The following is a 53,379-nucleotide window of genomic DNA, read 5'->3' as shown; positions in this document are numbered from 1 at the left end:
GGATCTACCAATCGGCGCAGTCAGACGAATCGATATTTAGCGTAGGACGCTTCCGGTAATCCGGATCGAGGGGAACACGTTCCTTAGCCACAGGTAAGGCGCCCGGCTTCTTGAAACGAAGACCCGACCAGAACCATCTGGCTTTCTTGATCGCCATCAAGCAGGTTTCAACCCTTCGCTTCCTATCATGGACACGCCTAGCAAAGAGGAAGCGACCATGTCAGACACCTTCACCAAAGGCATGGCCAGGAATATTTACTTTGGGGGAAGCATCTTCTTCTTCCTGATATTCCTGGCTTTGACCTATCACACGGAACAGACCTTTCCAGAGCGCAGCAATGAAGCGCTGTTAACCGAATCAGTGGAGCGGGGCAAGTTGGTCTGGGAGCAAAACAACTGCATCGGCTGCCACACGTTGTTGGGTGAGGGCGCCTACTTCGCGCCTGAGCTGGGCAACGTGTTCCAGCGGCGCGGCGGGGAGGCGGGCTTCAAACCCTTCCTGCATGCCTGGATGAAAATGCAGCCACTGGGCGTACCGGGCCGGCGCGCGATGCCTCAGTTCAAATTGAGTGACCAGGAGGTGGATGACATCGCCGAGTTCCTCAAATGGAGCTCGAAAATCAACACCAATGGCTGGCCGCCAAACAAGGAGGGCTAAGCGATGAGCATTGCTAATCCGCATCTGAAATTCGCCTCGCAAGCCGTGGCCAAACCGTACTTCGTGTTTGCCCTGATCCTGTTTCTCGGTCAGATACTGTTCGGTTTGATCATGGGCCTGCAATACGTGATCGGAGACTTTCTCTTTCCGATCATCCCCTTCAACGTGGCGCGGATGGTGCACACCAACCTGCTGATCGTCTGGATATTGTTCGGCTTTATGGGGGCTGCCTACTACCTGATTCCGGAAGAGGCCGACCGCGAACTGCACAGTCCGAAGCTGGCGATCATCCTGTTCTGGGTGTTCGCCGCCGCGGGGGTGCTGACGATTCTCGGTTACCTGCTGGTGCCGTATGCCGGCCTGGCGAAGCTGACCCACAACGAGCTGCTGCCGACCATGGGTCGAGAGTTCCTCGAACAGCCGACCATTTCCAAGATGGGCATTGTGGTGGTGTGCCTGGGCTTCCTCTACAACATCGGCATGACCTTGCTCAAAGGGCGCAAGACCACCGTCAGCATGGTGATGATGACCGGGTTGATCGGGCTTGCGGTGTTCTTCCTGTTCTCCTTCTACAACCCCGGCAACCTCGCCCGCGACAAGTTCTACTGGTGGTGGGTGGTGCATCTTTGGGTAGAAGGCGTGTGGGAACTGATCATGGGGTCGATGCTGGCCTTTGTGCTGATCAAGATCACCGGTGTAGACCGGGAGGTCGTGGAAAAATGGCTCTACGTGATCATCGCCATGGCGCTGATAACGGGGATCATCGGTACCGGTCACCACTTCTTCTGGATCGGTGCGCCTGAGGTTTGGTTGTGGGTCGGTTCAATCTTCTCGGCACTCGAGCCGCTACCCTTCTTGGCGATGGTGATTTTCGCCTTCAGCATGGTCAAGAACCGGCGCCGGGACCACCCGAACCGCGCTGCCACGCTGTGGGCCAAGGGCACCACGGTCACCGCGTTCTTCGGTGCCGGCGTCTGGGGTTTCCTGCACACCCTGGCTCCGGTCAACTTCTACACCCATGGTTCGCAACTGACGGCGGCTCACGGTCACCTGGCCTTCTACGGTGCTTACGCGATGATCGTGATGACCTTGATCAGCTACGCCATGCCGAAACTGCGCGGGCTTGGCGAGGCAGCGGACGAGCGTTCGCAGCAACTCGAGATCTGGGGTTTCTGGCTGATGACTCTGTCGATGGTGATGATCACGCTGTTACTCACCGCTGCTGGTGTCGTGCAGATCTACCTGCAACGCTGGCCGGTGGATGGCGTCGCGTTACCGTTCATGGCCACTGTCGATCATTTGCAAGTGCTGTTCTGGGCTCGTCTGGGCGCCGGTCTCGGTTTCTTCGCAGGGCTGCTCTGCTACCTGTTCAGCTTCAAGCGACGGGTGCCAGTGGGGATCACTGCGACTGCCGCCTCCGCTGTTCGTTCGTGAGTCAATAACATCCCGGAGGAGGACGGCCCGGCTGGTACAGCGGGCCGTTTCACATTGGTTTTCAGAGGGGAAAAACCATGGCCTTTACCGTCGAACTGGAAGAGTGGGTCGGCAGTGTCTGGCATCGCTTCATCACCCGCCGCGCCAGCCCGGACTTTCCCGAGGCCCGCGTCGAACTGATCAACCAGCAGCGACCGCTGGCGCTGCTGTTTCGCGCCATGGGCGGCGCCAGTGGCATCGGTGTCGAAGCCGCCAGCGACCGCGATCTGTTGCTGCGGCGCAACGTGCTGCAGCAGATCGCCGGCACCTGCAAACAAGTGCCATTGGCGTGGTGCGACGAGACGAACCTTCGCCTGCCGTCGAGCCTCGCGGTGTACCCGGATGCCGCGTTGAATCAAGAGCTGTATCGCTGGCTGGCGCTGCTGGCGGCCCAGGCCGGGCAGATGCGCCACTGGGGGCGAGATAATCAACGCTGGACACAAATCCTTTTACAACGTTACCCGGCGTTGCGTTCGCGCTACGAACGGCTGGTCGATGCTCATCTGCAATTGCGCCCGGATCCCGCCTCGTTGAAGGGCGGCGAAGCGGCGCTGGAGCGGGCCTTGCGCCAGGCACTGTGCGACCCCGGCAGTGTCGAACATTTTCCCCGCAGCGAACGGGCGGCCTGGCCGCTGCCGCTGTGGTTGTATCCGCCGCTGCACCTCGCAAGCCCCCAAGCGGGGGATCTCGAAGAATCGCAAGACGCGGAAGATCATCTGGCCACCCCTCCCGGCGAACAGAAAAGCGGACGCAAGCGCGCCACGCGGATCGATGAAAGCACCAGCAAAGGAGGGCTGCTGGTAGTGCGTCTGGAAAACCTCTTCAGTTGGAGCGAACACGTCGATCTGGATCGCTGGTCGGACGACAGCGAAGACCCGGACGCCGCCAGGGTCGCCGACGACCTGGACGAATTGACGCTGTCGCGCACCCGTCTGCGCAAGGGCGGCGGTCTCAAGCTGCACCTGGATTTGCCGCCCGCCGATGTCGACGATATTCCCCTGGGCGAGGGCATCAAGTTGCCGGAGTGGGACTATCGCAAACAGCAGATGCAGGACGGCTTCGTCAATCTGCAAATGATGGTGCCCCGCGACAGTGAGGCACAACCATTGCCGCCACGACTGAAGGCTTCGGCGCTCCGTCTGCGCCGCCAGTTCGAGCATTTGCGCAATGACCGTCAATGGTTACGCCAGCAACCTCAAGGGTCTGAACTGGACATGCAGGCCTGGCTGGACTTTCACGTTGAACGCGAGCATGGCCAGTGTGCGGAACGAGGTTTGTTCATGGAACAACGACAGACACGCCGCGACCTGGCGTGCCTGTTGCTGGCCGACGTATCGATGTCCACCGACGCCCACTTGAACGATGAGCACCGGGTGATTGATGTGATTCGCGACAGCTTGCTGCTGTTCGGCGAAACCCTGTCGGTGCTGGGCGATGATTTCGCCCTGTACGGGTTTTCCTCGCTGCGTCGTCAGCAAGTGCGCATGCAGGAACTCAAGTCCTTCACCCAGCGATATGACGACAACACCCGAGGTCGCGTTCAAGGGCTCAAACCGGGTTATTACACGCGCATGGGCGCCGCCATTCGCCAGGCCACCCAACTGTTGGGCAAGAGCAAACGACGCAGCAAACTGTTGCTGCTGCTGACGGATGGCAAACCGAATGATCTGGATCTGTATGAGGGACGCTACGGTGTTGAAGACACCCGCGAGGCGGTGCTGGAGGCGCGGCGTCAGGGGTTGACGCCGTTCTGTATCACGATTGATCGCGAAGCCGGGGATTACCTGCCGTACATGTTCGGCGCCAATGGCTACACCTTGATCCGCCAGCCCGAGCAATTACCCCTGCGCTTGCCACAGTTGTATCGCCAGTTGACGCAACCTTGAGGCAGACTTCCCCTGTAGCAGCTGCCGAAGGCTGCGTTCGGCTGCGAAGCAGTCGTAAAAACCATTCACCGCGGTGTTTCAGGAATACCGTGGGCTCAGGATTTACGACTGCTACGCAGCCGAACGCAGGCTGCGCCAGCTGCTACAGGGGATTTGTGCAGTCTTCAGGAGATGCTGCGTGGCAGCCAGAAAAACATCGTCACGCAGAAGATCGTCAAACCGATGCAGAACCCCATGAATCGGCGCAGTCGACGCTGCGCCGCATGTGCGGCCAATACCGGCAGGGGCATGCCACATTGGCTGCATTCGGATTCCTGTGGTGGGTTGGCGTGTTGGCAATACAAACAGACGGGCATGGCGCTCACTCGAACTGTTCCAGGCGCAGACGATCAAGAATGGCGATCTGGCGACCGTCCTGCGTGATGATGTTTTCATCGATCAGGCGACGGATGATCCGCGAAAAGGTTTCCGGCTGGATCGACAGATGCCCGGCAATCAGTTGCTTGGCCATCGGCAGTTCGAATTGGCTGTCAACGGTTTGCTGGCGCACTAATTGAGTCAACAGATAGCGCACGACCCGGTGGGTAGCGTTTTTCAGTGACAGGGTTTCGATTTCGTTGACCCGCTGATGCAAGCGAACACAGAGCTTGCCGAGCAGTGCAAAGGTCAGTCGGCTATTGCTCTGCAGGAGGCGCATGTAGGTGTTGTTGGATAACCGGTAGAGCTGAGTGGGGCAGATCGCCTCGGCCGAGGCCACATAGTTCGGGGTGTCCATCAGCATCATCGCCTCGGCGAAGGTTTGCCGATCGCTGATGACCTCAAACACTTTTTCCTGCCCATCCGGTGTCAGTCGGTAGATTTTCACCGCCCCGGCAATTATGAAATAAAACGAGTCAGCCGGCTCACCCTGGCGGAACAACGGCTCGCCTTTGTCGATACTCAGCAAGTGGCTGGTACTCATTAATTCATCCAGCTGTTCTTCGTTCAACGGCTCGAACAAATGATGACTGCGCAGAATCTGGTGATGGACGCGATGAAGCACCATAAGAATTCATCCTAAAGGTTGAGAAGGGGGCGGCTATCAAGTCAAACGAGGCCTAGAGAGACGCCGCTGGCCAACGCCAGGACCGAGGTCAGCACCACAAACCAGGCCAGTGGCTGGATGACTTTTTTCATGATGACTCCTAAGGATCGAGAGGGAGCAAGGTTTCTTTGATTCCCGTAGCTTGAGCAAAACGCGGGCCATGCCTGGAAGTCCTTGTTTAGTGGGGTTGTTAAACAGAAGGGTAAAAAAGACCATGAGCGTTAGGGTTCAAATGACCACTAAATGGTCATTTGAACCCTGAGTGGATGACCGCTACGGGGGATGAGAGCCTGCCCCGGCGCAGAGCGTCAGCGGGGCACGCCCCTTGCACACTTGATCTGCGACAAAGGCAATTGATCGCTGATACCCGATGATTGACCCACGTATTGACCTCGGCGCTTGCGGGTGAGCGCCAGGTCAGCAGCAAGGTAAAGGAGTGGCTTTATGCAAGTGCTTGACCGCCGTAAAGCGATGGCAATCGCGCCGCTGTTACGTCTGGCCTTTCGGCCATTTTTTCTCGCGGGCTGCGTTCTGGCGGTGCTGGCCATTCCGCTCTGGCTGGCCGCCTTCAGTGGTGCGCTTTCCGGTTGGCAGCCGGCCGGTGGCTGGCTGGGCTGGCATCGACACGAATTGCTGTTCGGATTCGGTTTGGCGATCATCGCGGGCTTTCTGCTGACGGCCGTGCAGACCTGGACCGGTCGCCCCGGCCTCAGCGGGCAACCGCTGGCCGCGCTGGCGTTGCTGTGGTTGTTGGCGCGTGTAGCCTGGTTGGTCAATGCACCGTGGCCGGTGCTTGCGGTGCTGGAATTGGCGTTTCCGCTGGCGGTGGCCGCGCTCATGGGGTTCACCTTGTGGAAGGTGCGGCAGACACGTAACTACCCGATTGCAGTGGTGTTGCTGTTGTTAGCGGCGGCCGACGGATTGTCCCTGTACGGCCTGGTCGAAGGTCATGAAGGCTGGCAGCGTCAAGGCGTGCTCACCGGTCTCTGGCTGGTGGCGGCGATGATGGGGTTGATCGGTGGGCGGGTCATTCCGTTCTTCATCCAGCGCGGCCTCGGCAAGGTCGAGGGCGTTGCTCCTTGGCCCTGGCTGGATTGGCTGCTGCTGGTTGGTTCACCCCTCGTGGCCTTGTTATATGCCGCCGGACCTGCGCTTGAGCCCACTCTCTGGGTGGGCCTGTTGTTCGCCGTGTTGGCCGCAGCGCATCTGGTGCGTCTGGTGCGCTGGCATGATCGCGCACTCTGGCGCGTGCCGTTGCTGTGGTCGTTGTACCTGGCTTATGGCTGGTTGGCGGTGGCCTGTCTCGGGATGGCGCTGTGGCATTTCGGCGTGCCGATGAACCCGAGTCTGGCGGTGCATTGCCTGACGATCGGTGCCATGGGCGGACTGGTGTTGGCGATGATCGCGCGGGTTAGCCTGGGGCATACCGGCCGAGCGCTGGAGCCGCCGTCGGGCATGACCCTGGCGTTCATTCTGCTCAACCTGGCGTGCCTGAGCCGGGTCGTGTTGATCTTGTTCTTTCCCTTGCCTGCGTTGTGGCTGGCCGGTCTGTGCTGGGCGCTGGCGTTTGCGCTGTACGCCTGGCGCTACGGGCCGATGCTGCTGCAGGCCCGGGTGGACGGTCATCCGGGATAAGCACGCGAACTGATGGAGGCTGCCGGTGATGTATCCCTTTTTACTGGTCACCCACTTGCTGGCGGCGATTGCCTTCATCGGCACGCTGTTTTTCGAGGTGGTGATCTGGCACCACGCCCGCCAGCCGTTGGCGGCTACCGCGCAAACGACGGCGGATCAGGCAATCGCAGTGCGTTCGCGCAAGGTGCTGCATGGCGTGGTGTTGCTGTTGTATGGCGCCGGCATCAGCCTGGCGTGGCAGCACCGTGGCGTATTGAGTCAGCCGCTGGCCAGCAGCTTCGGCACGTTGCTGAGCCTGAAGATCGTCTTGGCCCTGAGCATCATCGGCCATTACTTCCTGCTGGCGTATTGGCTGAAAAGCGCACGATTGACCTCGACCCGCGCCCGCTGGATTCGCCGCAGCATCCTCGGGCACATGGTGTTGATCGTGATCCTGGCCAAGGCCATGTTTTATTGGCACGTTTGATCGCACGCCGTCCCTGACAGACAAAACCCGCGTCAACCGGTTGGCTGGCGCGGGTTGGGTGTGACCGGCAATCGATCAATGGCGAGGGTTCAGGGCGTTAATGAACAACACGTTGTTTTCCAGATGGATGTGTTGCATCAGGTCATCTCGAAACTCCAGCAGCCCACGATAAAGGGCACGCCAGGTGTTACAGGCATCGGCAGGCGGGGTGATGTTGTGGGTCAGCGCGAGCAGCCTCTCCAGCGCTTCGCCATGTTGATCATGTTCAAAACGCAGCACCTGGATCGGCGGTGCGGCCTGAGCGCCGATGCCCTGTTGCAGCATCGGGAAGAGCACTTGTTCTTCCTTGAGCATGTGGCCTTCGAGTTCTTGCTGAATGTCCGTCAGGAGGTCGGCCAGTCCGTTGGGGCAGCTGCTGCGCGCACCATGGACCTGCTCGACACGACGGGCCAGGCGGATCAGTTCCGGTAGCTGCTCGCGGTGGCGGGCGTGGTAGCGCGCCAGAAGGTGGGCGATCAACAGCTCCGACGGTTCGTTGCGCCAGTCGTGTTGCGTTTCGCCAGTGTCTTGCAGCCTGTGCAGCGCATCGGCAATCAGCACCGGATCGAGCGCTTTGCCAAGGGCCGCTTCACGCAGGCTTTTATGCCCGCCACAACAGAAGTCCAGTTTGAAGGTGTGGAAAATCCGGGTGGCGCCGGGAATGTCGCAGGCCAGTTGGCCAAGACTTTGTTCCAGTAGGGTCAGGCTCATCAGGGTTCCTTGTTTGGATTTCAACGGTTCCCCAGGCTTATTGCATCCGGCATGCCATATTTAACGTATTGAAAAATATCGATTAATTTTTAGTTGTGGTGATGGACACCCTGACGCTTTAGGGTGAATCCAACCATAGAGGGTAATTACTACCATGCTGCGTGAAAGCCTGGCGGCCGACCTGATTGTCGAGTTGCCCAATGCTGTGCGGTTGCAACGACTGGTCCAGACCCTGCGCGAGTACTTCAACAGTGGCGCCGTGGGATTGCTGCGTCTGGATGACGACAGCCTGAGGCCGGTCGCGACGGTGGGGCTGGTGCATGAAGCGTTGGGGCGCCGGTTCGTCATCGCCCAGCATCCGCGGCTGGCGGCGATCATGGCGTCGCGCGAACCCACTTGGTTCGAGCCCGACAGTCGCCTGCCGGACCCCTATGACGGCTTGCTCGACAACCACGTCGGCGAACCGCTGCCGGTGCATGACTGCATGGGCGTGAGCCTGTATGTGGAGGGTCGGATCTGGGGCGCTATCACCCTCGATGCGCTGCATGCCGGGACCTTCGACAGCCGTGCGCGGGAAGAGCTCAAGCGCTGTACCTTGCAGATCGAAGCCGCCGTGCGGGTGACCCGGCTTGAGCAGGAAAACCGCAGCCTGCGCTTGTCCCGCAGCGACCAGCAAGACCTGCGGATGCCCGTCGATGAAGGTGAGATCCTGGGGCAGAGTGAAGTGTTGCGGCAGTTACTCAATGAGCTGGACGTATTGGGCGACTCCGATTTGCCGGTGTTGCTGTTGGGCGAGACGGGCGTCGGCAAAGAGCTGTTCGCCCGGCGCTTGCATCGTCTTTCACGTCGCAGCCACAAGCCGCTGATTCAAGTCAATTGCGCTGCCTTGCCGGAGTCTCTGGCAGAGAGTGAATTGTTCGGCCATGTCAAAGGCGCCTTTTCCGGCGCCACCAGTGACCGTGCCGGACGTTTCGATGCCGCCAACGGTGGCACGCTGTTTCTCGATGAAGTCGGTGAATTGCCATTGGCCGTGCAAGCGAAACTGCTGCGCACCCTGCAGAACGGCGAGATCCAGCGCCTCGGCGCCGACAAGCCGTTGCATGTCGATGTGCGAATTATTGCAGCGACCAACCGGCACCTGCCGGACAGCATCCGCGACGGCTTGTTTCGGGCCGATCTGTATCACCGGCTCTCGGTGTATCCGGTGCCGATTCCGCCCCTGCGCGAGCGGGGCAACGATGTGTTGATGCTGGCCGGGCATTTCCTTGAGCTCAATCGGGCGCGGCTCGGCCTGCGCGGCTTGCGTCTGTCGCCGTCGGCTGAGCGCTCGCTGCTGGCTTATAGCTGGCCCGGCAACGTGCGAGAGCTGGAACATGTGATCAGTCGAGCCGCGTTGAAGCAGCTCAGTCGCGGCACGAGTCGTACCCTGATCATGACGCTGGAACCCGAGATTATGGATCTCGACAGTGCCATGGGCGGGCAGGGCGCTGAGGTCGAAAGTCCCCTGGAGGATACGGCTGATACGCCGTTCCAGCCCTTGGGCGAAGCGGTTGACGATTACCAGCGCAAGAAAATTCTTCAGGCCTTGAGCCTGTCTGGGGAAAACTGGGCCAGCGCCGCGCGGTTGCTGGAAATCGATCCCAGCAACCTGCACAAACTGGCTCGGCGTCTGCGTCTCAAATAAAGGTGGGCATGCTCAGTGTTGATGGTGGTCAAGGTGGTGTTGCGCAGTGCCTTGCACACTGTGCAGAACCTTCTGGAGATCACCGTTATGCCCCTTTCCCTGGCACAAATGCGCCGCAACTACACCCTTTTTGGCCTGCAAGACGAGTCTGCGCTGAACGACCCGCTGGCGATGTTCCGGCAGTGGATGCAACTGGCCCGCGACCTCGAGTGCCCGCCTGTCGAAGCCAACAGCATGGTGTTGGCGACGGTCGACAGTGAAGGGCGCCCGCACTGCCGGGTCCTGCTGCTCAAGGGCTTTAGCGATGAAGGCTTTACCTTTTTCGGCAATTACCAAAGTGACAAGGGCCAGCAGCTGGCCGCTAACCCGAATGCCGCCATGACCTTTTTCTGGCCGGGGCTGGAGCGTCAGGTGCGTATTGAAGGCCAGGTGTCCAGGCTCGCCCCGACGCTGTCGGATGCGTACTTCGACTCCCGTTCGCTGGACAGTCGTTTGGGCGCCTGGGCTTCACCGCAGAGCCAGCCGTTGGCCAATCGGGCCGCGCTTGGATCGCTGTTGAGGGAAACCACCCAACGCTTCGCCGGCAAGACCGTCCCGCGGCCCGAACATTGGGGCGGTTATTGTCTGCAGCCCGACCGTTTGGAGTTCTGGCAGGGCCGTGCCGACCGCTTGCATGACCGTCTCGATTACCGTTTGCGCGATGGCGTATGGCAACGCAACCGCTTGGCGCCTTGAGGGATACTGCCCCGACGAGGTACCTCCTTGGAGGAATAGGCTCGCTCGCCATTCCGGTTCAGGCTTTGGGCCATACCCTCATCTACGGGAAGGCTTGGATATGGCCCATTTGGCGCAACGCACGTTTGAACCCCTGAACATTGCCGTGCTGACCATCAGCGATACGCGCACCTTTGACACCGACACCTCGGGGCAGACCCTGACAGATTTGCTGCAAACGGCCGGGCATGTGTTGATCGACCGTGATCTGGTCAAGGACGACATTTATCAGATTCGCGCGAAGGTCTCCCACTGGATTGCCGACCCCAAGGTGCAAGTGGTGTTGATGACCGGCGGCACCGGTTTCACCGCTCGCGACAACACGCCACAAGCGGTCCTGCCGTTGCTGGACAAACACGTGGAAGGCTTCGGCGAACTGTTCCGTCAGGTATCCCTGGCGGAAATCGGCATGTCCAGTCTGCAGTCACGAGCATTGGCCGGGATGAGCAACGGCGTGCTGGTGTGCTGCGTGCCCGGTTCGCCGGGAGCGTGTCGAACCGCCTGGAACCAGATCCTGCTCGAACAACTGGACAGTCGCACCGGCCCGTGCAACTTCGCCCCGCATTTGAAACCGCAGGAGCAGCGGGTCGTTGACGCCTGCGAGACACGCTCATGACCGGGCGGGTGTGCGACCTCGGCCACTTGATGCCCGTGGACGAGGCCATCAGCCGTCTGCTGGAGCAGGCACCGCCGCCGCCCCTGATGCAAAAGATCGGTCTGGATCAAGCCTTGGGGAGGGTTCTGGCGGCGGACATTCATTCCCCGGTGAACTTGCCGGCCTGGGACAACAGTGCCATGGACGGTTATGCCCTCAGGGCCGCTGAGCTGTCACCGGAAGGTGGCTATTTGTCGATTGGCGGACGAATTGCGGCAGGAGATTCGGCGTACTCGCCCTTGCTCGCGCAGCAGGCGGTGCGGATTTTTACCGGCGCACCATTGCCACCGGGTGCCGACACGGTGGTGCCGCAAGAGCGTTGCCGAATCGAGGCCGAGCGTGTTTGGTTCCCGCCCGTAAACGCTGGCGATCACGTGCGCAAGGAAGGCGAGGAAGTTCGTCGAGGCGATCTATTGCTCAAGGCCGGCAAGCGGCTGCGCGCGCAGGAAGTGGGGTTGCTGGCCGGCGCAGGCATTGCGCGGATCGAGGTCTATCGACCGTTGCAGGTGTGCTTGCTCAGCTGCGGCAATGAACTGCGTGAACCGGGCGATCCGTTGGCGCCCGGACAAATTTACAACAGCAATCGTTACTGCCTCGCGGCGTTGTTGAGCGGTTGGGGCGTCGAGGTGCATGACTATGGCGTCATGGCCGATGAGCTGGCGGCCAGCCGGCATGCCTTGAGCCTGGCGTCTTCGGAGTGCGACCTGCTGTTGAGTTCCGGTGGCGTCTCGGTCGGTGAGGAAGATCACCTCAAACAGGCCATTGAGGAACTCGGCAGCCTGAATTTTTGGCGACTGGCCATTCAGCCGGGTAAACCGCTGGCCTTTGGCGAAGTGGCCGGCAAACCCTGGATCGGTATGCCGGGCAATCCTTCGGCGGCGCTGATTACCGCGTTGGTGGTGGTGCGTCCGTTCCTGCTTAGGGCTCAAGGCGTGAAAGACGTGTTGCCGGTGCCAATGGCCGTGTCCGCCGGGTTCGACTGGTTGCAGCGCAACAAGCGCCGGCAGTACCTGCGGGCAAGGCTCACTCCTGACGCTAACGGCCAGTTAAGCGTGGAGCTGCACCCTCAGCAAAGCTCCGCCATGCTGAGCGCTGCGTGTTGGGCTGACGGGCTGGCGGTGATCGAGTGCGAGCAGCAAGTGCTCAAGCACGACAAGGTCATGTTCCTGTCCTTCGCCGACCTGATGCATTGATGGCAATTGATTGCCGTCAAGGCTGGGCCTGCCGGTCTCGCTAGACTGGCAGCGCCTTTTTCGATCGCTGCGCCACAGGCATCGATTGATGGTCGAGACGCGTTTTTCCATGAGGATTACCCATGCAACTGGTCTGCCCGGCAGGGAACCTGCCTGCGCTAAAAGCGGCGGTGCGCGAAGGCGCCGATGCCGTCTATGTCGGTTTTCGCGATGACACCAATGCCCGGCATTTCGCCGGGCTGAACATGGACGACAAACAGTTCGACGCCGCGGTCGCCCACATCCGCCAGCATCAACGCAAACTCTACGTCGCGGTCAACACATACCCGCAACCCAAGGGCTGGGAGCGCTGGCAACGCGCGGTCGATCGGGCCGCCGATTTCGGCGTGGATGCGCTGATTGCCGCTGATCCTGGGGTGCTCAACTACGCCAGCCAGCGGCATCCGCAACTCGCGTTGCACCTGTCGGTGCAGGGCTCGGCAACCCATGCCGCGGCGCTGGAGTTCTATGCGCAGCGCTACGGGATTCGTCGCGCGGTGCTGCCACGGGTGTTGTCGTTGGCGCAGGTGCGCCAGGTCGCCGCGAGTAGCCCGGTGCCCATCGAAGTCTTTGGCTTCGGCAGCTTGTGCATCATGGCTGAAGGGCGTTGCCATCTGTCTTCCTACATCACCGGCGAGTCGCCGAACCTGTGCGGTGTGTGTTCGCCAGCCAAGGCGGTGCGCTGGAGTGATGACGCTGATGGCTTGAGCGCACGGCTCAGTGAAGTGCTGATCGACCGCTACACCCCTGACGAACCCGCGGGTTACCCAACCCTGTGCAAAGGCCGCTTCCTGGTCGGCGGCAAACGCTTTCATGCGCTGGAAGAACCCACCAGCCTCGACACGCTGGACTTGCTGCCGGAACTGACGGCCGTCGGCGTCGAAGCGGTAAAAATCGAGGGCCGCCAACGCAGTCCGGCCTACGTCGAACAAGTCACCCGTGTCTGGCGCGCGGCACTGGATGCCCATCGTGGCTCGCCGGACAGTTTTCGGGTCAAGGAGGAATGGCGGCGGGTGCTGGCCGGTTTGTCCGAAGGCAGCCAGACCACCCTGGGTGCTTATCATCGATCATGGCAATGAGGGAGGCGACATGAAGCTCAGCCTTGGACCGGTCCTGTTTTATTGGGACAAAGAGCAACTCAGTCACTTTTACGCCGAGATGTCGGCCTTGCCCCTGGATGTGATTTATCTGGGGGAAACCGTGTGCTCGAAACGCCGGGCATTTTCACTGGATCAATGGCTAGGGCTGGGGCGCGAGTTACAGGAATGCAGCCAGGCACAGTTGGTGCTCTCCAGCTTGACGTTGATCGAAGCGGCGTCCGAACTCTCCAGCCTACGTCGGCTCTGCGACAACGGCCAGTTGCTGGTGGAAGCCAACGACATGGGCGCGGTGCAGTTTATGGCCGAGCGCAAGTTGCCTTTCGTGGGTGGTCCTGCTCTTAATCTGTACAACGGTCATACGCTGGCGCAGCTGCTGGACTGCGGGATGACGCGATGGGTGCCGCCCGTGGAATGTTCGGCGGCGCTGATTGGCGATGTACTCGAACAGGTGCGCGAACTGGGCCGTGAGGTTCCGGAAGTCGAGATCTTTGCCTATGGGCATTTGCCCTTGGCCTATTCCGCACGCTGCTTTACGGCCCGGGCGGAAAACCTGCCCAAGGACGACTGCCGGTTTTGCTGCCTCAACTACCCCGACGGCCTGGCACTGACCAGTCAGGAAGGGCAGGCGCTGTTCACCATTAACGGTATTCAAACGATGTCGGCCGAGGTGACCAATCTGCTGGCGGATTACGCCGGGTTGGTAGCTTGCGGTGCCGACGTGTTGCGTCTGAGCCCCCGCGCTCAGGGCATGGCCGAGGTCATTGCCGCCTATCAGCGGGTTCGACTGGGCGAGACACCGCCGTTGTTCGTCGACGGTTGCAATGGCTACTGGCATGGCCAGGCCGGCATGTTGCGCGTCGAGGAGGTCGGCCTGTGTTGAACCGAAAAAAGTGGCTGTTGAAGGGCGCCGACCGGTTACTGCCGTTGGTACGCCGGGTGCCCTTTGCGGTGCAGCGCCTGGCGTTGCAGCAGGCGCTCAATCGCTGCCTCGCCGAGCCGTTGCGCGATGGCGAATTTGAAGTGTTGCGCGGGCGCTGGTTATGCCTGCGGATCCCGGATCTCGGCTTGTCCTGGTACTTGACCCTGAGCCGTGAGGGGTTGCGAATTGCCGAGCACGCCACGGCGCACGTGACCATCAGCGGCAACTGGCGAGAGTTTTTATTGCTGGCCAGCCGTCAGGAAGACCCGGACACGCTGTTCTTTCGCAGACGCCTGGTGATCGAGGGCGATACGGAGTTGGGGTTGGCGCTGAAGAACCTGATCGACAGCCTTGATCCTGATGTCTTGCCTGTGTGGCTGTGGCGCAATCTGGAGCGGGCGGGGAAGGGCTTGGCGGCAGGATGACCAACACTGATCAACTAATGAAATGGGCGATCTGCGAGGCGGCGACTCGCCCAACGATGCGCTTATTTCAGCTCCAAAAAACCTTTTCACTCACCCACTCATCGAACCTGCTGAGCAACACCACCAAACGTGATTTAATACCCGCCTTTCACATTTGCGGGACAGGGAAGCGGTACTTTCACGGCCAAAAGTCGCCCGCCATCCACCCCCATAACCCTTAAGTATTCTTCGCATAAGGCTGTCATGGACACGGGCTCACGACTCAAATTAGTACGCGAAAGCTACAAACTGTCCCAGCGCGAGCTGGCCCGGCGTAGCGGCGTCACCAATGCCACCATCTCTCTGATCGAACAGAATCGCGTCAGTCCCTCCGTCAGCTCCCTCAAAAAACTGCTCGAAGGCATCCCCATGTCCTTGGCAGACTTCTTCACCTTCGACCAACCGCCCCGCGAGCATCAATACGTGTTCCGCGCCAATGAACAGCCGGATCTCGGCCGTCATGGGCTGCGGTTGCTGCTGATTGGCGCTTCGGTGCCGAGTCGGCAGATGCGGCTTTTGCGCGAGCAATACGCGCCTGGGGCGAGTTCGGGGGAAGAGCCGATTGTGCACTCGGAAGGGGAGGAGTGTGGGCTCGTCACCCGTGGCACGGTTGAGCTGACGGTTGATGGGCAGATTAGTGTGCTGAATGCTGGGGATGGGTATTACTTTCCGACGACGCTGCCGCATCGGTTTCGGAATATTGGGGCGGATGAGGCGGAAATCATCAGCTCCAACACCCCGGCTAACTTCTGATCTCAACAACGGACGCCAACCTGTAGCAGATGCCGAAGGCTGCGTCCGCGGCCAACACCAATTCCCAATGGAAACCGCGGCACAGGTTTTTTTCAAAGTAAATAGACTTTACTTAATGACTGGACCCTGCATCCGGCCCCTCGAATGGCAGCTAAGGGTCGATTACTGCCTGTCATGACGGGCAGTAATCGACCCGAAGCGGCCTGTCGAGGAATCTACGAAACAAGGGTAAGTCACAAGAGGGCGCCACGCTGGGCGCGTCGTTCTTAACAAAGTACAATCCATACTGGTTCGACTGGGCAATGGATGAAAAGCTACATCATTCAGGAGCAGTAATACGTGTCCATCCCGAAAGCAAAATGAGCAGCGGGTCAGTGCTCAGTATCATCCTCCTACAGGTATTGAACCGGAGAGCTGGAAGTAATGTTCTCAAGAACTGATTTGGCTATAGAACTCGAAAAAACCTTGGTTGACGGCTTTGACGTGAAAAAGATATCGAAAGTTTCGTTTGAGATATATCAAGAGCATGGTTTAGAACTTATGTCGTCAATGGATCGAGCCTTGCTAATCTTAATGGCAATGGAAGAGGGCGCGGAGTTTGAGTTAAGTGAAGCTGAATTTTTTGAATTGATGTCAGAGATCTGGGCTATGTAGCTGGTGGAAAAAGGCGCAGTTTATCTCAATGCACAAGCCTTACCTTCAAAAAATAAATGACTGCTCCGATTGATTTTCCGTACCTCTCATACAGCGTGGAGGAGAATCCCATCGTCAAATCCGCAATTGTTTCAGGCGGATTCGCCTCCCCGCAAGCTGAATCATACCCGGTGCTCGAATCGCTTCGAATGTCGGCTCTTGGCCGGCTCCTGCCGATTGCAACAGACCGCAGCCGGCGAGGAGCGGCTCTTCGTGGAGTCTACGAAAATGGGGGCGACCCATAGAGTTGTTATGGCTGAGCATTTAGTTAGTGATTTATTCATGATAGACGATGTGGTTTTTAATTGCTGCAGTAGATTGAACTTCGATTGCGCTACACTTAATTGAGTTTTTGGTTAAGAAATCTACAGCTTGCGCCTGCTCTTTTAAAGATAAAGCCTCAGTGGCTTGGTGTTGAATTTCTTCGTTCAGATTTTTTGCTAGTGTTTCATATGAAGAGCTGAGCTGGTGTGATAGGGCATAATGTGTTGTGAATTTTGACTCATACTCTTTCTTCGCTTCTGGCTTAATCAAAACTTGTGCGGTCGCATAAAACGCGGCGCAGTTTGTGTTAGCTATTGCAAGAGGCTCAAGACTCAAGTTTTTTTGATCCGCTGATGCATTGTAAGTAAATATTGAAAGTGAAAATAAAATTATCTTCAGATGCTTGCGTTTCATGTCTTTAGATCCGGCATAACTACAAATAAACCCTAAGCGTGGGGGGAACGCTTCACGAGCTTGGTGGCTAACATTCCTTGTCCTCTTTGCTACTCCTGCATAGGCTGGACCTTGCAGCGGTCCGATGACCACATAAGGGAGTTATACACCATGGATGGAAAGCCACAGTTGCTCTCGCAGATGCACGAGCAAATTCAGCTCAAACACTACACGATTCGCTTTGCGCGAGTCTATTGTGACTGTCCACTCCTGGCCGAATGTTGCCCATGGCGAAGGGCAGCAATTGGCCGATTGCTGCCTGTCACAATCATCTGTATCTAGCCCCCCAGATCAAAAGCTAGAACTACAGCACATGATCAAGTAATAAAAACCCGCATCAATGCGGGTTTTTTTGGGTTGAAATTCGATCATTGGCCTTTGGAGGTATCAAACCCACGCTGCTCAATCATCCGAAACACATCACTCACATCCTGGACCATGATCCGGGCGATGTTGGTGACGGTGTTGATATCGTTCTCGGCGTAGTCCGGCAGGCTGGTGCAGGCCATCAGATGCAAGTATTTGAGGACGGCATTGAGGCGCTCGCTGACGCAGTTGTGGAGTTCGCGTAGCGGGGCGTCGCTGTCGATGAGCAGGACGGGGTAGTCGGTGGCGAATTGGGACATGGGGGTGAAGCGGCGGGACGGGTGTTGAGTCGACATGGTGTAAATCCTCACAAAAGAAGAATTGCCACCTTTCTGCTGCGAAACAAATGGGTGGCAGCTGTGCGCGGGTTCGCAGACCGGAGACCCACACCAAAAACCCGGCAGACCCGAGGGTCTCCCACGCACAACCGCCATAAAACTAATGCAACCAGAAGCGGCTGCATCATGCCTTACGGTACTTTGGTGTCAATCTAGAGGGCTGCGAAACCCTGTCACTAACTGCGGTTAGCGACGGGTCGAATATAGGCGTCCATTTTGGTGCTCACAACCGGGCTGTAGGACGCTTTTGCGGTCGTTGTGGCAAGGCTGATTGCCACTGTTTGCGGGCGTTTCGCGGCATTCCGGGAGGTGCGGAGTGCCGTGAGAAATGGAGGGCAGGTTTTGGGGCCGCTTCGCTGCCCAACGGGGGCAAGCTCCCTCGCCACTAAAGGTAAATTCCTACACGATTTTCGGGCGTCAGGTTTATAAAATCGGATGCTCAGGGTCATTCAGTTAGGTGGGCAGGTGTGGGCGGGGTTCATTAAATTTGGGAGCTTTGTGGGGATGGCGGGCAAAGCGAAAACGGGCTTGCTCGCGAAAGGTGTGACAGTCGACATGGATGTTGAATGTCATGGCCTCATCGCGAGCAAGCCCGCTCTCACAGGGATTTAGGGGTATTCAAAATCTTCGTTATTCGCTGATTGATAGCAGCATTCGCCGCAGCATTTCATCGCAGCCGTTCAGTTGATCAAGGCTGACAAACTCATCCGGTTTATGGCCCTGATCCATGCTGCCGGGGCCGCAAACCACGGTCGGAATACCTGCTGCGTTGAAAAGGCCGCCCTCGGTGCCGAAGGCCACGGTGCCAAACTCCCGAGAGCCCGAAAAAGCGGCGATCAACTCAGCCGCTTCGCTGTGAGCACCGGTCGCCAAACCGGGGTAAGCCGACAACTCGCTAAAGCGGATCTCGCTCTGCTCACTCACGGCGCGCATGCGGGGCAGTACTCGCTGCTCGGCGTAGGCCTTCAGTTCCTGCGCAACAAGAACAGGATCATGCGAGGGCAGGGCGCGGATCTCAAAATCGAAGCGGCAATCGGCGGGGACGATGTTCAACGCCTTGCCACCGGAAATCACGCCGGTTTGCACGGTGCTGAACGGCGGATCGAAACGAGCATCGTGATACTCAGGCGCTTTGAGTCGGTGGCCAATCTGTCCCAACTCACCGATCAGTTCGGCGGCGTATTCAATCGCATTGACCCCGAGCGGTGCGTACGCCGAATGGCAGGCTTCACCGTGAATATCGCAACGCATCGCCAGTTTGCCCTTATGGCCGAGCACCGGTTTGAGCTCGGTCGGCTCGCCAATGATGCAGAGCATTGGTTTGACCGGGCGCTGCTCCAACTCCACCAGCAACGAGCGCACACCCAGACAACCGACTTCCTCATCATAGGACAGCGCGATGTGCACCGGAAGCCGCAGCGACGCACTCACCAAGGAGGGAACGAGAGCGAGTACGCAGGCGATGTAGCCTTTCATGTCTGCCGTGCCGCGGCCGTACAGCTTGCCGTCACGCTCGGTGAGTTTAAACGGCGCAACCGTCCACGACTGGCCGTCGACGGGCACCACGTCGGTGTGCCCCGACAGCACAATGCCCGGCCGATCCGCCGGGCCAATGGTCGCCAACAGGTTGGCCTTGCTGCGCTGCTCGTTGTAGACCAGTTCGCAAGGCACATCGAAGCGTTCGAGGTAGTCGCGGACGAACTCGATGAGGTGCAGGTTTGATTCGCGGCTCGTGGTGTCGAACGCCACCAACGTTTTCAGCAAATCGAGGCTGTTGCTCATCGGTCGTCTCCGGCGACACCGTAGCCAGGGGATTTGTCGGGGGCCAGGGCACGATCGATGTAGTCCTGAGCCTGTGGGCGATAGGCGTCCCAGAGTTTCTCAAGTTGGCCGACTGGATCGTGATCCGCCCAATCGACCCGCAGGTTGATGATCGGCCAGGTCAATTCGCCGACGACCACCACCGCCGCCGAATGCACCGGCCCGGCTTCGCCGCCCGCCGCGATGGCCGCTTTCATTGCCGCCAGCAAGCGGTCGGTCAGTTGACCCTCGCCATGTTCGAATGCCTCGACCATGGCCTCGATCACCGACCGATCCGCCAGCATGTTGCCGGCGGCCACGCATTGCTCGCCTGACACGGCGTTGTGGTTGCCCAAGGTTTGCGAGCCGCTGAGATGCGCGGTGCGGCCGAGATGGTCAATCGCGGTGATCTGGCGATATTGGCTGTAGCCGTTTCGGGTCAGGACTTTGTCCAGTGCTTCAGCAGGCGCGAGGCCTTGCTCCATGAGGGCAAGGACTTCCGGGCCGAGTGACGGCAAGGTGATGTTTTGTGTGGAGACGGCACCAACACCCGGCAGCAGCCAAGGGCAACGGGCGCCGACGGCGATGCTCGAGGAACTGATCGCAATGCCGAACTGACCGGTTTCGGGGCAACGGGCGGCGATGGAGAAGGTCATGGTTTTGCTCCTTGTTGAGCCTTGGCGATGTGGGTGTTTGTGCGGGCCCCTTCGCGAGCAAGCTTCGCTCCTACAGATGGTCGGGGTCGTCCATGAAATGGGGATCTACTGTAGGAGCGAAGCTTGCTCGCGAAGGCCGCGCCTCGGTCTTACTTCCTTACTCAGGAATCACCGCAATCACATCAATCTCCATCAACCACTGCGGCTGCCCCAACGCTGAAACCACCAACCCGGTCGAAATCGGAAACACGCCTTTCAACCATTTGCCCACTTCCTGATACACCGGCTCGCGGTAACGCGGATCGATCAGGTAAGTGGTGGTTTTCACGATGTGGCTAAGGTCGCTGCCGGCCTCTTCCAACAACTGTTTGACGTTGCGCATGGCTTGCTCGGTTTGCGCGCGCGGATCACCGAGGCCTACCAGTTTTCCCTCGAAATCAGTGCCGACCTGACCGCGAACATAAACGGTGTTACCGGCCCGGACCGCCTGACACAGGTCGTTGTCCAGGCTCTGGTTCGGGTAGGTTTCTTTGGTGTTGAACATGCGAATACGGGTATGGGTTGGCGTGGACATTTGAAGCTCCTGAAAAGACTTAAGCACTGACAGTGGTTTTATGGGCGACCGGGGCGGATTCAGCCTCGCGTTGCGCCGCATCGTGGTAGTCGAGGTACGAACGCTGGATGGCGATGTGATCAGCCACGTACTTGGCATCGTGCCAAACACCCCAGATGAACGAGGAACCGCGACGCGACTGCCACGGCAGGCCGAGGAAATACACGCCAGGCTCGCTCGACACGCCGCGCTGGTGCTGCGGCGTGCCGTTGTCATCGAAGGCAGCAACCTTGAGCCAGCTGTAATCCGTGGCAAAACCGGTGGCCCAGATGATCGTAGTCACGCCGGCCTTGGTCAGGTCGAGTTCCAGAATAGGGTTCGTCACGCACTCCGGATCCGCGAAGGTGTGGCGGGCTTCAGGCTCTTCCGGCAGGTCCAGGCCATTGCGTTCGATGTAGGCATCGGCGGCATTGAGCAGCGCCAAATAATTCTCATCGCCGCGTGCCAGGTTGTCGGCAAGGTTCGACTGGAAGGTCGCCACGGCGCCGTTGAACGATTGGGTCAGACCGACGAGTGTCATGCCGCGATGGGAGAGACCACGAAAGTCCACCGTGCGGCCGCCATGCGCACCGCTCACAGCGATGGTGACGTGTTCCCGACCGGGTTTCATGGCCGCCTGATCCCACTCGCCGAGCACACCCAACCACCAGCAGAAATCACGGTTGCGATAAGCGCGGGGAGGGCGATCGTGGGCGCCGACCGAGAGGTAAACCTTCTTGCCGGCACGCTGCAATTCATCGGCGATTTGCACGCCCGACGAACCGGCGCCGACGACCAGAACACCCCCTTCAGGCAGTTGCGCTGGATTGCGGTATTCGGCCGAGTGGATCTGCAGGAATGGCTGATCTTTCGGCGCGATGGGCGGGATCACCGGCTGCTGGAAAGGCCCGGTAGCGGCGACCACACGGCTGGCCTCGATCACGCCTTCAGAGGTTTCGATGGTGAAGCCCGGCCGACCGACATTGCGCTCAACCTTCAGCACGTCCACGCCGGTGCGGACGGGGGCGTTGAATTTCTTGGCGTAGGCTTCGAAATAGTCGGCGACCCGCTCTTTCGGGGCAAAGCCGTCGGGGCTGAGGTCGTCGAACTCAAGACCGGGAAAACGGTCGTGCCAGGCCGGACCATTCGCCACCAGAGAATCCCACCGCCCGGTGCGCCAGCGCTCGGCGATGCGATTGCGCTCCAGTACCAGGTGCGGCACGCCGAGTTTGCTCAAGTGTTCACTCATGGCCACGCCAGCCTGACCGGCGCCAACAATCAGCGTATCTGTTTTTATTTTTTCAGTGGTCATCTCTATACCCTTCGAAGTTGGATTTAGGTCGGTAACGGCCTGCCATTTCTTGGGGTCAAGACTAGGGATCACCCGGGTATTGGTAAAATATTATTAAGCTGGCATTTGAGTATAAATAACTGATGCAGAGCGCTAGGCGCTGGCATCGGCTTCATGCTCGTCGGCGGGTCGAGCGGAAGCACTCCTCCGAACATACCCCATGGCTAATGGACCGCTCGAACGACAAGCGACGGGCCCGCCTTAACATCCTCGCCGATTTGCTCAGCCGCCTCCCGCATGGAGCGGAAGTCGGTGAGGACCTCTAAGCGACATTGGAGTATTCGGCGACGGTCTTTATCAACGTTATCCAAAATCGAGATCGACCCCATAAGCTCGTCGATAAAGGGAGCCTTCTGTGCCAAGTATTCACCGATGCCGCCGGTGTTGCTCGCTTCCAGCTCAAGTTTCAAGTCTTGATACCGCTGGCGAATCACAGGGTCGTCCCTTAGCAGATCACGAAAGCGGAGCATTCTTTCGATTTGACCGTGGCCGGAGATACAAACGTGGGCTTTATGAGTTCGCACACCCTCAACATCGCGACGATAAAAGTGGTGACCTGGCGATAGATCGCTGCCTCGTGCGTACCCGAGTCCACGCATGACATTGTCTTGGGAGGGTTCGTTTCGATGTTCCGTCACTTCGACCAGGAGGTCGATCTCTGGCTTGGCTGCGAGCTCGGGAACGGCGGTGCTGCCGACATGATGGATGGCAACAAGCTCAGTGCCAAACGCCTTCTCGATCTGCCCTTTGGCGCCTAGGAAGAGCGCGGGCCAGCGACTGTCATAGGGGGAAATCTTGCTAGTTAGCGCCATGGTGCTTCTTCCTTGTATCCGCAGGCTTGACAATGTTGAAACTGCGAGATTGTGCGTGCGCGATCCACACGCTGCCAGGCAGCATCCATGCGAGGCCGGGATGTTATCGCCTCCAATGCGGGGCAGCTGCTGGAGTTGGCAGATTAGGAACTTGGGCGCTGAAGCACCCGCTGACTGCGCTGCTAAAATGCACGCACCAGTCCCCATTTTGGAGAACCAGGATGATCAGCAAAAACACGATTTGTCTCTGCTACGACGGCACCGCGTTGGACGCTGCGACGTTCTACGCCGAGACGTTCCCGGACAGCGTTGTCGGCGCTGTCCATCGCGCCCCTGGCGATTACCCGGCGGGCAAACAGGGCGATGTCTTGACGGTCGAGTTCACGGTGATGGGCATCCCTTGTCTCCGACTGAACGCCGGCTCGGCGTTCAAGTATACCGAGGCTTTTTCGTTCCAGGTTGCAACCGACGACCAAGCCGAGTTAACCAACACGGCTTGGGGCTGGGCGCTCAGGCAGGTCGAATGATGCCGGTGCTGAAGCTAAGCGCTGGACTGGACTGAACTGAACTGAACTGAAACGGTAGCCGGCAGCGGGGAGATAAGCCCGGGAAGACACATGGTCACTCACCCTTCAGCAACTGCAGCCGATAGCTTGAGATGCAGCCGACTTGCCTCAACGACCAACGGGAATCTATGTCGAACAATCTCCCTTCTATCCCCCGCACATCGATCGATCGTTCAAGCGTATCGCTGGCACGCGCTTCTCTGTTCAAGTTTGCGGGTCTCTTGGCGGGCGTTTTTTTCCTTGCCAGCTATTCACTGGTTTATCTTGCGCATGATTTAGACCGAACGGAGGAGGTCGAAAGTGCTTTCTACACGAAGAAGGCCATGCAATCGCTGGAAAAATCGCTGCGGTCGACCGTCAAGGATTACGCATTTTGGGGCGATGCTTACAAGCACCTGCATGTTGAAATGGACGCTGACTGGGCGTACGTACGACAAAACGTCGGGACAACGCTTTACACGGATTTTGGATTTCCGGGCGTATTTGTCATCAATGACGTCAATCGCACTGTTTACTCTGTGGTCAAGGGTGAGTTGAAATCGGTTGAAGTCCAAGAGTGGCTCGAGCAGTCCATTGATGCGATTCTCGTAAAGGCTCGTGAAGGCGCGGAAACAGAGACGCCGACAACCGCCTTCATTGTCGTTGGAGGCGTACCAGCCTTGGTCGCGGCAGCGGCGATTACGACGGGAACTGACCCGACAGTGGTGCCTGATGACAGGTCGCCGTCGGTGTTGATGTTCGTCGACATTCTGGACAGCGTCAAACTCGAGACGATAGGCAGGGATTACGGGGTTAATGGCCTGCGCGTCGCCACTTCCGATGAAATCGGCAAAACGTCTGTCTTTCCATTGGACGAGAACGGTACTGCCGGTAGTGTGCACTGGAGTCCGTCCAGGCCAGGTCTGCGGTTATTGGGACTAGGGTTGCCATTGATCGGCATCACCGCGCTTTTGGTGTGGCTGATGACCTGGGCCATCTTGCGTCGCACGACCGCGGGTGCACAGGCGCTTGACGCCAGCTACACATCACTGCAAAGCAGTCAGGCTGCCCTCGCCACCAGCGAAGCGCGCTTTCGCGATGTCGTTGAAGCCAGCTCGGACTGGGTATGGGAAATAGACGCTGATTGGCATTACACCTATCTATCCGAGCGATTTGGGGATGTAACAGGGCTCTCCAGGGATGCTTGGATTGGTGCGGCGATGGATGATCTGCTGAGCACCGAATCAGGCACGTTATCTCAGTGGCTCAGCATCCCGAACCGTCGCCCGGATATCAGTGTTCAGTGCCGCTACGTCGATACTAAAGGCCACGAGCGAATCACGCGTCTGTCGGCGCGAGAAATGGCCGGTGGAGGATTCCGGGGTACTGCAACTGACGTCACCGAGGAAGTTGAAGCCCGTCGAAGAATCGAATTTCTCTCACAGCATGACGCGCTGACCGGGTTGCCTAACAGGACACGGCTTCAGGAGTTTCTTGACGGTAAACTCAAGGCTTTGCCAACGGTAAAACAACCTCTGGTCATGCTCAGCCTGGACCTGGATCGATTCAAGCCGGTGAATGACCTGTTGGGGCATGCGGCAGGTGATCGGGTACTTAGCGAAGTATCGAGCCGCCTGGCTGGCTGCGTGCGCCACGGGGACCTTGTCGCCCGGGTCGGGGGTGATGAGTTTGTACTGATCCTGACCGATGTGAGCTCCCAGGAAGAAGTCGAGGCGCTATGTCACCGCCTGATCGAGTCCATCGAGCGACCTATAGAGATCGATGAGCAGGAAGTGTTCGTCAGCGCCAGTATTGGCATCGCAATGGCGCCAAATGACGCTCGCGAGGCTACTGAGCTGCTTCGCTATGCGGATATCGCGTTGTACGAAGCCAAGGCCGGGGGTCGCAATACATGGCGTTTTTACGCGGGCGATATGAACGCGAAGATCATTGAGCGCCGCCGTTTGGAAAGCGACCTGCGTTTTGCGATCAAACACGGAGAGCTGCGGTTGCATTTCCAACCGCGCTATCGCATCGCTGACGGTCAGATGGTCGGTGCCGAGGCGTTGGTACGGTGGCAACATCCTGAGCGTGGTTTGATATCACCCGACACGTTCATCCCCATTGCGGAAGAAAGCGGGCTGATTCTTTCCATGAGCAACTGGGTCATCGATACCGCCTGCAGATACGCCGCGCGATGGCCGGAAAGTCTGTTCGTATCGGTTAACCTTTCGCCCATCGAATTCAAGCGAGGCAGTTTGGTAGAGCGCCTCCAGAAAATACTCTTCGACTCAGGAATCGATCCTGCCCGAGTAGAGCTGGAAATTACCGAAAACGTCATGCTCGAAGATGCTGAAGGCGCGCTTGAGATAATGCGTACGCTCAAACGCCTCGGCGTGCGCATAGCCATGGATGACTTTGGAACGGGATATTCTTCGCTGAGCTACCTGCGCGCCTTCCCATTCGATGGCCTGAAAATAGACCGCAGCTTTTTGAACAGGCTGGGTGAAAGCGAGGATGACAAGTCGATCATCCAGGCCATCGTGGGCTTGGGCCGCGCGTTATCGCTCACCGTTACCGCAGAGGGCATTGAAACAGCCGAGCATCTGAAGTTGCTGAAAGCGGTGTCGTGTGACGAAGGTCAAGGCTATTTCTTGAGCCGGCCGCTCGATACTTGCGCGTTCAACGCTTTGGTGGGCGTCAGAGAAAGCACGGGTGCCGAAAGCAGCGTTTAAGGCGCAGTACACTGTTCCCATCTCAGCCCCGTAGTGGAAATTCGACGCCACAGGAGTGGCAGGTCTTTTCAAACTACAATGAAGTGGGTTGAGGTATTGGTGAGGTCTTGGTCATGGCAAAGGACAAGAAGAAAGCCCCTAAGCGTGAAAGCCTGAAACTGAAGAACACGGATTATCTTGAACAACTGCGCCACCTGCACGTCGAACTGGTCAAATGGCAGGAATGGGTAAAAGCCAAGGGCATCAAGATCTGTATCGTCTTCGAGGGGCGCGATGGCGCGGGCAAGGGCGGGACGATCAAGGCACTCACCGAACGCATCAGCCCGCGTGTCTTTCGGGGGGTGGCGCTAACTGCGCCGAGTGATCGAGAGAAAAGCCAGATGTATGTCCAGCGTTACCTGCCTTACCTTCCCGCGGCTGGTGAAGTGGTGATCTTCGATCGTAGTTGGTACAACCGGGCGGGCGTCGAGCGGGTGATGGGGTTCTGCACTAAAGAGCAGGTTGCCGGTTTCATGAAGACAACGCCTCTCGTGGAGCGTGCAATCGTCGACTCGGGCGTGATCCTGCTTAAGTATTGGCTGGAAGTCAGCGAAGACGAGCAGACCCGCCGGCTCGAGGCACGCATCAAGGACGGACGCGAAATCTGGAAGCTAACCCCAATGGATCTCAGTCATACAGCCGCTGGTATGACTATTCACGCGCGCGTGACGACATGTTCAGGGCGACCGACACCGAACATGCCCCATGGCGGGTGGCCAACTCGAACGACAAGCGGCGGGCCCGTCTTAACATCATCACCGATTTGCTTAGCCGTATCCCGTACAAGGATGTAGCACGCGAGGAGGTGATACTGCCCAAACGGCAGAAGCCAGGCGGCTATCGCGACCCGGATTATCCGCACCGACGAGTTCCCGAAAAATTCTGACGGGCACGTTTAAGCGAATCTGCGCAGTACACCAAAGGGCTACAGTCCTATGAGCCATTCGGATTCTTCGCCTCCCGTCCCGGAACCGGGCCGGATTGCACGCCGGGATACCGGCGACGATACCGGCTGGGGCCGCTGGCTTCCTGGACTTCGTACACTGCGTGGATACCAGGTTGCCTGGTTGCGTCACGACATCATGGCCGGGCTGGTGCTCACCACGATGTTGGTACCCGTCGGCATCGCCTACGCCGTGGCATCGGGCGTACCCGGCATCTATGGCCTCTACGCGACCATCGTTCCGCTAGTCGCTTACGCATTGTTCGGGCCTAGCCGGATTCTGGTGCTGGGCCCGGATTCTTCATTGGCCGCCGTTATCCTTGCTGTCGTCCTGCCTCTGTCGGGCGGCGACCCGCATCGCGCCGTCGCCCTTGCGGGCATGATGGCGATCGTTTCAGGAGTCGTGTGCATCCTGGCGGGCATCATGCGTTTGGGCTTCATTACGGAGTTGCTTTCCAAACCGATCCGCTACGGGTACATGAACGGGATTGCGCTCACGGTTTTGATCAGCCAATTACCCAAGTTTTTCGGTATTTCGATTGAGTCCGACGGCCCGTTGAGAAACATAGGGGCTATCGTCACCGCGGTGATGGAAGGAAAGACCAACTGGACCGCGTTCATGATCGGCGCAGCCACCTTGGCCGTGATCCTGCTGCTCAAGGACTACAAACGCGTGCCGAGCATCTTGATCGCGGTGGCAGGTGCGACCGTTGCCGTCGGTGTGCTGGACCTTGCCGCACGCGCGGGTGTGTCGGTCCTCGGTGCTCTTCCACAAGGTTTACCTGCGTTCGCCATCCCTTGGATCACCCGCGCCGATATTGTCCCCGTGCTCATCGGCGGTTGCGCCGTCGCCCTGGTGTCGTTCGCCGATACCAGCGTGCTCTCTCGTGTCTATGCGGCACGGACCCGTACCTATGTCGATCCGAACCACGAGATGGCAGGGCTCGGCTTTGCCAATCTGGCGGCTGGATTTTTCCAAGGCTTTCCAATCAGTAGCAGTTCTTCACGTACCCCCGTGGCCGAAGCCGCAGGCGCCAAAACCCAGTTGACCGGCGTTGTTGGCGCGTTGGCTGTTGCACTGCTGTTGGTGGTGGCGCCGAACCTGTTGCAGAGTTTACCCAGCAGCGCACTGGCAGCGGTTGTGATCGCGTCGGCTATCGGCCTGATTGAAGTCGCCGACCTGCGACGTATTTATCGTATCCAGCGCTGGGAGTTCTGGTTGTCGATTGTCTGCACCGTCGGCGTAGCCGTGCTGGGTGCGATCGAGGGTATCGGCCTGGCCATTGTGATAGCCGTCATCGAATTTCTGTGGGATGGCTGGCGGCCATATTCCGCGGTACTGGGGCGGGCCGATGGCGTCAAGGGGTATCACGACACCCAGCGCTATCCTGACGCGCGCCTTATACCCGGCCTGGTACTGTTTCGCTGGGATGCGCCGTTGTTTTTCGCCAACGCCGAACTGTTCAATGACCGAGTGCTCGACGCAGTGGCGGCATCGCCTACGCCAGTGCGCTGGTTGGTCGTTGCGGCGGAACCCGTCACCAGTGTAGACGTGACCTCTGCCGACATGCTGGCTGAGCTGGACGACACCTTGCACGCCGTGGGCATCAAGTTGTGCGTGGCCGAGATGAAGGACCCGGTCAAGGACAAGTTGAAACGATTCGGTCTTTTCGCACGGCTTGGCGAAACGGCGTTCTTTCCAACCATAGACGATGCAGTCGACAGCTATCTCTTGATCCATCCGGTGGATGGGGCGGGTCGACAGGACGAGGCGCGTTAAGTGGCATTGGAGTCACTCAGCGACGGTCGTTCTCAGCGTTATCCCGATTGACTGGATCACCCGGTTTGACGCCGAGGTTTTCGCGAATATCCTCGTACATCGCGTCGTATTCTTTGTGCCCGCGCATGATGAGGCTGGCATTCGCCGGCACTCCATGCTTGATCGCAGCCTTTGCCACGCGGCTGGCAAAGTTGAAGGCCGTGTCGCGGTGCATATCGAATTCTTCAGTGAAGCTTTTACCTGATACCTCTCCGACCATTTTGAAGTGCATCAGCATGCCTTCCTTGGGGTTGCGGCGGACTTCATAGAAGACATCAATGTTGTATTCCGGGACTCCGGGAATGCCAGGAGTATTAGTACGATTCAGGTGACCGGGCTTGAACATGGGAGGCTCCTTTTTGGTTAATGGCTAACTTTTTACCAGTTCATGGAATCGCATTAATGGAGCGTGTTCCATAGTGTGGTGCTATCAATGTGTCGCAGCGCAAGTCTCCCCTTAGAGCTTAGGTGATCGCTTGGTGCTTTCTACCTCCGCTTCACATTGGACAAGCCAGCCCTCCACCAACGCCGTCCGCCACTGGCTAACGGAGATTGAAATGTTAGAGATTAAACGAGCCCATCACGGTGATTGCCGGACGGCATTCGACATTCGCTTTCAAGCGATACGGCATCAATGCATCGGCGCCTATACCCCGGCGCAACGGGAAGTCTGGACGGCAGGAGCCGCTGAGGACGGATATTGCGACCTGATGGAAAAACACTTTTATCTGGGGTGTATTCAGGGAGAACCGGTGGCGACAGGAATGCTTGATCTGGAGAGGCGCGAAATCGGCGCGATTTTTGTCCTGCCTGGCTTTATGCAGCGAGGCATTGGCAAGCGCATTCTGGATTACCTTGAATGTCTGGCACGGGATTTGGGGCTGGTGGAAGTTAAACTGGACGCTACGTTGAACGCTGCTCAGTTCTACCGGCGGTGCGGTTTCGTCGGTGAGCAGACGGCTATTTACCCGTCGCCCTCCGGCCTGCAACTCGCTCGCATTCCAATGGTGAAGGGGCTGTTGCGTTCTTGAACAGCTACTTCGCTTTCCAGTGACCACCGCCCGACTCGCAATCAATCTTCGCCTGACTCAAATGCTCAGCGTTGTAGTAATACGTAGTCACTTGAGCATTGTCGGGAATGTTGAGCGATTTGCTGTTCTTGTCCTTGCTGGTTGAGTGAGGGTTGGCCAGCGATTCTTGCGTCAACGTCGCGATACACGTGGCCTGATAACGATCGGCGCACTGTTCGACTTTTTTCTTGGTGCTGGCCAGCATGTCTTTACTCTCGTTGCTGCATGACCAATCGATGGCGTTCACCGGCATGCCTTCGTACTCATAGCAGCTATGAGATTCCACCACCGGAACGGAAGGGCTTTGAGAGCGGGTCAGCACGTCACAGCCTTCAGCCATGACCAGGGTGGGACTCAGGCTGGCAAGCAGAAACAGCAGTCTACTGTTCATCGGGAATTTCCTCTCCAGTGGCGCCTTACTTGATCAAGAATCGCGCTTATAGGGTTTCGAAAACGCGATGAGGCGCGGGGTTCAATTCGTTTTATAGGCCCGCTGCGGGAGGGGGCGCAAAAAGCGAAAACCCGATGGTATGCTCACCACGCCACGCGCTGGCAATCCAGGGAACACTCTTTAAGGAAAGGAATGGCGGATGATTGATTTCAACAACAAAGGCTTTTTCAAGCTCAAGCAAAACAACGAGTATGCAGAGCGAGTCACCGCGCTGCTGCTGGACGGCGAGCACGTCATTGATGCCTACAAATCCATGCGCGACGGCGTGGTGTTTACCAATAAACGAATCATCGCGGTCAATGTACAAGGCATCACCGGCAGCAAAAAAGACTTCACCTCACTGCCTTACAAAAACATCGTCGCCTACTCCGTGGAAACCTCGGGCACCTTCGACCTGGATTCTGAACTGGAAATCTACTTTTCGGCGCTGGGCAAAGTGAAGTTTGAATTCACCGGGAAGACGTCGATGGTCGAGATTTCGAAACTCATCTCACTGCATCTGTTGGGTTAAGTCCGGATTTATACGGGCATTGCGTCGAGGAGGCTTACCCCCTCGTCGCAATGCGGACGCCGATTACCCAGGGAGAGCGACATGCACCAGACACTGGAACGCGCCATTGCCATCGCCGCCACCGCGCCCGGCGGACCTGGAAGAAAACAGCGACTTGTCGCGGATCGCGCAGCCGTTGTGGGAAGACCTGGAGCATATTGAAAAGTATCGACGGGCGATTGGCGTGTTGCGCTCGTAACGGGCCGAACAAATAGATCTGTCCCCATTTCCGGTCCCCATTTCCGTCCGTCCCCATTTCCCTCTCCCCTGCGGGAGAGGGCGGGTGCCTGCCTAGGTGTGATGAATTTCCCGATCCTTGGTTTCCGGCAGGAAGAACGTGCCAAGAATGGCCGTCATTACGGCGATGACGATGGGGTACCACAGCCCGTAGTAGATATCACCCGTGGCCGCGACCATGGCAAATGCCACCGTGGGCAGAAAGCCGCCGAACCATCCATTGCCGATGTGGTACGGCAGCGACATCGAGGTGTAGCGGATGCGCGCCGGGAAGAGCTCCACCAGCCAGGCGGCGATCGGGCCGTAGACCATGGTCACGTAGATCACCAGGATGGTCAGGAGCAGCAGCACCATCGGATAGTTGGTCTTGGCCGGGTCGGCCTTCTCGGGGTAGCCGGCGTCCTTGAGGGCGGTGCCGAGGGTGGCGGCGAAGGCGTCGTTCTTGGCTTTGAAGTCGGCGGCCGGCATGCCGGTGCCCTCGAAACTCGGGATCACCTTGTCGCCGATGCGGACCTGCGCGACGGCGCCAGGCTCAGCTTTCTCGTTCTTGTAGGGGATGGCCCTCTTCGCCAGCACCGTCTTGGCGAGGTCGCAGGAGCTGGTGAATTTGGCCTTGCCCACCGGGTCGAACTGGAACGAGCACTGGTCAGGATCGGCGATCACCGTGACCGGGTTCTTCTCCTGTGCGATGAACACGTCGGGGTTACCGTATTGGGTTAACGCATGGAAGATCGGGAAGTAAGTCAGCGCTGCGATAATGCAGCCGGCCATGATGATCCCTTTGCGGCCGATGCGGTCGGACAGGCTGCCGAATATGACGAAGAACGGCGTGCCGATCAGCAGGGAGCCGGCAATCAGCAAGTTGGCGGTCTGCGGGTCGATCTTCAGCGTCTGCAGCAGGAAGAACAGCGCATAGAACTGCCCGGTGTACCAGACGACGGCCTGGCCGGCAGTGCCGCCGAGCAGGGCCATGATCACGATCTTAAGGTTGTCCCAGCGGGCGAAGGATTCGGTCAGCGGCGCCTTGGAGGACTTGCCTTCGGCTTTCATCTTCAAAAACACCGGCGACTCGCTGAGTTGCAGGCGGATGTACACCGAGACGATCAGCAGCAGGATCGACAGCAGGAAGGGGATCCGCCAGCCCCAGGCCTCGAAGGCTTCGGTGCCGAGGATGGTGCGGCAGGCGAGGATCACCAACAGCGAAAGGAACAGGCCGAGGGTCGCGGTGGTCTGGATCCACGAGGTGAAGTAGCCGCGCTTGCCTTTCGGCGCGTGTTCGGCCACGTAAGTCGCCGCGCCGCCATACTCACCGCCCAGGGCCAAGCCTTGCAGCAGGCGCAGGGTGATCAGGATGATCGGCGCCGCCACGCCGATGGTCGCATAGCCGGGCAAAAAGCCCACGATGGCCGTGGAGATACCCATGATCACAATGGTGATGAGAAAGGTGTGCTTGCGCCCGATCATGTCGCCCAGTCGGCCGAACACGATGGCGCCGAAGGGGCGTACGGCGAACCCCGCGGCGAATGCGAGCAGCGCGAAGATGAAGGACGTCGTCTCATTGACGCCGGCGAAGAAGTGCTTCGCAATAATCGCGGCGAGAGAGCCGTAAAGGTAGAAGTCGTACCACTCGAACACGGTGCCCAGAGACGAAGCGAAAATAACCTTGCGCTCCTCCTTGGTCATCCCGTGGCGGGGCGCGCTGCCCGTGGGAGTGTTGTCGATTGCGGCCATGAGTCTTCTCCGTCTTGCTCTTGTTGTAGGCCGGAGTACCTCACTACCTTTTTGCCGCACCCAGGCCCTGGGGCTGATGTCGTCGGATGACGAATTGCGCGAAGCATGCACACAGGCTGACGGCCTCGCATCGCTGCAAGGTTTCTTGAAGCATAATTGGCTTCGCGCAGATATCCACTCGTCATCACGCTTAACCCCAGGGTGACACGCCGCTGGAGGCGTGAAGACTCAAGTCTTGATCACGTACCCATAGGCGCGAATGCGACCCCCTTCCTGTTTCAAGTACACGCCCTGTAGTTCCGGCGTGAAGCCAGGCAGTGAGTTGATACCTTCCTCCAGCGCCAGGAAGTACTTGAGCACTGAACCCCCCCATATTTCCCCGGGCACTACGCAAAGCACGCCGGGCGGATAGGGAAGGGCGCCTTCGGCAGCGATGCGACCCTCGGCGTCTGCCAGCGCCACCAGTTCGACGTTGCCACGGATGAATTCGAACTGTGCTGCCTGAGGGTTCATGGCCTTTTTCGGGAAGTGTTCTTTGCGGAACATCGCCTTCTGCAATTGCTGGACGTTGTGGGTGCGGTAGAGGTCGTGCATCTCCTGGCAGAGTTGACGAATGGTGTAGTTGCGATAGCGCTCCTGGTGCTGCGCATAGATGGCCGGCAACACCCGGCTCATCGGCGCGTCATCGCTGATGAAGCGTTCGAAACGCGCGATCTGAGAGGCAAGGTGGGTCATCTTCGCCCAGTCTTCGGCCGGGGTGAGCAGGAACAGAATCGAGTTCAGGTCGCATTTTTCCGGAACGATGCCATTTTCCCGCAGGAAGTTGGCGAGGATGCCGGCATGGATACCGAAGTCGGTGTAGCTGCCATCGACCGGGTCGATGCCTGGCGTGGTGAACAGCAACTTGCAGGGGTCGATGAAGTATTGCTTGTCGGCGTAACCGCCGAACGCGTGCCAGCGATCCTTCGGATGGAACTCGAAAAACCGGATGTCGTTGGCGATGACCTCAGTCGGATGGTCCTGCCATGGGCGTCCGTCAATGGTGTCCGGCACGAAGGGGCGGACCATGGTGCACGCTTCCAGAATCAACTTGCGCGCATCAATACCGAACTTCACGCAGTCTTCCCACAGCCGCTGGCCACTGCGCCCGGAATGGATACGCGCGTTCACATCCAGTGAGGCGAACAGCGGGTAAAAAGGGCTGGTAGACGCTTGGGACATGAAGGCGTTGTTCAGCCGTGCATGGTTGCAATAACGGGCCTGGCCCTTGATATGGCGATCTTTCTTGTGGATCTGCGAAGCCTGGGAAAATCCCGCCTGCTGTTTGTGCACCGATTGCGTGACAAAGATACCGGGGTCGTTTTCATGCAGGTCAAGCAGCAGCGGCGAGCAATCCTTCATCATCGGAATGAACTGTTCGTAGCCCACCCACGCCGAGTCAAACAGGATGTAGTCGCACAGTTTGCCGATGCGATCGACGACTTGTCTGGCGTTGTAGATGGTGCCGTCATAGGTTCCCAGCTGAATGATCGCCAGGCGAAACGGCCGTGGCAGTTGGGCCTTGTCCGGTGCGACTTCGCTGATGAGTTCGCGCAGGTAATCTTCTTCGAAACAATGGGCGTCAATCCCGCCGATGAACCCATAGGGGTTGCGCGCGGTTTCCAGGTAAACCGGGGTAGCCCCTGCCTGGATCAATGCACCTTGATGAATGGATTTGTGGTTGTTGCGGTCGAACAGCACCAGGTCGCCAGGCGTGAGCAACGCGTTGGTGACTACCTTGTTGGAGGCCGATGTGCCATTGAGTACGAAGTAGGTCTTGTCGGCGTTGAACACCTGCGCCGCGTGTTTTTGCGCCAGAAGTGCCGGACCTTCGTGGATCAGCAAGTCACCGAGCTTGACGTCGGCGTTGCACATGTCGGCGCGAAACAGGGTCTCGCCGAAGAAGTCGAAGAACTGCCGGCCAGCCGGGTGTTTGCGGAAAAACTGGCCGCCCTGGTGGCCAGGGCAGGCGAACGTAGCGTTGGCCGATTCGGTGTAGTGCTTGAGCGCGTCGAAGAAGGGCGGCAGGAGACTTTCCTCATAGGCTTTTGCCGCTGTCTCCAGCTGGTTGCCATGGTATTCGGCGTTGTTGCGCGAGGGGTCAAAAATGCCATTCACCTGAAGCAATACGTCCTGCAGGTGCTTGTAGACGTCCCGAGCGCGGTTGCCGGAACCAGGAGAGGCGACGAGGAAAATGGGGATATCGAAACCGGTTCGCTGCAGGGCGTCCAGGGCGCCCGCCATCACATCCTCGACAGAGAACACCGCAACCGCGACGTCGGTGTAGTCAGTTTGATTGAGTGAAATCACTTCTCGGGAGGTGTGGAAACAATCGAACGCGGAATCACTGGCGGCTATTTTCAGGGCTTTCATGCGGGGGAATCTCCTAGCGGACACTCACTTGTCTGCTGTTTTTCAAGAGATCAATTTACCGAGGGAGCCTTCAAGGTCCCCTGATCCAAATCATGTCGACACTGGTTATAGACCATGTTTGGCAAGGGTTATGGTTTTTCTACTCGCCGCGTCGACGCCATAAGCGCAGCGATAGACCGCCACTACGCTGCCCGGACCGCCGCCGGTGTGTCCGCTCAAGATCAGGCCGCCTGCCACCGCGCAGGCTGTTCAGGCGTGAGAGGCGAGCCGTTCGATACAAGGGAAAAAAGCATCAGTTGACTCTGGAGAGAGGAAGGTGCGTATCGCCATTGGCTTGCGCTGATCAGGCGTGCCCCAACGCAATCGCAAACGAGACCACGATCATGCACGCAAAGGCAAAGTTTAGATTCATGAAGTTTTCATCCAAAGCATGTGTGATGGCGCCATCTTGAACAGGTCACATAAAAATAAAAAATTCGGCTTCATGATTTGAATCATCAAAAGAATTGATGTCCGGTGGGTTTGTGTTTATCCCGCGCATTGACTAGTCTCGCACAAACACGCAATTTCACGCAAAAACAGGCAAAAACATGCGCGCCCAACACTCAGCCGCCGAGCTCCCTCATCTGCGCCGGCAAAAAATCCTGCTGATCCTCGAACGTGACGGCAAGGTCATGGCCTCCGAGCTGAGCCAGCATTTCGCGGTGTCCGAAGACACCATTCGCCGTGATCTGGCGGAGCTGGCCACCGCCGGGCTGGTGCAGCGAGTGCACGGCGGGGCACTGCCGCGACCCAAGGACACCGGCAAGGATTTTTTCACCCGCGTCAGCGAAACCGATGAAGTGAAAACACACTTGGCGCAACTCGCCGCACGCCAGGTACAGGACGGCCAGATTGTGATTTTCGATTCGGGGAGTACGACGCTGCAGATCGCCCGATCGCTACCGTCGGACATTTCCATTACGGCCGTCACCGCCTCGCCGATGATCGCGATCACCCTGGCCGAATACAAAGGCATCACGGTGATTCTGGCCGGCGGGCAACTCAATCCCGCGACTATGTCAGCCAGCGGGCATGAAACTCTGCGGCTGATCGAGGGCATCAAGGCTGATCTGCTGTTCACCGGGGTCTGCGCGATTCACCCGGAAGTCGGTATCAGCTCCCTGCATTTCGACGAGGTGCCGGTCAAACAGGCGATGCTCGCCAGTGCCTCCCATGTCGTTGCCGTCACCACCGCCGACAAGCTGGGGGCGATGGAGCCGTTCGTGGTCGCACCGTGTCAGCGCATCCATACCCTGATCACCGAGCGTCATGTGGCGTCGGGCAATGTCGAGGACTATCAAAAGCTCGGGATCGAGGTGGTGCAGGTGGAGGTGTGAAGAATCCATGACGGGTTTTTACTGTCCGGAGCCCAAAAGGGAGCTCCGGGTTCTGCCTGCAAAAAAAACCGGGCGTTTATGGCGTCCCGAACATTGCCGTCCAGTAAATCCCCGAATCACTCTTCGGATCTACCGCATACGCAGCCCCCAACTCCCGGTACTGCGGGTTCATCAGGTTCGCGCAGTGACCGGCGCTGGACACCCAGCCATCGACCACCTTGCGCACAGAGTCTTGCCCGGCAGTGATGTTCTCGCCGATCTGCCCGCCGCTGTAACCCGCCAGTTCAGCCCGGTCACCCGGCGTACGACCATCGCGGTCCTTGTGATCGAAGTAATTGTTGTTGGCCATTGACCGGGAGTGCTCCTCGGCCGCGGTCGCGAGCGTGACGTTCCAGGTGAGTGGCGTGGTGGCGGCAAAGGATTGCGTGCCGCACTGGCGCGGCTGGGTGCGCGCGGCGTTGAGCTCGGCCAGCAGCTTCTGGCCTTCCGCCTGCCAGTCGCCCAGGCGAGCGCTCAACAGCGGTCGTGCCAGCACGATGCGCCACTCGCGGTCCTGGTGGCTCACGCCGACATCGACGAACTGTGGGTCCAACACGATCTGGCAAAAACTTTCCTGAATGGCTTTCATCGCCGACGGCGCATCGCGCGGCCCGGACAGGCTGATCGCCTGTACGTTCTTCATCGGATAACCCGCGGTCGCCATCGCCTGCTGCAGATTGCCGATGCTGGTGGCGGACAGCGCCAGCCGTGGGTCGGCTGCCAGCGGTGGCAGTTCCTGCGAGACCTGACCCGCGCAACGCTGCACCTGGCTGCGGTAGACGTTGATCGAATCAATCAGTTGTTTCTCGTCGGCCGCCAACGCATTCACGGCGAACAACAGACCCAGTGACAACGTGGCAAAACGCGTAACGGATGATTTGAAACGCATGGAAATCCCCTTGAGCTGACTGCGCCCATGATGCGCGATTTCACCCCCGCGAGCGCAATGCCTTTCGCGCCCAAATACAGTTTTTTTTGTCCGTCTGTAGGAATGATTTTTCGCAACTACAATCAAGCAAAGTCGCCAGCGTGGCGTGCTCCCGGTTCAGTCGGAAGGGTTGGTCATGCGAGTTATCTGGATAGCCGCCTGCTTCGCAATAACCCTTCTCTTCGGCCACGCCACTGCATCTGAGCAGGAGCAAAAAAAGGAAGTGGCTGAAGACAAGGCCGAGGCCCTTGAACATAAAGCGGCGGAGAAGGGCACCGATGTACCGGTACCCCAGTCCGAAACAATCACCACGTCCGAAGTTCAGGCGGTCGATCCGGCCGGTCAGTCGCCTATGGACGATGCAATTACCTGTCTGGCCCGTTCCATTTACTGGGAAGCCAAAGGCAAATCGTCCGCCGACATGGAAGCCGTCGCCAGCGTCGTCATGAATCGACTGGGCCATGAGGGATTTCCGGCCACGGTGTGCGCCGTGGTCAAGCAGGGGTCTGAAACCAAGAATTGTCAGTTTTCGTGGTGGTGTGATGGACGCTCGGATCAGGTCCAGGAAGAAACCCAATACGCGACCGGCAAGGAAATCGCGCGCAAAGCGCTCAACAAACAACTGAACGACCGAACCCACGGCGCGATCTATTTCCACGACCGGAATGTGAAACCCAATTGGGCCAGGAAGTACATCAAGACCACCGAGACCTCGATGTTCCTCTTTTATAAGCCGCGTGGTGGGTCGGCGCGGTAGAACTACTTAACGGAGCGTGCTCAAAGTTTATAGCCGATCTGTCGCAACAGGTTCTTGCGCCACAGGATGTCCTCCTCGTCTTCAATGCCACTGGCACAGAAGCCATCCACGACGCCCAGAATCGCTCGCCCTTGTTCCGTCTCGGCGAGAATCACTTCAGTCGGATTGGCCGTTGCACAATAAATACGGCACACCTCTGGCACCATTTTGACGGTGTTCAACACGTTTAGCGGATAGAAACCATCGCCGAGGAAGATGATGAAGCTATGCCCTGCGGCGATGGCTTGCGCATTCTTCAGGGCCAGTTCGATCATGGCGCTATCGGTGCCAGACCCCCTTACCAGGCATTTGCCGGAGGCTTCGCAAAAGGCCACGCCAAAGCGGATACCTGGCACGGCATTGACCAATGCTTCGTGGATGTCCTCGACGGACTTGATGAAGTGCGTCTGACCAAAAATGAAATTCGTCGCTTCCGGTTTATCGATTTTCAACGTGATGAGTTGCATTTCAAACGCCTCCTTTCACGATGTTGCTACCAGGGGCTGGCCACACATCAAGCATAGCTACTCATAGGCTAATGCCTGTCAGTTAACGTAGATCTTGAGCCTGGTGAACACTCTGTGGCGAGGGGGCAAGCCTCCTCGCCACAGTCGAGCTCCCTGACCACAGGTTTCTCGCTAGTTTGTGTCGGCCTTACAGTTCCATCCCCAAAAAGATCAGCGTATTGCCATGTGCCTCAGCCGCTGCGCGCTGGTTGTAGCTGTCGCGGTGCGAGCAGTTGAAGCCATGTTCGGCTTCCGGATACACGACAATCTCCACGTTATCGTTGGTATCGAAACGCTCGGCGATTTTTTCCACGGCCTCCAACGGAATGTGGCTGTCCTGCTCACCGAAGTGCATCAGCAGCGGCACCTCGATTTCATCGACCCGGTCCAGTTGATTCTGGATCCCTCCGCCGTAGTAGGCGATTGCCACGTCCACCAGCCCATTGGCGGCGGTGTGGTACGAGAGCAAGCCACCGAAACAGAAACCGATAGAAGCAATGCCGCCGTCCAGGCCGGGCTGGGCTTTCAAGGCGTCGATGGCCAGTTCGATATCTTTCTGCGCCTTGCCGATGTCGGTGGCGTTCATCAATTCGACGGCGCGTTTCCAGCCAGCTTCGTCGTAGCCCAGTTCGATGCGCGGGCCGCTGCGCCAGAACAGGTCCGGTGCAATCACCAGGTAGCCGTCGGCCGCGTATTGCTCGACGACCGAGCGGATGTGTTCATTCACGCCGAAGATTTCCTGGATCAACACGATCCCCGGGCCTTTGCGGGTGTGCGGAATTGCCAGGTAAGCGCCGAATTTACCGTCGGGGCTGTCGATCTCGATCCATTGGGTGGTCACGCTCATGGTGGCTCCTGTCTTCGCATGTGAGTGGGGTGAAGCTTATTGGGGTTGTGTGGCCTGGAAGCTTGGGAGTGCCTGCATACGTTACGATTGCTCCGTTCTTGTGGAGTTCGAGGCATTATCGACGTGCTGGTGTTTAGCGATTATCACGACGCCAGAAAAATCGAGCCAGCAGCGCATCGAGGCTGAGCTTGCCGGCACCCGAGAGCAACAGCGGCGTAAAGGCCGCAAGGTAGATCAGCGGCAGTTTGAAGTTGCCGTGACCCTTGTTGCTGATGGCGTAACCCTGAGCAAGCTCACTCAATGTAGACCAATCGGCGGGCCAGTGAACGGCAGCGGTCGCGACGACCGTGACCACGGTCAAAATGATTGCCGAGATCCGCGTTCCCAGGCCGACCAGTATGGCCAGGGCGCAGATCAGTTCGGCCCACATCGACAGTTCCCAGTTCAGCGTGGCCGGAACGTGGTTGAAGGGAAACGGGAAGCTGTCCTGAATATCGGCGAACCAGTTTTCACCATTGAATTTTTCCAGGCCGGACTCGAAGAACTCCCAGGCGAGAAACACCCGCAGAGTCAGCGGTGCGATCCAGCTGCCGGCACGGTCGAGGTTCAGGTGCAGGCCTTTCACGGCCGATGAGAGTGAGGTGGTCATGGGCTTGATCTCCGTTCAGTCAGGGGAGTGGGGCAGCGGCGTGCCCCACGCGGGGGTTACTCGCCGGCGCCACACTTGCCTTCGCCACATTTACCTTCCGCCGGTTTTTCTGCCGTGTCAGCCTGGGCCTGGCTGTAACCGTGGGCCAGTTGTTTCATGGTGATACTCCGTAGCATTGAGTGAGTTGAGCGCTTTGATCGGCGAAGCCAATCGACAGTCACATTTCATCAAGCAGGTGTATCTGCGATGTGTCTTTGGCGCGGGGTTTTAGGGGCGGGGTGTGTCGGGGGCGCGGCTGTACACACTCTGATACGTAACCCCTGAAATTTCTCAGCCAGACCGCAGCCCTGTAGCAGCTGCCGAGCCTGCGAGGCTGCGTTCGGCTGCGAAGCAGTCGTGAAATCGATCGACTTGGTAGTTCAGGTAAATCGCGTAAATAGGGTTTACGACTGCTTCGCAGCCGACGCAGCCGACGCAGCCTCGCTGGAGCTCGACAGCTGCTACAGAGCCGATCGCAGAGCTGCTAGGGGTTTGGCCGATGGCATGGTACAAAACTGTGATCCGGCCCCGACCAGTGGCGTCTAGCGTCAGTGTCCCCGCAATCCCATGGGGCGAGACTTCGGAACCTGGCATGCAAGCGCTGTTGAACGAGATCCTTGACGCGGTACGCCCCTTGATCGGCCAGGGCAAGGTGGCTGACTACATTCCCGCCCTTGGCACGGTGCCACCCGATCAACTGGGCATTGCGGTGTATGGCAATGACGGCGAACTGTATTGCGCCGGCGATGCCCACACGCCGTTCTCGGTGCAGAGTATGTCCAAGGTGTTCAGCCTGGTGCAGGCCATTGAACATTCCGGCGAAGCCATATGGGAACGCCTGGGTCACGAGCCTTCCGGCCAACCGTTCAATTCGCTGGTGCAACTGGAGTTTGAGCGCGGGCGCCCGCGCAATCCCTTTATTAACGCCGGTGCGCTGGTGATTTGCGACATCAACCAGTCGCGCTTTGCCGCGCCAGCGTTGTCCATGCGCGACTTTGTCCGCCGGCTGTCCGGCAACCCGCAAGTCATGGTGGATGGCAAGGTCGCCGAGTCCGAATACCTGCATCGCGCGCGCAACGCTGCGATGGCTTATCTGATGCAGTCTTTCGGCAATTTTCACAACGACGTCGAAGCGGTGCTGCGCAGTTACTTCAGCCATTGCGCGCTACGCATGACCTGTGTGGATCTGGCCCGGGCGTTCTGTTTTCTGGCCAACGACGGTTTCTGCAAACACAGCGGCGAACAGATCCTCAGCGCCCGCCAGACCCAGCAGGTCAACTCGATCATGGCCACCAGCGGCCTCTACGATGAAGCCGGCAACTTTGCCTACCGCGTCGGTTTGCCCGGCAAAAGTGGTGTGGGCGGGGGAATTGTCGCGGTGGTGCCGGGGCAATTCACGGTGTGCGTCTGGTCACCGGAGTTGAACACCGCCGGCAACTCCCTCGCGGGCATGGCCGCGCTGGAGTTGCTGAGTCAGCGGATTGGCTGGTCGGTGTTCTAGACACGGTGGTGCCGGGTCACAGCGGTCTTTTAGCGTAGGGGGTGACGGGCCTCTGGGTTTTCGATCACCGGTCAGGCGTGCGGTTAATGACGCTCCAGGGATTTTCCTATACATTTTCCGGCCGCCCATTGCATGGTGAAACCGCTTCATGTCCCTTGCGCTCGAACGTCTAGTCGCTGGCACGCCGATCCCTTTCGCCGGGAATCGTGTCTCTGTGGTCAGCCCCGAACTGGCCGCGCGCTTTAAGCCCGGGGACCATTTGCTGGTGGAGCAGGTCAGCGGCGAGTTGTTGCTGATCCCGGTGGCTGACCAGCAAGCGGCGGCCATTGCTATCGAGCGTGCCGAAGCGGCTTTCAGCGCAATGTCCGCGGTCTCGGATCAAGCCATCAGCGAGTTCTTTGATCGCTTCGCGCAACGCCTGGAAGATCCTGACTGCTGGGCTTTGATCGAAGCCGCCAACCTGGCCGACATCGAGCGGGCCAAGGCCCGCGGACGTTCCACCACACGGCTTCTGGCGGATGAACGCATGCGCCGCGACATGATCGCCGGCCTCAGGGCCTGGCGTGATGCGTCGGCCACGCGCGGCAAAGTGGTCAGTTGCGTCGAGCATGACGGCTGGAAAGTCGAGCAAGTGGTCTCGCCCTTGGGCATCGTCGCTTTCGTCTTCGAGGGCCGACCGAACGTCTTTGCCGACGCCGCCGGTGTGTTGCGCACGGGTAACACGGCGGTGCTGCGCATCGGCAGCGATGCGTTGGGCACGGCGCAAGCCATCGTCACCCACGCGCTGAATCCGGCACTGAGCGACGCCGGGTTGCCGACTGGCGCGGTGTCGCTGGTGGAAAGCGTCAATCACGCCGCCGGCTGGGCGATGTTCGCCGACCGGCGCCTGTCGCTGGCGGTGGCCCGGGGTTCGGGTCGTGCCGTCAGCCAACTGGGTAGCATCGCCCAACAGGCCGGCACCGCCGTCAGCCTGCACGGCACTGGTGGCGCCTGGCTGATCGCCGACAAGGTAGCGGACGCCAAGCGCTTTGCCGCGGTGGTGCGCAACTCGCTGGATCGCAAAGTCTGCAACACCCTGAACGTCTGCCTGATCCACCGTGACCGTATCGCCGAGTTGCTGCCGCTGTTCCTGGACGCGCTGCAGCAGGCCGGCACCGCACGGGGGCAGGGCTGCAAATTGCACATCGTCGAAGGCAGCGAGCAGTACTTGCCGACCGAGTGGCAGACCGCAAGCGTTGAGGTGTACCGCGCCGAAGGCTATCAAACCGAAGCCTTGGCCGAACCGCTGCCCGAGGATCAGTTGGGCCGCGAGTGGGAATGGGAAGAAACCCCGGAAGTCAGCCTGAAGATCGTCGATGACCTGGACAGCGCCATCGCGTTGTTCAATCGCTATAGCCCGCAGTTCACCGTGTCATTGATCAGTGAGGACGCCGAGGCTCAGGAACGCTTCTACAACGCGGTCAACGCACCTTTTGTCGGCAACGGGATTACCCGTTGGGTCGACGGGCAGTACGCGCTGAACAAGCCAGAACTGGGTCTTTCGAACTGGGAGAGCGGTCGACTGTTTGCTCGCAGCGCGATTCTCTCGGGCGATGGGGTGTTTACGATCCGCAGTCGCATGACCCAGACGGATCTGTCGGTCAAACGCTGAGACGGCATCCCGACCCCAGGCGACGGCCGCACTATACTTAATGTGCGTCTGTATTGGCGTGGCGAGCACTCCAAAACGAATCAGATGTCCCTTAACGCTCGCCTGAGAGGCAGAGGGCTGTATAGCAAATAGGACGGACAGCGCATCTGATTACGTGAAGAGGGTTGCACCATGAAACTTCATTCGTTTCAACATTACTCCCAGGATCTGGAAAGGGGCGTTCACGACACGTGGATTACCGCCAGGGTGAAGTCAGCCCTGGCAATGGCCGAACCAAGCCTCGGCCTGCAAATCCATGTCAAAACCCATGGGAGCACGGTGGCGTTGAGCGGTCGCGTCAACACCCACAAACAGTGTGAGCAGGCTGTTGCTCTGGCCCGTTCGGTTCAGGGAGTCGTCGAAGTCGATGCCAGAGACTTGCTGACTCACGTGTTCACGCCTGGCACTTTTCCAGAGCCACCCAACGCCGAAGAGAGCACTGAGATTCGGCCTCAATCGTCAACCAAGATGGACGATAAATGACCCCGTCGATCGAGTCAGCGCAGCGCTCCCGTTAGCCGGGAGCGCTGCATCGATCATCTCGCGGCAAGTGGATTAAGCTTCAGGCTGCTGCTTCTACGGATCGAGTTTGAAGGGCGCAGGTGTCCAGATACTCGGCGAGCCCCACGAAACGGCGGCTGTTGGCATCCCGGGCGTCGACCGAACCGGTCTCGATGTCGTAGACCCAACCGTGCAAATTCAACAGGCCTTTCTCCTGAGCCAGGCGCACGCTTGGGTGCGTCTGGATATTGGCCAGTTGCGCGATGACATTCTCCCGAACCATTGAACTCACCTTCGCCGCATCACTCGCGTGAGGACGGGATTCGTTGATGACTTTCGCCGACTCGGCATGTTGCAACCAGCCGCTGACAGCGGGCAGGTGGTCCATGCAGGTGCACGTCGCGACGGCAGTCATGGCGCCACAGTCTGAATGCCCACAGATCACAATGTCAGTAACGCCGAGCACCGCGACCGCATATTCGACCGTGGCCGATACACCGCCGGGGTGCGGGCTGTAAGAGGGCACGATATTGCCGGCGTTGCGGATCACAAACAGTTCACCGGGTTCTTGTTGGGTCAGCAGTTCCGGCACGACACGGCTGTCGGAACAGGTGATGAACAACGTACCCGGATGCTGGGTGGTGGCCAAGTGTTTGAACAGGTCGGTGCGTTGCGGAAAGGCTTCCTTCTGGAACTTCAAAAAACCTTCGATGAGCGCTTTCATGGCGATGTCCTCATGCGTGAGTCGAATGAATATTTTGTAGCAGCTGCCGAGCCCGCGAGGCTGCGTCCGAGGCGGGCCGCGTTCGGACGAAGTCCTCGCAGAACTTAGAAAGGACGCAGTGGCAGGAACTTGCCGTCGAGGGTAATCACTGCGCGGGACCCGCCTTCCGGGTCTTCGACTTTCTTTATGTCGAGCTTGAAGTTGATCGCACTGATGATGCCGTCGCCGAATTGTTCATGAACCAGGGCTTTCAAGGTGGTGCCGTAAATCTGGATCATTTCGTAGAAGCGATAGATGGTCGGGTCGGTCGGGACACCCGAGAGGCTTCCGCGCAACGGGATGATCTGCAGGCGGGCCACGGCGTCGGCGTCCAGGTCCAGTTTTTCGCCAATGACTTTGGCGGCGCTTTCCGGCAGTGGGTGCTGACCGAGCAGGGCGGCGGTGACGTAGGCCAGACCCAGGCCGGTGCCGTCGGTCAGGTCCTGCCAGGACAGGTTTTTACGCGCTTTTGCATCGAGGATAGACGTGGTCAGGGCCAGACTTGGGTCGTTGTAAGCGTGGGACTGTTGCATGGGGTTTCTCCTGTAGGGGTGGTATGGCTTGGGTGTGGAGCAATCTTCTGTCGATCGATCCATAGCGTCCAAGACCGATATACAATGCAACGCATAAGCACAGCCTATAGTTGGTAATTCCCCATGCTGCTACGACATTTGCGCTATTTGCTGGCGGTGGCCGACCGCGGCGGTTTCACCCGTGCCGCCGAGGCGCTTCACGTCTCGCAACCGACCCTGTCCCAACAGATTCGGCAACTGGAAGAAACCCTGGGCGTGAGCCTGTTTGACCGGACCTCGCGCAGGGTGAAACCCACCGATGCGGGACAGGCCTACATCGAATGCGCTCGTCGGGTGCTGGTGGAACTGGAGGCAGGTAAACGTGCGCTGCATGACGTGAAGGACTTATCTCGCGGGACCTTGCGGCTGGCCATGACGCCAACGTTCATGGCGTACCTGGTGGGGCCGTTGGTGCGCGATTACGTGGCGCGCTTTCCGAACATCCATCTGCAGATTTTCGAGCTGTCGATGGATGACATCGAAGCCGGTCTGGTGGATGACTCACTGGACATCGCCATCGCGTTTACCCAGGTCAGAAATGCCGACATCGAGTCCATCCCGGCGTTTACCGAAACGTTGGGCGTCATGGTGGGGCGCGATCACCCGTTATACGAAAGCCAGGTGGCGTTGTCCGCTGAAGAGGTGGCGCAACTGCAATTCGCGCTGTTGGCTCCGGACTTCGTTACCCGCACCCGCATTGACGCGTACTTTGCCCAGGAGCAGATCACGCCGAGCGTGGTGATCGAGGTCAACTCGGTGAGCACCTTGCTGGAAGTCATTCGGCACACGGCCATCGCCACTATCCTTCCGGAGCCCATTGCCACCCAGGACCGCGCGTTGCGCAAAATCCCGTTGCTGGGTGAAGCGCCCAAAAGAGGGGCCGCGCTGCTTCGACGCAAAAACAACTATCACAGTGCGGCGTCGGTGGCGTTTATGGAGCTGGTGTTGGGTGCGGCTACCGGTGAGTCGACGACGTCAGTCATCCATTGATTGGCACATGCCATTGGGCGTCTTGCCAGTGGAGGACACCGTGACCGATTCATCATCGGCGAGGATGATCGAGATTGTGTAGCCCGAACCCTTGGCTTCGAAGCGGCGATCGTTGATGGCTTTGGTGGCGGCTTCCTTGCTGTTGATTAATACCGGCCCGTCCTGATCCGCCTGGACGACGATGTTTCCGGGGCAGTCCATATTGAATGAGGGAACTCCGGGGACGCTGTTTGCATGGGCAGCACTGGCCATCACCAGCAACAGCAAGCCCGTCAGATGTTTTTTCATCGCAAACCTCCAATGATCCAGTGCGCACGGTTAACGATAGCGTTGTTTGGTGCGCACGAGACAAACAAAAAGGCCCCGCTCGATGTGACGAGCGGGGCCTTTTTATGGAGGGGTGTGGAATAAAACCCTGGGAGGTATCAGGAGAACCGATCAATCACCCGAACTTCGTTCTGGTACTGCATCGATGCCCACGCCTGTTTCAGCGTTTGCAGAACATGACCGATGAAGTCCTTGTCGGCCGCGGCTTTCTTGCCGACATAGCCTTGGCCGCGACGGTACATCTTCAGTCGGGCGAGCAGGTTCTGGTTGTTCTTGTCGAACTCCGCTTCATGGGCGTGAGGCGACAGGCAGTCGATATGCACCTGGCCCGACTTGCTGATCCACAGAATATGGCTGTCATGGCTGTCTTTTTGCGCAGCGAACAGATGAGCCAGTTCATCGATAGTGGGTTGATTGTTCAGATTCATAGTAAGCCCCTTGACCATTTGGTGATCTTTCAAAGTTGATTCGCTAATACAGGTAGCCCATCGGTTAGTTGATCCCTGGCACCGAAACCAGGACGTCAGCGGTCGGCCGCCAAATTGACGGGGTCACGCATCTGTTGCATGTAGTCGTGTTGAATAACTGCTACGCAATAGCGTCACAACGAGGAGAAGCAGCGAAAACCTTCAGGCCACTGCCGACATTTTCAGGGTCGGCCACAAGCTTCATGAGGATTGATCGCCAGCGTTTCTCGTCCTTGTACTGGACGTTCAGGCCAGGTCAGCTTCTTCAATCTGCCTTGTGGGCAGCGTGTATCCGGGAAAAACAGCTCGGCGGTCAGACGAGCTTGTTCAAACGTGTTGCCTGTACTCCCGATCGGGGAGATGTCTGCATCATGCAAGGGCAAATCGGACGCGTCAACGGTTTTGTAGTGATTATTTTTGGTCACTACATATTGTCGGACAAAGTCGTTTGGAATTAAAAAGCGCGATCGGAAGGCGCCAGTCAGGACGATGGCGGCGATATCTGGAATCGGTAAAAGGTGCAGGGATAACCGTCTACCGATAGCTGATGCAGGGTGAACTCGCCATGGGTGAGATTAGCTATGACCCGGGCCCAGAACGCCCGCGCAGGCTGGTTCGCGTCGAGGTGGAAAATTTGCCATTGACCGGGGAACCGGCTCGAGAGGGTGGAAACGACGAATTTCGCGACGCCTTGGCCACGAAAGCGTCGACTGACAAAAAAGTAGCCAATGTTGTGCTCGGCGCCGTGGGTATGGATTTCGTCGTCCACGGTCACGAAACCGGCCAATTCGCCGTCGACCTTGATCAGAAACGGTCTGGTTGCGGGCTTGCGCCAGTAACCCGGTTTAGGCTGTGCATTGAAGAAGCCATGCTCCCCGAGCTTCAGCGGCAGCCACTCGCTGAAGTCATACAGATAGAACTGCATCAGGTTTTCAATCGTTTCCAGTTCGTCGCGCTGGGCAGCGTGCAGTTCTATCAAGGGCATGCGGGGGGCTCCTGAGGCACTCAGTGCGGGGCGAAATCGTATTTCCCACCTTTTTTCAGTGCGGCTTGATAGGCCGGGCGAGCCTGGAAGCGTGCAATCCAGGACGCTATATGAGGATAGTCGCCGAGCTTGCCCTGGGCTCTGGCGATCTCGCCGATAAAACTCATCTGGATGTCGGCGGCGCTGCACTCATCGCCCAGCAGGTAATCGGACTGGCTCAGCGCCGTGTCGAGGTAGCCCAGGTAGTTGGCCACCTCCGAGTCGATCCGCGGATGCAACGGCGCGCCGGCGTCACCAAGACGCCCCACGTACAGGTTCAACATCAGTGGCAACATGGCCGAACCTTCGGCGAAATGCAGCCACTGCACGTATTCATCATAGGCGGGGGTGGACGGATCGGGTTGCAGGCGCCCGTCGCCATGGCGGCGAATCATGTAGTCGATGATCGCGGAGGACTCGATCAGCTTCTGCGCGCCATCTTCTATGACCGGTGATTTACCCAGGGCATTGATCGCTTTCAATTCCGGCGGTGCCAGGTTGGTCTTCGGGTCGCGCTGATAACGTTTCAGCTCGTAAGGGATCGCCAGTTCTTCCAGCAACCAGAGAATCCGCTGGGAACGGGAGTTGTTCAGGTGATGCACGATAATCATGGTCGATGCCTTATCAGAAAGTGGGGCTGTCGCTGGGCTTGAAGAACAGTAGACCTTTTTAGCTCGCTCGAAGTGCCGTCAAGCCTTGCTTGCCGGTTTTACCACACGTTTAGTGCCCGTCGAGGGCTTGCGTTTGGCGGGCTTGCGTTTGTTTTTCCACGGCGTGGCACCGCGCCCGGCGGGGCTTGCCGGCCCGCTGATGGTCAGGCTCAGGCCGGCGCAACGGGCGACCTGTTTGCTCATCCACGCGGCCTGCTTGGTGACGAATTCTTCCAGGCTCATCTCGCCGCTCTGCACCATGTCCAGCGCCTGCTCCCAAATCGCCGTGGTCCCCGGGTCGGCGATGGCACGCGGCACGGCATCGATCAGGCTGAAAGCGGCCGGGGTAGCGGCCAGGGCCTTGCCGTTCTTGATCAGATAACCACGGTCGAGCAGGCCCTGGATGATCGAGGCACGGGTCGCTTCAGTGCCGATGCCGGTGGTGTCCTTGAGTTTCTGCTTCAGTAACGGATCTTCTACCAGTTTGGCGACGTTCTTCATCGCCTTGATCAGATCGCCTTCGGTGAACGGTTTGGGCGGTTGCGTCCAGAGGTCCTTGAGCTTTACGTCGGCCACCGCGCAGTCACGCCCTTGGGCCAATGCCGGCAGTGTTTGCGGCGCCGGTACTTCGCGGCCCCTGGCCGGGGCGAGGGCCTCGGGCAGGGCGCGCTTCCAGCCGGGCTCGACGATTTGCTTGCCGACGGCACGCAAGGCTTCACCGGCGCAGTCGAAGTCGGCCTGGGTCCGGTCGTATTCATGGTTGGGCAGAAACTGCGCCAGATAACGCGCGCGGATCAGGGTGTAGACCGCCCGCTGCTTGCCCGCCAGTCGCTCGAGGTTTTTCGCCGCAGCGGTGGGGATGATGCCGTGGTGAGCGCTGACCTTGGCATCGTTCCAGGCCCGTGAGCGGCGCTGAGGCTCCAGGAAATCGTTCAAGGCGTTCAGTGCCGGATCAGCCTGCCTCAGCGCGGCAAGAATGCCCGGTGCTTCGCTGTGCTGACTTACGGGCAGATAACCGCAGTCGCTGCGCGGATAGGTGATGACTTTGTGGGTTTCGTACAGGGCCTGGGCGATGTCGAGGGTTTCCTGAGCGCCGAGCCCGAGTTTCTTCGAGCAGACTTCCTGCAAGGTGCCCAGATCGAAGGGCAGGGGTGCCACTTCGCGCATCCGCTCGGTGCGCAGTTTGATGACCCGAGCACTCGCCGCGCTGCCAATCGCCGCCGCTGCTTGCTGCGCCAACGCTTGATTCAGGCAGCGATCCTGATCGTCGCAAACCTCGGAGGCCGCGCGCCACTGGGCGGTGAACGCGGTACCGTCGTGCAGCAGTTGCACATCGATGGCCCAATAGGCGACCGGTACGAAATCGGCGATGCTGCGATCGCGATCCACCACCAGGCGCAGGGTGGGCGTTTGTACCCGACCGACCGGTAATACGCCTTGATAACCGGACTGACGCCCCAGCAACGTGAACAGCCGGCTCATGTTCATCCCGATCAGCCAGTCGGCGCGGGAACGTCCGAGTGCCGAATGATAAAGACTAAAGGTCTCGGCCCCCGGCTTCAGGGCTGCCAATGCCTTGCGGATCGACGCATCGTCCAGCGCCGACAGCCATAGCCGCTGGATCGGCCCGCGATAACGGCAATGCTCCACCAGTTCTCGGGCGATCATCTCGCCCTCACGGTCGGCGTCGGTGGCAATCACCAGTTCGGTGGCCTCACCGAGCAGCCGCTTGACCGCTTTGTATTGGCTGGCCGTGCGCGGTTTGACGGTCATTTTCCACTTCTCTGGAATGATCGGTAGATCCGCCAGCACCCAACGCTTGTAACGCGCGTCATAGGCGTCCGGCGGCGCGGTTTCCAGCAGATGGCCGATGCACCAGGTCACCGTGACGTCCGTTCCCAGCCAGCAGCCGTCGCCGCGACGTTTGGCGCCGAGGACGGCCGCAATGTCTTTGGCCTGGGAAGGTTTTTCACAGAGGTACAGCCGCATAACCACCATCGTTCAGTCGGTTTGAAGAGGTGAACAGAATGCGCAGGGAATGAGATTGGAGCAACCTTTATCTGTATGGATATACAGATAACCAGTTCAATTTGCTCTGGCCCTCCGGGCGGCAGGTGCCGCCGAAGCTGCGGGTGTTTATTGAGTTGGTGGCGGCGCACATGCCGCTGACGCGTTCCCCAGGGTCATGGTTTAACTCCCGCTGATGGCTTTTGGAACGCCGCACCGCCCCGTTCGGCTGTGAAGCAGTCGCGGTACGGAAACATGAGGTATACCTATTAATCGCGGTCGCAGTTTTTTGGGCTGCTTCGCAGCCATCGGGGGCAAGCCCCCTCGCCACAGGAGCGTGGGCGCTCCCGATAATCCAGGAGAATCCGATGAAAACCTCCGGTCCTAGTCCTGTCATCACCATCGCAGAGCAGCCGGGCTGCCTGCTTGTAAAGTTTCACGGTATTCAGGTGGCCGCGTCCGCACGGGCGCTGGTGTTGCTCGAGGCCAACTATCCTCCGGTGTATTACGTACCGCGCGAGGACATCGATGAAAAGTACTATGCCCGCACCGATCACACGAGCTATTGCCCCTACAAGGGCGATGCCAACTATTTCAGCCTGCAAATTCCGGGACATGAAGGCGCTAATGCGGTGTGGAGCTATGAAGACCCAAAAGTGTCGGTAGAACAGATTCGCGGCTACATGGCGTTTTATCCCGATCAAGTGATCTTTGAGGTTCTCAAAGACGTCGAGTGATGGCCGCTTTTCAGACATTTACGAAAACGCCGCGCATTGGCGCGGCGTTTTCAAGGTCAGGTGTTCAGCTCATCGGGCAGCATCCACCAGCGTGGATTCATCAATCTGACTAATCGAGGTCACCCCGGTCAAGGTCATGGCGACGCGCATTTCCTTGGCGAAGATATCCAGCATATTCTCCACCCCGCGTTGACCATCGGCGGCCAATGCATAGGCCATGGAACGCCCCAGCAATACGCCTTTTGCTCCCAGCGCCAACATCCGTACAACATCAAGCCCCGAGCGGATTCCCGAGTCGACCAGCACCGTCAGATCATTACCGATGGCTTGCATGATGGGCGGCAATGCCTTGGTGGTGGAAAGCACGCCGTCCAGCTGTCTCCCACCGTGGTTCGACACGACAATGCCATCCGCGCCAAAGCTGACCGCGTCTCTGGCGTCCTGAGGATCGAGAATGCCTTTGATGATCATCGGGCCTTTCCAGAAATCACGAATCCACTCCAGATCACTCCAACTGATCGAAGGGTCGAAGTTATTGGCCAACCAGCCCATGTAGTCTTCGAGTGTCACGGCTTTACCAAGGTAATTCGAGATATTACCCAGGTCGTGTGGACGTCCCATGACGCCAACGTTGAATGCCCAGTCGGGTTTGGTCATGGCCTGAAGCATTCGCCGCGATGCCGCAAAAGGGCCTGACATGCCCGAGTGTGCGTCCCTGTATCGGGCGCCGGGCGTGGGCATATCTACGGTAAAAACGAGGTTCTGCACCCCGGCGGCCTTCGCACGTTCCAGTGCATTTTTCATGAAGCCCCGGTCTTTCAACACATACAGTTGAAACCAGATGGGTTGTCGGGTTTGAGCTGAGACCTCTTCGATCGAGCACACCGATACCGTTGATAGGCAGAGTGGGATGCCTTTATTTTCCGCCGCTTTGACAGCCTGCACTTCACCACGACGCGCGAACATGCCCGTCAGTCCTACCGGGGCCAATATGATGGGCATTGAAAGTCGTTGGTCGAAGAGGGTGGTTTCAAGGCTCAGGGTTTCGACGTTTTTCAGAATGCGCTGACGAAGGCTGATACCCGTCAGATCAGCGCTATTGGCCCTCAGCGTATGCTCTGCATAAGCCCCGCCATCAATGTAATCAAACAAAAAACGCGGGAGTTTTCGGCGTGCTGCTTCGCGATAGTCAGATGCGGATGAAATGATCATGAGGCCTCGGTCGGGTGAGTGGCGGGGCGATGGTTGCGTCGAGCGTCGGATCAGATTAACGAAAACGCCCCGCATTGCGGTAATGCTGTTCATTTAAGCTCGGTGTTTCCAGGCACACACACATGCGTAGCGATGGGCGGTGGAACAAGAGCAAAAGCGAGGCGGCCGACCTGTCTTTTGTTGATGGTGTACTTATCCGTTTCTGCGGTAACGGCGGCTATTGGTTCCGCCCTTACGGCGGGTCACTTGGAAGAGCCCCAAGTAACCAAGGGCTTTTGCCCCTTTCGTTCGGTGGCTCGCCTAGGCTCGCCATGCCCTCGCTCCGGTCCTGCTCCGTGGGCCCGCCGCCATCGGCCATCCATGGC

General features: G+C 58.7%; 50 protein-coding genes and 5 pseudogenes. 29 read left to right on the top strand and 26 right to left on the bottom strand.

The features are described from left to right. Positions 1-217 precede the first annotated feature (217 nt). From QK293_RS23380 to QK293_RS23370, 3 genes are all read left to right on the top strand, one after another. Positions 218-658, top strand: a complete 441-nt coding sequence (locus QK293_RS23380; RefSeq protein ID WP_008156283.1) for a cytochrome c — start codon at positions 218-220, stop codon at positions 656-658. Between the two features lie 3 nt (positions 659-661). Next, on the top strand, positions 662-2,092 hold the full coding sequence (locus QK293_RS23375; RefSeq protein ID WP_282381564.1) for a cbb3-type cytochrome c oxidase subunit I: 1,431 nt from the start codon (positions 662-664) through the stop codon (positions 2,090-2,092). A 77-nt stretch (positions 2,093-2,169) separates the two neighbouring features. Further along, on the top strand, positions 2,170-4,017 hold the full coding sequence (locus tag QK293_RS23370; RefSeq protein ID WP_282381561.1) for a VWA domain-containing protein: 1,848 nt from the start codon (positions 2,170-2,172) through the stop codon (positions 4,015-4,017). Between the two features lie 164 nt (positions 4,018-4,181). Here QK293_RS23370 and QK293_RS23365 read toward each other — a convergent pair whose 3' ends face one another. After that, positions 4,182-4,382, bottom strand: a complete 201-nt coding sequence (locus QK293_RS23365) for a protein DnrP (protein WP_282381559.1) — start codon at positions 4,380-4,382, stop codon at positions 4,182-4,184. Beyond that, on the bottom strand, positions 4,379-5,062 hold the full coding sequence (locus QK293_RS23360) for a Crp/Fnr family transcriptional regulator (RefSeq protein ID WP_282381557.1): 684 nt from the start codon (positions 5,060-5,062) through the stop codon (positions 4,379-4,381). The genes QK293_RS23365 and QK293_RS23360 overlap by 4 nt, the downstream gene beginning before the upstream one ends. A 483-nt stretch (positions 5,063-5,545) precedes the next feature. Here QK293_RS23360 and QK293_RS23355 point away from each other — a divergent pair, with 483 nt between their 5' ends. Both QK293_RS23355 and QK293_RS23350 read left to right on the top strand, forming a co-directional pair. Beyond that, positions 5,546-6,736 carry an NnrS family protein gene (locus QK293_RS23355; protein ID WP_282381555.1) on the top strand — a complete coding sequence of 397 codons (1,191 nt, stop codon included), beginning with the start codon at positions 5,546-5,548 and terminating at the stop codon, positions 6,734-6,736. Between the two features lie 28 nt (positions 6,737-6,764). Beyond that, complete coding sequence (locus tag QK293_RS23350; RefSeq protein ID WP_282381553.1) at positions 6,765-7,202, top strand: hypothetical protein; 438 nt, start codon at positions 6,765-6,767, stop codon at positions 7,200-7,202. Positions 7,203-7,277: 75 nt separating this feature from the next. Here QK293_RS23350 and ytfE read toward each other — a convergent pair whose 3' ends face one another. Continuing rightward, on the bottom strand, positions 7,278-7,952 hold the full coding sequence (ytfE, locus tag QK293_RS23345; protein WP_282381551.1) for an iron-sulfur cluster repair protein YtfE: 675 nt from the start codon (positions 7,950-7,952) through the stop codon (positions 7,278-7,280). Positions 7,953-8,106: 154 nt separating this feature from the next. Between ytfE and norR the strand changes: the two genes are divergently transcribed. From norR to QK293_RS23300, 9 genes are all read left to right on the top strand, one after another. Beyond that, complete coding sequence (gene norR / locus QK293_RS23340; RefSeq protein WP_282381549.1) at positions 8,107-9,636, top strand: nitric oxide reductase transcriptional regulator NorR; 1,530 nt, start codon at positions 8,107-8,109, stop codon at positions 9,634-9,636. Positions 9,637-9,723: 87 nt separating this feature from the next. After that, a complete protein-coding gene (pdxH, locus tag QK293_RS23335; protein WP_282381568.1) occupies positions 9,724-10,371 on the top strand; it encodes a pyridoxamine 5'-phosphate oxidase in 648 nt (215 codons plus the stop codon). 100 nt (positions 10,372-10,471) lie between these two features. After that, positions 10,472-11,026 carry a molybdenum cofactor biosynthesis protein B gene (gene moaB, locus QK293_RS23330; RefSeq protein WP_282381547.1) on the top strand — a complete coding sequence of 185 codons (555 nt, stop codon included), beginning with the start codon at positions 10,472-10,474 and terminating at the stop codon, positions 11,024-11,026. After that, positions 11,023-12,258 carry a gephyrin-like molybdotransferase Glp gene (glp, locus tag QK293_RS23325; RefSeq protein ID WP_282381545.1) on the top strand — a complete coding sequence of 412 codons (1,236 nt, stop codon included), beginning with the start codon at positions 11,023-11,025 and terminating at the stop codon, positions 12,256-12,258. The genes moaB and glp overlap by 4 nt, the downstream gene beginning before the upstream one ends. A gap of 122 nt (positions 12,259-12,380) precedes the next feature. Further along, complete coding sequence (locus QK293_RS23320) at positions 12,381-13,376, top strand: peptidase U32 family protein (RefSeq protein ID WP_282381543.1); 996 nt, start codon at positions 12,381-12,383, stop codon at positions 13,374-13,376. A gap of 10 nt (positions 13,377-13,386) precedes the next feature. Beyond that, a complete protein-coding gene (locus tag QK293_RS23315) occupies positions 13,387-14,277 on the top strand; it encodes a U32 family peptidase (RefSeq protein ID WP_282381541.1) in 891 nt (296 codons plus the stop codon). Next, positions 14,271-14,741: an SCP2 sterol-binding domain-containing protein gene (locus tag QK293_RS23310; RefSeq protein WP_282381539.1), complete on the top strand. Its 471-nt coding sequence runs from the start codon at positions 14,271-14,273 to the stop codon at positions 14,739-14,741. Before QK293_RS23315 ends, QK293_RS23310 begins: the two co-directional genes overlap by 7 nt. A gap of 243 nt (positions 14,742-14,984) precedes the next feature. Then, positions 14,985-15,533 carry a cupin domain-containing protein gene (locus QK293_RS23305; protein WP_282381537.1) on the top strand — a complete coding sequence of 183 codons (549 nt, stop codon included), beginning with the start codon at positions 14,985-14,987 and terminating at the stop codon, positions 15,531-15,533. 423 nt (positions 15,534-15,956) lie between these two features. Then, positions 15,957-16,187 (top strand): hypothetical protein, encoded by a 231-nt coding sequence (locus QK293_RS23300; protein ID WP_282381535.1) that lies wholly within the window; start codon positions 15,957-15,959, stop codon positions 16,185-16,187. Positions 16,188-16,502: 315 nt separating this feature from the next. Here QK293_RS23300 and QK293_RS23295 read toward each other — a convergent pair whose 3' ends face one another. From QK293_RS23295 to QK293_RS23270, 6 genes are all read right to left on the bottom strand, one after another. Then, complete coding sequence (locus QK293_RS23295; RefSeq protein WP_282381533.1) at positions 16,503-16,904, bottom strand: hypothetical protein; 402 nt, start codon at positions 16,902-16,904, stop codon at positions 16,503-16,505. A gap of 407 nt (positions 16,905-17,311) precedes the next feature. Beyond that, positions 17,312-17,605: a fructose-bisphosphate aldolase gene (locus tag QK293_RS23290; protein WP_282381531.1), complete on the bottom strand. Its 294-nt coding sequence runs from the start codon at positions 17,603-17,605 to the stop codon at positions 17,312-17,314. Positions 17,606-18,277: 672 nt separating this feature from the next. Further along, positions 18,278-19,429 (bottom strand): acetylornithine deacetylase, encoded by a 1,152-nt coding sequence (argE, locus tag QK293_RS23285; RefSeq protein WP_282381529.1) that lies wholly within the window; start codon positions 19,427-19,429, stop codon positions 18,278-18,280. Continuing rightward, positions 19,426-20,103 carry a DUF1028 domain-containing protein gene (locus tag QK293_RS23280; RefSeq protein WP_282381526.1) on the bottom strand — a complete coding sequence of 226 codons (678 nt, stop codon included), beginning with the start codon at positions 20,101-20,103 and terminating at the stop codon, positions 19,426-19,428. Before QK293_RS23280 ends, argE begins: the two co-directional genes overlap by 4 nt. Positions 20,104-20,260: 157 nt before the next feature. Beyond that, positions 20,261-20,677 carry a RidA family protein gene (locus QK293_RS23275; RefSeq protein WP_201202981.1) on the bottom strand — a complete coding sequence of 139 codons (417 nt, stop codon included), beginning with the start codon at positions 20,675-20,677 and terminating at the stop codon, positions 20,261-20,263. 19 nt (positions 20,678-20,696) lie between these two features. After that, positions 20,697-22,007 (bottom strand): NAD(P)/FAD-dependent oxidoreductase, encoded by a 1,311-nt coding sequence (locus QK293_RS23270; protein ID WP_282381522.1) that lies wholly within the window; start codon positions 22,005-22,007, stop codon positions 20,697-20,699. A gap of 185 nt (positions 22,008-22,192) precedes the next feature. On the opposite strand from QK293_RS23270, the pseudogene QK293_RS23265 reads away from it, so the two are divergent. Further along, positions 22,193-22,285: pseudogene (locus QK293_RS23265) on the top strand (polyphosphate kinase 2); the annotation flags it as partial. Between the two features lie 99 nt (positions 22,286-22,384). Here QK293_RS23265 and QK293_RS23260 read toward each other — a convergent pair. Then, positions 22,385-22,858, bottom strand: a pseudogene (locus QK293_RS23260) (GrpB family protein); the annotation flags it as partial. 221 nt (positions 22,859-23,079) lie between these two features. On the opposite strand from QK293_RS23260, the pseudogene QK293_RS23255 reads away from it, so the two are divergent. From QK293_RS23255 to QK293_RS23240, 4 genes and pseudogenes are all read left to right on the top strand, one after another. Beyond that, positions 23,080-23,340 (top strand): annotated as a pseudogene (locus QK293_RS23255) (VOC family protein); the annotation flags it as partial. Positions 23,341-23,552: 212 nt separating this feature from the next. Continuing rightward, positions 23,553-26,138 (top strand): EAL domain-containing protein, encoded by a 2,586-nt coding sequence (locus QK293_RS23250; protein WP_282381520.1) that lies wholly within the window; start codon positions 23,553-23,555, stop codon positions 26,136-26,138. 113 nt (positions 26,139-26,251) lie between these two features. Further along, positions 26,252-27,063, top strand: a pseudogene (ppk2, locus tag QK293_RS23245) (polyphosphate kinase 2). A gap of 49 nt (positions 27,064-27,112) precedes the next feature. Then, entirely contained in the window at positions 27,113-28,900 is a 1,788-nt protein-coding gene (locus tag QK293_RS23240) for a SulP family inorganic anion transporter (RefSeq protein ID WP_282381518.1), read from the top strand. A 16-nt stretch (positions 28,901-28,916) separates the two neighbouring features. On the opposite strand, the gene QK293_RS23235 is transcribed toward QK293_RS23240, so the two are convergent. Then, positions 28,917-29,285 carry a DUF5064 family protein gene (locus tag QK293_RS23235; RefSeq protein WP_282381517.1) on the bottom strand — a complete coding sequence of 123 codons (369 nt, stop codon included), beginning with the start codon at positions 29,283-29,285 and terminating at the stop codon, positions 28,917-28,919. Between the two features lie 211 nt (positions 29,286-29,496). Between QK293_RS23235 and QK293_RS23230 the strand changes: the two genes are divergently transcribed. Next, positions 29,497-29,970 carry a GNAT family N-acetyltransferase gene (locus QK293_RS23230; protein WP_282381516.1) on the top strand — a complete coding sequence of 158 codons (474 nt, stop codon included), beginning with the start codon at positions 29,497-29,499 and terminating at the stop codon, positions 29,968-29,970. Positions 29,971-29,974: 4 nt separating this feature from the next. Here QK293_RS23230 and QK293_RS23225 read toward each other — a convergent pair whose 3' ends face one another. After that, a complete protein-coding gene (locus QK293_RS23225; RefSeq protein ID WP_282381514.1) occupies positions 29,975-30,400 on the bottom strand; it encodes a hypothetical protein in 426 nt (141 codons plus the stop codon). 199 nt (positions 30,401-30,599) lie between these two features. On the opposite strand from QK293_RS23225, the gene QK293_RS23220 reads away from it, so the two are divergent. Together QK293_RS23220 and QK293_RS23215 are read left to right on the top strand one after the other, a co-directional pair. After that, positions 30,600-30,971, top strand: coding sequence for a PH domain-containing protein (locus QK293_RS23220; protein ID WP_282381512.1), 372 nt, complete (start codon positions 30,600-30,602; stop codon positions 30,969-30,971). Between the two features lie 124 nt (positions 30,972-31,095). Beyond that, positions 31,096-31,209, top strand: a pseudogene (locus QK293_RS23215) (GTP pyrophosphokinase); the annotation flags it as partial. A gap of 92 nt (positions 31,210-31,301) precedes the next feature. Here the strand turns inward: QK293_RS23215 and QK293_RS23210 are convergent. Beyond that, positions 31,302-32,978 carry an MFS transporter gene (locus tag QK293_RS23210; protein WP_282381509.1) on the bottom strand — a complete coding sequence of 559 codons (1,677 nt, stop codon included), beginning with the start codon at positions 32,976-32,978 and terminating at the stop codon, positions 31,302-31,304. A gap of 228 nt (positions 32,979-33,206) precedes the next feature. Next, positions 33,207-35,390, bottom strand: coding sequence for an ornithine decarboxylase SpeF (speF, locus tag QK293_RS23205; RefSeq protein WP_282381507.1), 2,184 nt, complete (start codon positions 35,388-35,390; stop codon positions 33,207-33,209). A gap of 590 nt (positions 35,391-35,980) precedes the next feature. Here speF and QK293_RS23200 point away from each other — a divergent pair. Beyond that, the gene (locus tag QK293_RS23200; RefSeq protein ID WP_282381504.1) at positions 35,981-36,769 is read left to right on the top strand and encodes a DeoR/GlpR family DNA-binding transcription regulator; all 789 of its coding nucleotides are present in this window, start codon (positions 35,981-35,983) and stop codon (positions 36,767-36,769) included. A gap of 76 nt (positions 36,770-36,845) precedes the next feature. On the opposite strand, the gene QK293_RS23195 is transcribed toward QK293_RS23200, so the two are convergent. Beyond that, a complete protein-coding gene (locus QK293_RS23195; RefSeq protein ID WP_282381502.1) occupies positions 36,846-37,697 on the bottom strand; it encodes a CAP domain-containing protein in 852 nt (283 codons plus the stop codon). Positions 37,698-37,872: 175 nt separating this feature from the next. On the opposite strand from QK293_RS23195, the gene QK293_RS23190 reads away from it, so the two are divergent. Continuing rightward, positions 37,873-38,493 carry a cell wall hydrolase gene (locus QK293_RS23190; RefSeq protein ID WP_282381500.1) on the top strand — a complete coding sequence of 207 codons (621 nt, stop codon included), beginning with the start codon at positions 37,873-37,875 and terminating at the stop codon, positions 38,491-38,493. A 20-nt stretch (positions 38,494-38,513) separates the two neighbouring features. Here the strand turns inward: QK293_RS23190 and QK293_RS23185 are convergent, their stop codons facing one another. From QK293_RS23185 to QK293_RS23175, 3 genes are all read right to left on the bottom strand, one after another. After that, a complete protein-coding gene (locus tag QK293_RS23185; protein WP_282381498.1) occupies positions 38,514-38,999 on the bottom strand; it encodes an adenosine-specific kinase in 486 nt (161 codons plus the stop codon). Positions 39,000-39,186: 187 nt separating this feature from the next. Then, the gene (locus QK293_RS23180; RefSeq protein WP_282381496.1) at positions 39,187-39,885 is read right to left on the bottom strand and encodes a dienelactone hydrolase family protein; all 699 of its coding nucleotides are present in this window, start codon (positions 39,883-39,885) and stop codon (positions 39,187-39,189) included. A gap of 133 nt (positions 39,886-40,018) precedes the next feature. Then, positions 40,019-40,534, bottom strand: coding sequence for a DoxX family protein (locus QK293_RS23175; RefSeq protein WP_282381494.1), 516 nt, complete (start codon positions 40,532-40,534; stop codon positions 40,019-40,021). A 631-nt stretch (positions 40,535-41,165) separates the two neighbouring features. Here QK293_RS23175 and glsB point away from each other — a divergent pair. The 3 genes from glsB to QK293_RS23160 all read left to right on the top strand — a co-directional run bounded on the left by glsB (position 41,166) and on the right by QK293_RS23160 (position 44,247). Beyond that, on the top strand, positions 41,166-42,074 hold the full coding sequence (gene glsB, locus QK293_RS23170) for a glutaminase B (RefSeq protein ID WP_282381492.1): 909 nt from the start codon (positions 41,166-41,168) through the stop codon (positions 42,072-42,074). A gap of 148 nt (positions 42,075-42,222) precedes the next feature. After that, positions 42,223-43,725: an aldehyde dehydrogenase family protein gene (locus QK293_RS23165; RefSeq protein WP_282381490.1), complete on the top strand. Its 1,503-nt coding sequence runs from the start codon at positions 42,223-42,225 to the stop codon at positions 43,723-43,725. 171 nt (positions 43,726-43,896) lie between these two features. Next, positions 43,897-44,247: a BON domain-containing protein gene (locus tag QK293_RS23160; protein WP_282381488.1), complete on the top strand. Its 351-nt coding sequence runs from the start codon at positions 43,897-43,899 to the stop codon at positions 44,245-44,247. 79 nt (positions 44,248-44,326) lie between these two features. Here QK293_RS23160 and QK293_RS23155 read toward each other — a convergent pair whose 3' ends face one another. After that, positions 44,327-44,989 carry a carbonic anhydrase gene (locus QK293_RS23155; RefSeq protein ID WP_282381486.1) on the bottom strand — a complete coding sequence of 221 codons (663 nt, stop codon included), beginning with the start codon at positions 44,987-44,989 and terminating at the stop codon, positions 44,327-44,329. 104 nt (positions 44,990-45,093) lie between these two features. Beyond that, positions 45,094-45,561 carry a cyanase gene (cynS, locus tag QK293_RS23150; protein WP_282381483.1) on the bottom strand — a complete coding sequence of 156 codons (468 nt, stop codon included), beginning with the start codon at positions 45,559-45,561 and terminating at the stop codon, positions 45,094-45,096. 123 nt (positions 45,562-45,684) lie between these two features. Between cynS and cynR the strand changes: the two genes are divergently transcribed. Beyond that, positions 45,685-46,590 (top strand): transcriptional regulator CynR, encoded by a 906-nt coding sequence (gene cynR / locus QK293_RS23145; protein ID WP_282381480.1) that lies wholly within the window; start codon positions 45,685-45,687, stop codon positions 46,588-46,590. Here the strand turns inward: cynR and QK293_RS23140 are convergent. From QK293_RS23140 to QK293_RS23120, 5 genes are all read right to left on the bottom strand, one after another. Further along, on the bottom strand, positions 46,576-46,878 hold the full coding sequence (locus QK293_RS23140; RefSeq protein ID WP_282381478.1) for a hypothetical protein: 303 nt from the start codon (positions 46,876-46,878) through the stop codon (positions 46,576-46,578). The two genes, cynR and QK293_RS23140, sit on opposite strands and share 15 nt — an antisense overlap. Positions 46,879-47,015: 137 nt before the next feature. Then, a complete protein-coding gene (locus tag QK293_RS23135; protein WP_282381476.1) occupies positions 47,016-47,345 on the bottom strand; it encodes a hypothetical protein in 330 nt (109 codons plus the stop codon). Positions 47,346-47,865: 520 nt separating this feature from the next. Then, positions 47,866-48,369: a GNAT family N-acetyltransferase gene (locus QK293_RS23130; protein WP_282381474.1), complete on the bottom strand. Its 504-nt coding sequence runs from the start codon at positions 48,367-48,369 to the stop codon at positions 47,866-47,868. Between the two features lie 20 nt (positions 48,370-48,389). Then, positions 48,390-49,019, bottom strand: a complete 630-nt coding sequence (locus tag QK293_RS23125) for a glutathione S-transferase (RefSeq protein ID WP_282381472.1) — start codon at positions 49,017-49,019, stop codon at positions 48,390-48,392. Positions 49,020-49,097: 78 nt separating this feature from the next. Further along, positions 49,098-51,047, bottom strand: coding sequence for a DNA topoisomerase III (locus QK293_RS23120; RefSeq protein WP_282381470.1), 1,950 nt, complete (start codon positions 51,045-51,047; stop codon positions 49,098-49,100). Between the two features lie 386 nt (positions 51,048-51,433). Between QK293_RS23120 and QK293_RS23115 the strand changes: the two genes are divergently transcribed. After that, positions 51,434-51,802, top strand: coding sequence for a DUF427 domain-containing protein (locus QK293_RS23115; RefSeq protein WP_282381466.1), 369 nt, complete (start codon positions 51,434-51,436; stop codon positions 51,800-51,802). Between the two features lie 69 nt (positions 51,803-51,871). On the opposite strand, the gene lldD is transcribed toward QK293_RS23115, so the two are convergent. Further along, positions 51,872-53,014, bottom strand: coding sequence for an FMN-dependent L-lactate dehydrogenase LldD (gene lldD, locus QK293_RS23110; RefSeq protein WP_282381464.1), 1,143 nt, complete (start codon positions 53,012-53,014; stop codon positions 51,872-51,874). Positions 53,015-53,379: the final 365 nt, after the last annotated feature.

The organism is Pseudomonas sp. AL03, assembly GCF_029960815.1.
GTDB lineage: Bacteria > Pseudomonadota > Gammaproteobacteria > Pseudomonadales > Pseudomonadaceae > Aquipseudomonas.
This window is presented reverse-complemented; position numbering and strand designations above follow the sequence as displayed.

What these genes read in the sequence shown, in the direction of transcription:
- QK293_RS23380 (WP_008156283.1), top strand. Translation starts at nt 218, where the DNA reads ATGTCAGACACCTTCACCAAAGGCATGGCCAGGAATATTTACTTTGGG.
- QK293_RS23375 (WP_282381564.1), top strand. Translation starts at nt 662, where the DNA reads ATGAGCATTGCTAATCCGCATCTGAAATTCGCCTCGCAAGCCGTGGCC.
- QK293_RS23370 (WP_282381561.1), top strand. Translation starts at nt 2,170, where the DNA reads ATGGCCTTTACCGTCGAACTGGAAGAGTGGGTCGGCAGTGTCTGGCAT.
- QK293_RS23360 (WP_282381557.1), bottom strand. Translation starts at nt 5,062, where the DNA reads ATGGTGCTTCATCGCGTCCATCACCAGATTCTGCGCAGTCATCATTTG.
- QK293_RS23355 (WP_282381555.1), top strand. Translation starts at nt 5,546, where the DNA reads ATGCAAGTGCTTGACCGCCGTAAAGCGATGGCAATCGCGCCGCTGTTA.
- QK293_RS23350 (WP_282381553.1), top strand. Translation starts at nt 6,765, where the DNA reads ATGTATCCCTTTTTACTGGTCACCCACTTGCTGGCGGCGATTGCCTTC.
- ytfE (WP_282381551.1), bottom strand. Translation starts at nt 7,952, where the DNA reads ATGAGCCTGACCCTACTGGAACAAAGTCTTGGCCAACTGGCCTGCGAC.
- norR (WP_282381549.1), top strand. Translation starts at nt 8,107, where the DNA reads ATGCTGCGTGAAAGCCTGGCGGCCGACCTGATTGTCGAGTTGCCCAAT.
- pdxH (WP_282381568.1), top strand. Translation starts at nt 9,724, where the DNA reads ATGCCCCTTTCCCTGGCACAAATGCGCCGCAACTACACCCTTTTTGGC.
- moaB (WP_282381547.1), top strand. Translation starts at nt 10,472, where the DNA reads ATGGCCCATTTGGCGCAACGCACGTTTGAACCCCTGAACATTGCCGTG.
- glp (WP_282381545.1), top strand. Translation starts at nt 11,023, where the DNA reads ATGACCGGGCGGGTGTGCGACCTCGGCCACTTGATGCCCGTGGACGAG.
- QK293_RS23320 (WP_282381543.1), top strand. Translation starts at nt 12,381, where the DNA reads ATGCAACTGGTCTGCCCGGCAGGGAACCTGCCTGCGCTAAAAGCGGCG.
- QK293_RS23315 (WP_282381541.1), top strand. Translation starts at nt 13,387, where the DNA reads ATGAAGCTCAGCCTTGGACCGGTCCTGTTTTATTGGGACAAAGAGCAA.
- QK293_RS23305 (WP_282381537.1), top strand. Translation starts at nt 14,985, where the DNA reads ATGGACACGGGCTCACGACTCAAATTAGTACGCGAAAGCTACAAACTG.
- QK293_RS23300 (WP_282381535.1), top strand. Translation starts at nt 15,957, where the DNA reads ATGTTCTCAAGAACTGATTTGGCTATAGAACTCGAAAAAACCTTGGTT.
- QK293_RS23295 (WP_282381533.1), bottom strand. Translation starts at nt 16,904, where the DNA reads ATGAAACGCAAGCATCTGAAGATAATTTTATTTTCACTTTCAATATTT.
- QK293_RS23290 (WP_282381531.1), bottom strand. Translation starts at nt 17,605, where the DNA reads ATGTCGACTCAACACCCGTCCCGCCGCTTCACCCCCATGTCCCAATTC.
- argE (WP_282381529.1), bottom strand. Translation starts at nt 19,429, where the DNA reads ATGAGCAACAGCCTCGATTTGCTGAAAACGTTGGTGGCGTTCGACACC.
- QK293_RS23280 (WP_282381526.1), bottom strand. Translation starts at nt 20,103, where the DNA reads ATGACCTTCTCCATCGCCGCCCGTTGCCCCGAAACCGGTCAGTTCGGC.
- QK293_RS23275 (WP_201202981.1), bottom strand. Translation starts at nt 20,677, where the DNA reads ATGTCCACGCCAACCCATACCCGTATTCGCATGTTCAACACCAAAGAA.
- QK293_RS23270 (WP_282381522.1), bottom strand. Translation starts at nt 22,007, where the DNA reads ATGACCACTGAAAAAATAAAAACAGATACGCTGATTGTTGGCGCCGGT.
- QK293_RS23250 (WP_282381520.1), top strand. Translation starts at nt 23,553, where the DNA reads ATGTCGAACAATCTCCCTTCTATCCCCCGCACATCGATCGATCGTTCA.
- QK293_RS23240 (WP_282381518.1), top strand. Translation starts at nt 27,113, where the DNA reads ATGAGCCATTCGGATTCTTCGCCTCCCGTCCCGGAACCGGGCCGGATT.
- QK293_RS23235 (WP_282381517.1), bottom strand. Translation starts at nt 29,285, where the DNA reads ATGTTCAAGCCCGGTCACCTGAATCGTACTAATACTCCTGGCATTCCC.
- QK293_RS23230 (WP_282381516.1), top strand. Translation starts at nt 29,497, where the DNA reads ATGTTAGAGATTAAACGAGCCCATCACGGTGATTGCCGGACGGCATTC.
- QK293_RS23225 (WP_282381514.1), bottom strand. Translation starts at nt 30,400, where the DNA reads ATGAACAGTAGACTGCTGTTTCTGCTTGCCAGCCTGAGTCCCACCCTG.
- QK293_RS23220 (WP_282381512.1), top strand. Translation starts at nt 30,600, where the DNA reads ATGATTGATTTCAACAACAAAGGCTTTTTCAAGCTCAAGCAAAACAAC.
- QK293_RS23210 (WP_282381509.1), bottom strand. Translation starts at nt 32,978, where the DNA reads ATGGCCGCAATCGACAACACTCCCACGGGCAGCGCGCCCCGCCACGGG.
- speF (WP_282381507.1), bottom strand. Translation starts at nt 35,390, where the DNA reads ATGAAAGCCCTGAAAATAGCCGCCAGTGATTCCGCGTTCGATTGTTTC.
- QK293_RS23200 (WP_282381504.1), top strand. Translation starts at nt 35,981, where the DNA reads ATGCGCGCCCAACACTCAGCCGCCGAGCTCCCTCATCTGCGCCGGCAA.
- QK293_RS23195 (WP_282381502.1), bottom strand. Translation starts at nt 37,697, where the DNA reads ATGCGTTTCAAATCATCCGTTACGCGTTTTGCCACGTTGTCACTGGGT.
- QK293_RS23190 (WP_282381500.1), top strand. Translation starts at nt 37,873, where the DNA reads ATGCGAGTTATCTGGATAGCCGCCTGCTTCGCAATAACCCTTCTCTTC.
- QK293_RS23185 (WP_282381498.1), bottom strand. Translation starts at nt 38,999, where the DNA reads ATGCAACTCATCACGTTGAAAATCGATAAACCGGAAGCGACGAATTTC.
- QK293_RS23180 (WP_282381496.1), bottom strand. Translation starts at nt 39,885, where the DNA reads ATGAGCGTGACCACCCAATGGATCGAGATCGACAGCCCCGACGGTAAA.
- QK293_RS23175 (WP_282381494.1), bottom strand. Translation starts at nt 40,534, where the DNA reads ATGACCACCTCACTCTCATCGGCCGTGAAAGGCCTGCACCTGAACCTC.
- glsB (WP_282381492.1), top strand. Translation starts at nt 41,166, where the DNA reads ATGCAAGCGCTGTTGAACGAGATCCTTGACGCGGTACGCCCCTTGATC.
- QK293_RS23165 (WP_282381490.1), top strand. Translation starts at nt 42,223, where the DNA reads ATGTCCCTTGCGCTCGAACGTCTAGTCGCTGGCACGCCGATCCCTTTC.
- QK293_RS23160 (WP_282381488.1), top strand. Translation starts at nt 43,897, where the DNA reads ATGAAACTTCATTCGTTTCAACATTACTCCCAGGATCTGGAAAGGGGC.
- QK293_RS23155 (WP_282381486.1), bottom strand. Translation starts at nt 44,989, where the DNA reads ATGAAAGCGCTCATCGAAGGTTTTTTGAAGTTCCAGAAGGAAGCCTTT.
- cynS (WP_282381483.1), bottom strand. Translation starts at nt 45,561, where the DNA reads ATGCAACAGTCCCACGCTTACAACGACCCAAGTCTGGCCCTGACCACG.
- cynR (WP_282381480.1), top strand. Translation starts at nt 45,685, where the DNA reads ATGCTGCTACGACATTTGCGCTATTTGCTGGCGGTGGCCGACCGCGGC.
- QK293_RS23140 (WP_282381478.1), bottom strand. Translation starts at nt 46,878, where the DNA reads ATGAAAAAACATCTGACGGGCTTGCTGTTGCTGGTGATGGCCAGTGCT.
- QK293_RS23135 (WP_282381476.1), bottom strand. Translation starts at nt 47,345, where the DNA reads ATGAATCTGAACAATCAACCCACTATCGATGAACTGGCTCATCTGTTC.
- QK293_RS23130 (WP_282381474.1), bottom strand. Translation starts at nt 48,369, where the DNA reads ATGCCCTTGATAGAACTGCACGCTGCCCAGCGCGACGAACTGGAAACG.
- QK293_RS23125 (WP_282381472.1), bottom strand. Translation starts at nt 49,019, where the DNA reads ATGATTATCGTGCATCACCTGAACAACTCCCGTTCCCAGCGGATTCTC.
- QK293_RS23120 (WP_282381470.1), bottom strand. Translation starts at nt 51,047, where the DNA reads ATGCGGCTGTACCTCTGTGAAAAACCTTCCCAGGCCAAAGACATTGCG.
- QK293_RS23115 (WP_282381466.1), top strand. Translation starts at nt 51,434, where the DNA reads ATGAAAACCTCCGGTCCTAGTCCTGTCATCACCATCGCAGAGCAGCCG.
- lldD (WP_282381464.1), bottom strand. Translation starts at nt 53,014, where the DNA reads ATGATCATTTCATCCGCATCTGACTATCGCGAAGCAGCACGCCGAAAA.